Source organism: Streptomyces sp. NPDC023573 (genome assembly GCF_055559735.1).
Genome location: NZ_JBVHKB010000007.1, coordinates 336919 through 394589, shown reverse-complemented (window position 1 = coordinate 394589; position 57671 = coordinate 336919). Strand labels below are relative to the sequence as shown.

45 protein-coding genes (2 of these 45 only partly in view) are annotated in these 57671 nt (G+C 71.2%); 24 read left to right on the top strand and 21 right to left on the bottom strand.

From position 1 onward, the window contains the following. Positions 1–293 carry the 5' portion of a carbohydrate ABC transporter permease gene (locus ACZ32T_RS24105; RefSeq protein ID WP_467265522.1) on the bottom strand. It extends 676 nt beyond the left edge of the window, so 293 of the gene's 969 nt are visible here — the first part of the coding sequence; its start codon is at positions 291–293; its stop codon lies beyond the left edge, outside the window. Between the two features lie 94 nt (positions 294–387). Then, a complete protein-coding gene (locus ACZ32T_RS24100) occupies positions 388–1710 on the bottom strand; it encodes an ABC transporter substrate-binding protein (RefSeq protein WP_467368916.1) in 1323 nt (440 codons plus the stop codon). A gap of 267 nt (positions 1711–1977) precedes the next feature. Here ACZ32T_RS24100 and ACZ32T_RS24095 point away from each other — a divergent pair, with 267 nt between their 5' ends. Then, on the top strand, positions 1978–4401 hold the full coding sequence (locus ACZ32T_RS24095; RefSeq protein ID WP_467368914.1) for a glycoside hydrolase family 2 protein: 2424 nt from the start codon (positions 1978–1980) through the stop codon (positions 4399–4401). Beyond that, positions 4398–5423 (top strand): LacI family DNA-binding transcriptional regulator, encoded by a 1026-nt coding sequence (locus tag ACZ32T_RS24090; protein WP_467265528.1) that lies wholly within the window; start codon positions 4398–4400, stop codon positions 5421–5423. Before ACZ32T_RS24095 ends, ACZ32T_RS24090 begins: the two co-directional genes overlap by 4 nt. 70 nt (positions 5424–5493) lie before the next feature. Here ACZ32T_RS24090 and ACZ32T_RS24085 read toward each other — a convergent pair whose 3' ends face one another. Beyond that, entirely contained in the window at positions 5494–5964 is a 471-nt protein-coding gene (locus tag ACZ32T_RS24085) for a PPOX class F420-dependent oxidoreductase (RefSeq protein ID WP_467368912.1), read from the bottom strand. A gap of 358 nt (positions 5965–6322) precedes the next feature. On the opposite strand from ACZ32T_RS24085, the gene ACZ32T_RS24080 reads away from it, so the two are divergent. From ACZ32T_RS24080 to ACZ32T_RS24040, 9 genes are all read left to right on the top strand, one after another. Next, on the top strand, positions 6323–6565 hold the full coding sequence (locus ACZ32T_RS24080) for a phosphopantetheine-binding protein (protein WP_467265532.1): 243 nt from the start codon (positions 6323–6325) through the stop codon (positions 6563–6565). Beyond that, positions 6562–7413: a siderophore-interacting protein gene (locus ACZ32T_RS24075; protein ID WP_467265534.1), complete on the top strand. Its 852-nt coding sequence runs from the start codon at positions 6562–6564 to the stop codon at positions 7411–7413. The genes ACZ32T_RS24080 and ACZ32T_RS24075 overlap by 4 nt, the downstream gene beginning before the upstream one ends. 101 nt (positions 7414–7514) lie before the next feature. Continuing rightward, positions 7515–8519, top strand: a complete 1005-nt coding sequence (locus ACZ32T_RS24070; protein ID WP_467265536.1) for an ABC transporter substrate-binding protein — start codon at positions 7515–7517, stop codon at positions 8517–8519. Continuing rightward, positions 8516–9541, top strand: coding sequence for a FecCD family ABC transporter permease (locus ACZ32T_RS24065; RefSeq protein ID WP_467368910.1), 1026 nt, complete (start codon positions 8516–8518; stop codon positions 9539–9541). The genes ACZ32T_RS24070 and ACZ32T_RS24065 overlap by 4 nt, the downstream gene beginning before the upstream one ends. Before the next feature lie 50 nt (positions 9542–9591). Continuing rightward, positions 9592–10533 carry a FecCD family ABC transporter permease gene (locus ACZ32T_RS24060; protein ID WP_467265708.1) on the top strand — a complete coding sequence of 314 codons (942 nt, stop codon included), beginning with the start codon at positions 9592–9594 and terminating at the stop codon, positions 10531–10533. Further along, positions 10530–11315, top strand: coding sequence for an ABC transporter ATP-binding protein (locus ACZ32T_RS24055; protein ID WP_467265540.1), 786 nt, complete (start codon positions 10530–10532; stop codon positions 11313–11315). Before ACZ32T_RS24060 ends, ACZ32T_RS24055 begins: the two co-directional genes overlap by 4 nt. 1 nt (position 11316) lies before the next feature. Beyond that, the gene (locus ACZ32T_RS24050; RefSeq protein WP_467368908.1) at positions 11317–21291 is read left to right on the top strand and encodes an amino acid adenylation domain-containing protein; all 9975 of its coding nucleotides are present in this window, start codon (positions 11317–11319) and stop codon (positions 21289–21291) included. Then, positions 21288–22688, top strand: coding sequence for an MDR family MFS transporter (locus ACZ32T_RS24045; protein WP_467368906.1), 1401 nt, complete (start codon positions 21288–21290; stop codon positions 22686–22688). Before ACZ32T_RS24050 ends, ACZ32T_RS24045 begins: the two co-directional genes overlap by 4 nt. A gap of 205 nt (positions 22689–22893) precedes the next feature. Continuing rightward, complete coding sequence (locus ACZ32T_RS24040; RefSeq protein ID WP_467368904.1) at positions 22894–25902, top strand: 3-keto-alpha-glucoside-1,2-lyase-like domain-containing protein; 3009 nt, start codon at positions 22894–22896, stop codon at positions 25900–25902. A 71-nt stretch (positions 25903–25973) separates the two neighbouring features. Here the strand turns inward: ACZ32T_RS24040 and ACZ32T_RS24035 are convergent, their stop codons facing one another. Beyond that, the gene (locus ACZ32T_RS24035; protein ID WP_467368902.1) at positions 25974–26762 is read right to left on the bottom strand and encodes a hypothetical protein; all 789 of its coding nucleotides are present in this window, start codon (positions 26760–26762) and stop codon (positions 25974–25976) included. 107 nt (positions 26763–26869) lie between these two features. On the opposite strand from ACZ32T_RS24035, the gene ACZ32T_RS24030 reads away from it, so the two are divergent. Beyond that, positions 26870–27421, top strand: a complete 552-nt coding sequence (locus ACZ32T_RS24030) for a YciI family protein (RefSeq protein ID WP_467368900.1) — start codon at positions 26870–26872, stop codon at positions 27419–27421. A gap of 225 nt (positions 27422–27646) precedes the next feature. On the opposite strand, the gene ACZ32T_RS24025 is transcribed toward ACZ32T_RS24030, so the two are convergent. The 4 genes from ACZ32T_RS24025 to ACZ32T_RS24010 form a co-directional block, all read right to left on the bottom strand. Next, positions 27647–29470, bottom strand: coding sequence for a glycoside hydrolase family 2 protein (locus ACZ32T_RS24025; protein ID WP_467265552.1), 1824 nt, complete (start codon positions 29468–29470; stop codon positions 27647–27649). A 77-nt stretch (positions 29471–29547) separates the two neighbouring features. After that, complete coding sequence (locus ACZ32T_RS24020) at positions 29548–30447, bottom strand: carbohydrate ABC transporter permease (RefSeq protein WP_467265554.1); 900 nt, start codon at positions 30445–30447, stop codon at positions 29548–29550. A 3-nt stretch (positions 30448–30450) separates the two neighbouring features. Beyond that, positions 30451–31383 carry a carbohydrate ABC transporter permease gene (locus ACZ32T_RS24015; RefSeq protein ID WP_467368898.1) on the bottom strand — a complete coding sequence of 311 codons (933 nt, stop codon included), beginning with the start codon at positions 31381–31383 and terminating at the stop codon, positions 30451–30453. Between the two features lie 22 nt (positions 31384–31405). Continuing rightward, on the bottom strand, positions 31406–32776 hold the full coding sequence (locus tag ACZ32T_RS24010; RefSeq protein ID WP_467368896.1) for an extracellular solute-binding protein: 1371 nt from the start codon (positions 32774–32776) through the stop codon (positions 31406–31408). A gap of 273 nt (positions 32777–33049) precedes the next feature. Here ACZ32T_RS24010 and ACZ32T_RS24005 point away from each other — a divergent pair, with 273 nt between their 5' ends. From ACZ32T_RS24005 to ACZ32T_RS23990, 4 genes are all read left to right on the top strand, one after another. Further along, positions 33050–34108: a LacI family DNA-binding transcriptional regulator gene (locus ACZ32T_RS24005; protein WP_467265560.1), complete on the top strand. Its 1059-nt coding sequence runs from the start codon at positions 33050–33052 to the stop codon at positions 34106–34108. A gap of 357 nt (positions 34109–34465) precedes the next feature. After that, positions 34466–35386 carry an AEC family transporter gene (locus ACZ32T_RS24000; protein WP_467265562.1) on the top strand — a complete coding sequence of 307 codons (921 nt, stop codon included), beginning with the start codon at positions 34466–34468 and terminating at the stop codon, positions 35384–35386. A 236-nt stretch (positions 35387–35622) separates the two neighbouring features. Further along, positions 35623–35763 carry a hypothetical protein gene (locus ACZ32T_RS23995; protein WP_467265564.1) on the top strand — a complete coding sequence of 47 codons (141 nt, stop codon included), beginning with the start codon at positions 35623–35625 and terminating at the stop codon, positions 35761–35763. 45 nt (positions 35764–35808) lie between these two features. Beyond that, on the top strand, positions 35809–36027 hold the full coding sequence (locus ACZ32T_RS23990) for an MbtH family protein (protein WP_406151219.1): 219 nt from the start codon (positions 35809–35811) through the stop codon (positions 36025–36027). Between the two features lie 149 nt (positions 36028–36176). Here the strand turns inward: ACZ32T_RS23990 and ACZ32T_RS23985 are convergent, their stop codons facing one another. The 3 genes from ACZ32T_RS23985 to ACZ32T_RS23975 all read right to left on the bottom strand — a co-directional run bounded on the left by ACZ32T_RS23985 (position 36177) and on the right by ACZ32T_RS23975 (position 39799). After that, entirely contained in the window at positions 36177–37196 is a 1020-nt protein-coding gene (locus ACZ32T_RS23985; protein ID WP_467368893.1) for a bile acid:sodium symporter family protein, read from the bottom strand. 92 nt (positions 37197–37288) lie between these two features. Next, positions 37289–38911, bottom strand: a complete 1623-nt coding sequence (locus tag ACZ32T_RS23980; RefSeq protein WP_467368891.1) for an ABC-F family ATP-binding cassette domain-containing protein — start codon at positions 38909–38911, stop codon at positions 37289–37291. A 231-nt stretch (positions 38912–39142) separates the two neighbouring features. Next, on the bottom strand, positions 39143–39799 hold the full coding sequence (locus ACZ32T_RS23975; RefSeq protein WP_467368889.1) for a DUF4232 domain-containing protein: 657 nt from the start codon (positions 39797–39799) through the stop codon (positions 39143–39145). Between the two features lie 229 nt (positions 39800–40028). On the opposite strand from ACZ32T_RS23975, the gene ACZ32T_RS23970 reads away from it, so the two are divergent. The 4 genes from ACZ32T_RS23970 (at position 40029) to ACZ32T_RS23955 (ending at position 44344) form a co-directional block, all read left to right on the top strand. Next, the gene (locus ACZ32T_RS23970; RefSeq protein ID WP_467368887.1) at positions 40029–41159 is read left to right on the top strand and encodes a PP2C family protein-serine/threonine phosphatase; all 1131 of its coding nucleotides are present in this window, start codon (positions 40029–40031) and stop codon (positions 41157–41159) included. A gap of 401 nt (positions 41160–41560) precedes the next feature. Next, entirely contained in the window at positions 41561–42127 is a 567-nt protein-coding gene (locus ACZ32T_RS23965; RefSeq protein WP_467265573.1) for a PadR family transcriptional regulator, read from the top strand. Between the two features lie 47 nt (positions 42128–42174). Next, positions 42175–43893 carry an acyl-CoA dehydrogenase family protein gene (locus ACZ32T_RS23960; protein WP_467368885.1) on the top strand — a complete coding sequence of 573 codons (1719 nt, stop codon included), beginning with the start codon at positions 42175–42177 and terminating at the stop codon, positions 43891–43893. A 94-nt stretch (positions 43894–43987) separates the two neighbouring features. Continuing rightward, complete coding sequence (locus ACZ32T_RS23955) at positions 43988–44344, top strand: hypothetical protein (protein WP_467368883.1); 357 nt, start codon at positions 43988–43990, stop codon at positions 44342–44344. Between the two features lie 59 nt (positions 44345–44403). On the opposite strand, the gene ACZ32T_RS23950 is transcribed toward ACZ32T_RS23955, so the two are convergent. Next, positions 44404–45033: a TMEM175 family protein gene (locus tag ACZ32T_RS23950; RefSeq protein WP_467368881.1), complete on the bottom strand. Its 630-nt coding sequence runs from the start codon at positions 45031–45033 to the stop codon at positions 44404–44406. Positions 45034–45145: 112 nt separating this feature from the next. Then, a complete protein-coding gene (locus tag ACZ32T_RS23945) occupies positions 45146–45409 on the bottom strand; it encodes a DUF5133 domain-containing protein (protein ID WP_467265580.1) in 264 nt (87 codons plus the stop codon). Between the two features lie 205 nt (positions 45410–45614). On the opposite strand from ACZ32T_RS23945, the gene ACZ32T_RS23940 reads away from it, so the two are divergent. After that, on the top strand, positions 45615–46280 hold the full coding sequence (locus tag ACZ32T_RS23940) for a DUF998 domain-containing protein (RefSeq protein ID WP_467265582.1): 666 nt from the start codon (positions 45615–45617) through the stop codon (positions 46278–46280). A 22-nt stretch (positions 46281–46302) separates the two neighbouring features. Here the strand turns inward: ACZ32T_RS23940 and ACZ32T_RS23935 are convergent, their stop codons facing one another. The 8 genes from ACZ32T_RS23935 to kdpF all read right to left on the bottom strand — a co-directional run bounded on the left by ACZ32T_RS23935 (position 46303) and on the right by kdpF (position 54788). After that, positions 46303–46530 (bottom strand): ferredoxin, encoded by a 228-nt coding sequence (locus ACZ32T_RS23935; protein WP_467265584.1) that lies wholly within the window; start codon positions 46528–46530, stop codon positions 46303–46305. Then, positions 46527–47720, bottom strand: coding sequence for a cytochrome P450 (locus tag ACZ32T_RS23930; RefSeq protein ID WP_467265586.1), 1194 nt, complete (start codon positions 47718–47720; stop codon positions 46527–46529). Before ACZ32T_RS23930 ends, ACZ32T_RS23935 begins: the two co-directional genes overlap by 4 nt. A 145-nt stretch (positions 47721–47865) precedes the next feature. Further along, the gene (locus tag ACZ32T_RS23925) at positions 47866–48681 is read right to left on the bottom strand and encodes an SAM-dependent methyltransferase (protein ID WP_467265588.1); all 816 of its coding nucleotides are present in this window, start codon (positions 48679–48681) and stop codon (positions 47866–47868) included. Between the two features lie 233 nt (positions 48682–48914). Further along, the gene (locus ACZ32T_RS23920; RefSeq protein WP_467265590.1) at positions 48915–49907 is read right to left on the bottom strand and encodes a polysaccharide deacetylase family protein; all 993 of its coding nucleotides are present in this window, start codon (positions 49905–49907) and stop codon (positions 48915–48917) included. A gap of 323 nt (positions 49908–50230) precedes the next feature. Continuing rightward, positions 50231–50908: a potassium-transporting ATPase subunit C gene (locus ACZ32T_RS23915; RefSeq protein WP_467368879.1), complete on the bottom strand. Its 678-nt coding sequence runs from the start codon at positions 50906–50908 to the stop codon at positions 50231–50233. Between the two features lie 21 nt (positions 50909–50929). After that, positions 50930–53029: a potassium-transporting ATPase subunit KdpB gene (gene kdpB, locus ACZ32T_RS23910; protein WP_467368877.1), complete on the bottom strand. Its 2100-nt coding sequence runs from the start codon at positions 53027–53029 to the stop codon at positions 50930–50932. Beyond that, the gene (kdpA, locus tag ACZ32T_RS23905; protein ID WP_467368875.1) at positions 53026–54690 is read right to left on the bottom strand and encodes a potassium-transporting ATPase subunit KdpA; all 1665 of its coding nucleotides are present in this window, start codon (positions 54688–54690) and stop codon (positions 53026–53028) included. Before kdpA ends, kdpB begins: the two co-directional genes overlap by 4 nt. Positions 54691–54698: 8 nt before the next feature. Continuing rightward, a complete protein-coding gene (kdpF, locus tag ACZ32T_RS23900; protein WP_033304754.1) occupies positions 54699–54788 on the bottom strand; it encodes a K(+)-transporting ATPase subunit F in 90 nt (29 codons plus the stop codon). Positions 54789–55137: 349 nt separating this feature from the next. On the opposite strand from kdpF, the gene ACZ32T_RS23895 reads away from it, so the two are divergent. The 3 genes from ACZ32T_RS23895 to ACZ32T_RS23885 all read left to right on the top strand — a co-directional run. Continuing rightward, the gene (locus ACZ32T_RS23895) at positions 55138–55707 is read left to right on the top strand and encodes a TetR/AcrR family transcriptional regulator (protein ID WP_467368873.1); all 570 of its coding nucleotides are present in this window, start codon (positions 55138–55140) and stop codon (positions 55705–55707) included. Between the two features lie 54 nt (positions 55708–55761). Continuing rightward, the gene (locus ACZ32T_RS23890) at positions 55762–56946 is read left to right on the top strand and encodes an SGNH/GDSL hydrolase family protein (RefSeq protein ID WP_467265600.1); all 1185 of its coding nucleotides are present in this window, start codon (positions 55762–55764) and stop codon (positions 56944–56946) included. A gap of 217 nt (positions 56947–57163) precedes the next feature. After that, positions 57164–57671, top strand: partial view of a SpoIIE family protein phosphatase gene (locus ACZ32T_RS23885; protein ID WP_467265602.1) — the 5' end (the start) only. The gene runs 1568 nt beyond the window's last position; only the first 508 of its 2076 coding nucleotides appear in the window; its start codon is at positions 57164–57166; its stop codon lies off the right edge, out of view.

Genomic DNA, 57671 nt, shown 5'->3' with positions numbered 1-57671 from the left:
AAGAGCTCGGGCCGGGTGAAGATCTGGACGTAGTTGTCCACGCCCGTGAAGTTCCGGTCCGGGCTGATGCCGTCCCAGTCCGTGAAGCTGTAATAGATCATGTTCCCCACAGGGACGTAGGTGAACGTGACCAGCAGCACCAGCGGTGCCAGCAGGAAGAGCCACGGGGTCGCGCGCCGCAGCAGCCGGCCTCGCGTCCGGTCTCCCACCGGACCGCTGCCGTTTCCGGTCGGGCGGTGTGAGGGGATGGCGCGGTGCGTCTTCACGCTCGCCACCTCGGTCGTATCGGTCATGTCGGGGCCTTTCGTCATCCGCGTCGTGGTCCTGGTTGCGCGGGAGGGCTGGGGCCCCGGCCGGTGTCGTACGGCCGGGGCCCGCCTCACCGGCTCAGGAGCCGGCGGTCTTCGCGGCCTCGTCCCACTTCTTGTTCAGTTCGGTGAAGTAGTCATCGAGGCTGCCCTTCTCCGCACCGCGGGCGAGGTCGATCAGCTTCTGGCGGTAGTCGGGCTTGTTGAGCCCGATCTCGGCCGCGTTGTCGATGTCGTTGACCTCGCCGGTGTTCCGCTCGGAGCGCTCCACAAATGTGACATCGTTGTCAACGAAGTCCTTGAGGGTGTCCGGCATCGGAGCCGACTTGACGGTGGGGACGGCGCCCTCCTTCGCGGAGTAGCCGGACTTCTCGGTGAACCAGTCGACCCAGGCCCGCGCCGCGTCCTTGTGCTCGGAGTGGGCGTTCACCGCCTGCTGGTAGTCCGAGACGAGCGTGGCGCAGTAGTCCTCGTTGCCCTTCTGGACCGGGAACGGCATGAACCCGAGGTCGTCGGGGTTCGCTCCGGCCTTCTCGGCCGCGTCCTTCATCTGCGTGATCGACCAGGAGCCCAGCATCATGGTGCCGATCTCACCCTTGGCGATCTTGGTCTTGGAGGCTTCCCAGTTCGTGGTGTTGGGGTCCTTCTCGGAGAGGCCGCCCTTGACCGTGTCGTACAGCAGGGTGTCGATCACGTTGAGCTCGCTGCCCTCCTTCCAGGGGGAGACCGCGCCGGCGAGGTCGTTGGTGGCGTAGTTGTCGCAGGTCACCGACCCGATGTTGGCGGTCCACTGGACCAGCGGCCAGCCGTCCTTGAAGTTGGTGTAGTAGGGGACGGCGTCGGTCCTGGCCTCGACCGCCTTGAGCCCCGCGATGAACTCCTCCGGCGTCTTCGGCCACGCGGTGACGCCGGCCTTCTTCCATACGGCCTTGTTGTAGACGAAGCCGTTGGCGGTGCCGAACTGGGCGAGGCCGTAGACCTTGCCGTCGACGTCCGTCTTGTCGCTGAAGCGGTACTTCTCCGACATCTCCTTCGAGGTGCCGAGGGGTGCGAAGAACTTCGGGTAGTCGTTCTTGGAGACGGCGGCCGGGATCATGAGGACGTCACCGTAGTCCTCGGTGTTCATCCGGATCTTGACTTCGCCCTCGTAGTCGGTGAGTCCCTCGAACTTCACCTTGACCTTGGGGTAGATCTTGTTGAACGCCGCCGCGTAGTCGTCCATGGCGCCGCTCTGGACCAGGTCCGTGCGCTGCGTGAGGACCGTGATCGTGCCGGTCGTGCTCTCCGGGTCCGCAGGCGCCTTCGCCGTCTCGGTCGACGCCGCGCCTCCGCCGCTGCATCCGGTCACGGTCAGTGTCGCAACGGTCAGAAGTGCGCCTGCGAGCGTCTTCGTCTTCCCCATGTGCCCAACTCCTATAGATGGCGGCTCAGCTCTGCGGTGGGATGTTGGCACTATGACAGGAGCCGTGTGAACCGGTAAAGCTCCGATTTCCATGACGATGCCTAATCGTTACCGGTTGGCGTATTCATGCAGGTTGGGTGAGTGGCGCGTGGTCGCGTCGTTACGGACGCGTGACTAGACCGGTTTATGGACAGTGATCCATCGTCGGGCTAAGTTGTGCGGCGTCATACATATGCCAGCGCGCCTGAAGGCGATTGGAGCCGCACCATGAAGGACGTCACCCCGCTCACCGACGGCTGGAGTCTGCGCCATGACCAGGCGCTGCTGCCGGCGCGGGTCCCCGGCTGCGTCCACACCGATCTGCTCGCCGCCGGGGTCATCCCGGACCCCTTCCTCGGACTCAACGAGACCGAGGTCGCCTGGGTCGGTCGACGGGCGTGGACGTATGTCAACGACATCCCGCACGACGTCCCGCACGGCAGTCGGCATGAGCGGACCGACCTCGTCTTCGACGGCCTGGACACCGCGGCAGGGATCACCCTCGCCGGGCGGGAGATCGGTACGACCCGGAACATGCACCGCACCTACCGGTTCGATGTCACGGGCCTGAACGGGCCGCTGGAGGTGCGCTTCGCCTCCGCCTACGACGAGGCCGAGGCGGTACGGGCGGTCACCGGGGACCGGCCCAACGTGTATCCCGAGCCGTTCCAGTACATCCGCAAGATGGCCTCCAGCTTCGGCTGGGACTGGGGCCCGACCCTCGTGACCGCCGGCATCTGGCGGCCCGTACGCCTGGAGCACTGGTCGACCGCGCGCCTCGCGTCCGTCCGCCCCCTGGTGACCGTCGACGGAACCACGGGGAACGTGGAGATCAGGCTCCAGGCGGAGCGCACGGCCCGGGGAGCGGACAGGGGGCTGCTGGCCCGTGCCACGGTGGCCGGCGAGACGGCCGAGGCCCGCTTCGAGGGCGACGAAGCCGTGCTGCGTCTGACGGTGGAGCGGCCCAGCCTCTGGTGGCCGCGCGGATACGGCGACCAGCCCCTCTACGACCTGGACGTCACCCTCCTCGAAGAGGACGAGGACGAGAACACGGAGCTGGACACCTGGCACCGGCGCATCGGGTTCCGTACCGTCGAGCTGGACCGGAGCCCCGACGCCCGGGGCACCGGCTTCACCTTCGTCGTCAACGGCGAGCGGGTGTTCGCCCGCGGGGTCAACTGGATCCCCGACGACGTCTTCCCCTCACGCATCACCCCCGAGCGCTACCGCACCCGGCTCGCCCAGGCGGCGGACGCCAACATCGACCTCGTACGGATCTGGGGCGGCGGCATCTACGAGGACGAGGCGTTCTACGACGCCTGCGACGAACTCGGGCTGATGGTCTGGCAGGACTTCCTCTTCGCCTGTGCCGCATACCCGGAGGAGCAGCCCCTGCGCGGCGAGGTGGAGGCCGAAGCCCGCGACAACGTTGTCCGGCTGATGCCGCACGCCAGCCTCGTGCTCTGGAACGGCAACAACGAGAACCTCTGGGGCTTCCGCGACTGGGACTGGGAGCCGGGACTCGCAGGGGACTCCTGGGGCGAGGGGTACTACCTGGGGCTGCTGCCCCGCGTGGTCGCCGAGCTCGATCCCACCCGTCATTACGCGGCCGGCAGTCCTTGGTCCGGATCGTGGGACCACCACCCCAACGACCCCGACCACGGCACCTACCACTCGTGGGAGGTGTGGAACCGCCGGGACTACGCCGAATACCGCGCGAACGTCCCCCGGTTCGTCTCCGAGTTCGGCTGGCAGGCGCCTCCGGCCCTGGCGACGCTCCGGCGCGCGCTTCCCGGAGAGACCCTGGCACCCGACTCCCCGGGCATGCTGCACCACCAGAAGGCGGAGGACGGCAACGGCAAGCTCGACTGCGGGGTCGCACGTCATTTCACCCTGCCCGAGGGTGACTTCGACCGGTGGCACTACCTGACCCAGGTCGTCCAGGCCCGGGCCGTGGCCGCGGGTGTCGAACACTGGCGCTCGCACTGGCCCACCTGCGCGGGCACCGTCGTCTGGCAGCTCAACGACTGCTGGCCGGTCAGCTCCTGGGCCGCGATCGACGGGGACGGCCGCCCCAAGCCGCTCCACCACGAGCTGCGCCGCGTCTACGCGGACCGGCTGCTGACGCTGCAGCCCGGCGACGAGGGCCTGGTACTCGCCGTCGTCAACCAGTCCGCCACCCAGTGGCGCACGTCGGTGACGCTCAGCCGACTCGAGGCCGACGGTACCCCGGCCGGCCGAGGGGTGCTCGGGGTGAGCGTCGCCCCGCGTTCCGTCCTGCGGCTCCCCGTTCCCGGCGAGACGGTGCCGTCCGGGGCCACCGCCAAGGAGTTCCTCGTCGCCGACGCCGACGGGCTGCGCGCTCTGTACTTCCCGGTCCCCGACAAGGAATTCGCCTATGTCCGGCCGGACTTCGACGTCGAGCTGGAACCCGTCGAGGGCGACGACGGTACGATCGACGTCGTGGTCAACGCACATACCCTCGTCAGGGACCTCCTCCTCCAGGCCGACCGTCTCGGTCCGCGCGCCGCCGCCGACCGGGGGCTCACGACGCTGCTGGCCGGAGAGCGGATCCGTATCCGGGTCGCCGGCTGCCCCGCGGTCACCGTCGACGACGTCAGGGCCGCCTTGTTCTGCGCGGATTCGAAGTGAACAGTCCGGCACGCGTCACCATCAAGGACGTCGCAGCGCGAGCGGGCGTCTCCAAGGGAGCCGTCTCCCTGGCGTTCAACCAGAAGCCCGGGGTCTCGGAGGCGACGCGCGAGCGTATCTTCGAAGCCGCCCGGGACCTCGGCTGGGCGCCGAACCAGACGGCTCGCAGCCTCTCCAGCCAGCGGGTCGACATCATCGGGCTGGCCCTGTGCCGGCCGGCCCGGCTGCTGGGACTGGAACCGTTCTACATGGACTTCATCTCGGGAATCGAGGGCGTCCTCGCCGAGCGGTCGTGCTCCCTGCTCCTGAGGCTGGTGCGCGATGTCGACGAAGAGATCGACCTGTACAGGGCCTGGTGGCGCAGCCAGACGATCGCCGGCGCCGTCCTGGTCGACTTCCAGGAGAAGGACCCCCGCGTCCCGGCGCTGCAGGCCATCGGTCTGCCTGCGGTCGCCGTCGGACATCCGTCACTCACCGGATCCTTCCCCGCGGTCTGGACCGACGACGCGACCGCGACCGCCGAGGCGGTCCGCTACCTGGCCGCTCTGGGACACCGGCGCCTCGCACGGGTGGGGGGCCCGGTCGGGTTCGGGCACAGCGCCATCAGGGCCAGGGCGTTCGCCGAGACCGTGCGGGAGCTGGGCCTGGAGGAGGGGCGGCAGACGGCTACCGGCTTCGACGAACGAGAAGGCGCGCGGGCGACGAGGTCCCTGCTCCTTTCGGCCGACCGCCCCACCGCGATCATCTACGACAACGACATCATGGCGGTCGCGGGCGCGGGAGTCGCGGCGGAGATGGGCTTCGTGGTGCCGGACGACGTCTCTCTGCTCGCCTGGGACGACTCCCAGTTGTGCCGGATCACGCATCCCACCCTGTCGGCCATGAGCCACGATGTGCACCACTTCGGCGCGGAGGTCGCCCGGACCCTCTTCTCCCTCATCGAGGGCACGCACACGGGATCCCTCCAGGTCCCGACCCCGTCACTCACTCCCCGGGGGTCCACCGCGCGCGCACCCCGGTAGGCCGTCGCCGTACGGCGGAGACCGTGACCCGGGCCGGGGTCACGGCCTCCGCCGTACGGCTCGTCCCGTGTCAGGCGTACGGGGTCCCCTCCAGGGGCTGTTCCGGGACCGGGCCGCCGGGCCGGAACCGCTCGACCCCGACGATGTGCCGCACCTTGAGCGGGCGGACGATCACGGCGACCCGCTGTTCCTTCGGCATGAGCCACTCGAACCGCTCACTCCCCAGGTACTTCTGTGCCAGCCGGTCCATCCGCGTGTGCGCCTCCTCGCCCTCGACGAAACGGGCCACCTCACCGCTGATCTGTACGCGGTCGAAGGGATCGGCGGCGTCCGCGTGGGAGAGGTAGACGCGAGGGTCGCGGCGCAGGTTCTCCTCCTTCACCCGGCCCACCGAGGTGTTGAAGGACAGTTCGCTCCCGCCCTCCAGGTCCACCCACATCGGGCTGACCTGCGGCGCACCGTCGGCGGACACGGTGCCGACGTACCAGATGTGGGGAGCCTGCAGCCGGGCACGGACGGCTTCGTCGAAGATCGCAGTCATCCTTCGAGGCTACCAACCATGATCGACAGGAAGGTTCCGGGGAAAGCGGCTCCGATGGGCCACCGGTCATGGGACCCGCACCGGCTGCCGGTCGCCCACGACCGACGGGTGCGGTCGCGGGGGGCCCTGATGCCAGGTCATGCGGCACGGAGCCCCAGGGTGGCAGGGCCGCATCTCACTGACCGGCACTGTGTATTCTGCCCCCAAAGGAATGCGAGGTTAGGTTAGCCTCGCCTAGGTTCGGACGGGGCGAGCGTCCCGGCCGGGCGCGCGTATGCCGTCCCCGGGAGGGGGCGTCGTGACCACCATCGCCGGCGCCGGCCCCGCGGCCGGTGTCCATCCCCTCAGGAGTCATCCCATGAACCAGCAGACCCTGACGCCCGAGCGCGTTCGCGCCGACGTCGCGGAACTGATCGGCTGCGACCCCGCCGAGATCGAGCTCGACGACAACCTGAACGACCTGGGCCTCGACTCGGTGCGGACCATGGTCCTGATCGAGCGCTGGCGCGGAGCGGGGGCGGAAGCGCTGGAGTACCCCGACCTGGCGGAGCAGCCCGAACTGGGGCACTGGACGGAGCTCCTGACGGGTGGCGCCGCATGAGCCTGGCCGACCACCGGAGCCGTCACCTGGACCGGATCGCTGAAGTCCGGGCGGGCCTCCACGCCGAGAAGGTGGGTTATCCGATCGGTGTCCGCGAGACCGAGGTCGTACGGACCGTCATGGTCGGGGCCGGTCTGCTGCGGGTGACCCTCGGCGGAAAGGGTACCGAGGGGTTCGAGGCCCACGCGCCGGACGAGCACGTGAAGATGCTCTTCCCGGACGAGGACGGAACCCTGCGACTGCCGGAGCCGAACGGGACGATGCTGCGCTGGGCGGGGTCGGTGCTCCGCTCGCGTCAGTACACGGTGCGGCGCTACGACCCGGCCTCCGGCGAGATCGACATCGACATCGCTCTCCACGACGGCGGCCTCGCCTCCGACTGGGCACGCGGGGCCCGGCCCGGCGCCGTCATGCATCTCGCGGGCCCGCCCGGCGGGCTGATCGTCCCGCACTCCTACGACCGTTACCTGATCGCCGGCGACATCACGGCCCTGCCGGCGATCGCACGCCGTCTGGAGGAGCTGCCCGGGAGTGCGAAGGGCTGGGCCTTCGTCGAAGTCCACGACGCCGCACAGGAGATCGAGCTCTCCGCGCCCGAGGGTGTCGAGGTGACCTGGCTGCACCGCGACGGCCGGCCGGCGGAAGCCGACGAGGCGTTCGTGCGGGCTGTGACCTCGGTGAGCGTACCGGCGGGTGAGCGGGTGTACGTGTGGGTCGCGGGCGAGGCCGGGCAGATCAAACCCCTGCGCCGCTGGGTCCGCGACGAGCTGGGTCTGGACAGGGCCGACCACGACATCACCGGTTACTGGAAGCGCGGGGTCGCCGACTTCGACGAGGACGACCACTGACCGACGGACAGGCCGGGAAGCGGACTTGATGCCGCTCACGGGTGTCTTGATCAGAATTTTTGAACTAAGGTAAGCCTTACCTAATTTTCGAGGAGCATCGCATGTCCATACGCAGAACCTCCGGCCTCGTCGGCGCCGTGTCGCTGGCCTTGATCCTGGCCGGATGCGGGTCCTCTTCCGACGGCGAGGGCGGGTCGGACGCGTCGGGGGAGGCCAAGACCCGGGTGTTCGCCGCGGACAACGGGAAGATCACCATCCCGGCGGACCCGAAGCGTGTGGTGGCTACCGGTTACGCCGTGCCCGCCCTGATCGAGGCCGACGCGCCGCTCGTCGGGATCTCGTCGTGGAAGCGCGGCGAGCCGATGATGAGCAAGGAGGACCTCGCCGAGTACAAGAAGCTCACCAAGGTGGCGGGTGAGCAGGCGGCCGAGACCAACTACGAGGCCATCGCCGAGGCCGAGCCCGACCTGATCGTCATCGGTGTGCCCGCCCCCGTGCTCGGCGACATCGACGTCAAGCGGCTGGAGACCATCGCCCCCGTCGTGGCCATCGGCCCGACGCTGCCGTCCGCCTGGCGCGACCTGTCCCGCAAGCAGGCCGACGCCGCCGGCGCCCTCGGCGAGTTCGACGCCGGACAGAAGGCGTACGAGGCCAAGGCGGCCGAGCTGGCCACGAAGTACAAGGGCGTGCTGCCCCAGCTCAAGCTGGGCCACGTCGGAGCGTACGGCGAGGTGGCCAAGGGCAACTTCCACCGGGAGTTCGGCGGTTCGTGGGGGACGAACGTCGCCGAGGACATCGGCGCGACGTACTACGGCAAGGTCAAGAAGCCCGGCAAGGGATCGAGCGCGGTCAGCGAGTACCCCTCCCTCGAGGAGCTCCCGGCGTCGCTCGCCGAGGCCGACGCCATCACGTACTCCGTCAACGCCGACGGCACCGTCTCCGAAGCGGTCCAGTACGTCCTCGACTCCAAGCTGTGGAAGAACCTGCCCGCCGTCAAGGCCGGCAAGACCTTCCCGCTCCGCTACACCGAGGCCGCGACCTACGGGTCGGCCATGAACACCCTGGACGCGATCGACACGTCGTTCGCTCCGCTGCTGAAGTCGTGACCGCCGCGGGTCGCGCGTCGGAACCGGCGGCGCGGACACGGGCCGCGCTGCCGCAGACCGGCCTGCTCGTCGGGGGACTGGTGCTGCTGGGGGTGGTCGCCGTGCTCAGCATGGGCATCGGCGCCCGCCCGGTCCCGCCGGCCGAGGTCGTCCGCGCGCTGCTGGACTACCAGGGCACCGACGACCACGTGATCGTGCGTGACGTCCGGGGGCCCCGCGCGCTGCTCGCCGTCGCGGTGGGCGCCGCCCTCGCGGTGTCGGGCGCGCTGATCCAGACGCTGGCCCGCAACCCGCTGGCCGAGCCCGGCATCCTCGGGGTCACCGCGGGTGCCGGATTCGCCATCACCGTCGGCTCGGCGCTCGGACTGGCGGCCGGGCAGGCGGGCCAGCTCGGCTTCGCCGTCATCGGATCCGTGCTCGCGGCGCTGCTGGTGGCCGCCGTGGGGCGCCGCTCCCCGCTCCGTCTGGTGCTCACCGGAGTCGCCCTGACGGCCGTGCTGAGCGGTGTCGCGCTCGGCCTGCGGCTGATGCTCCCCGACGTCTTCGACATGTACAGGTTCTGGTCGGTCGGATCGCTGGCAGCCCGCGAACAGGCTCCGCTGGCACTTCCGTCGACCGCGATCGTGGTGTGTCTGTGCGGTGCGCTGCTGCTGAGCAGGGCACTGAACGCGCTGGCGCTGGGCGAGAACGTGGCACACACCCTGGGCGCGGGGGTCGGGCGGCTGCGGGCCACCGCACTGGTCCTGATCACCGTGCTCTGCGCGGCGGCGACGGCGGTGGCAGGACCGATCCTGTTCGTCGGCCTGATCGTGCCGCACCTGGTACGCAAGCCGGCCGCCGGCTCGGTGCCCTGGCTGATCCTCTACTCGATGGTGCTGGGTCCCGTCCTGCTGCTGGTCGCCGACATCGGCTCCCGGCTGCTGCTGCCGACCGGCGAGGTGCCGGTGGGCATCGTGACCGCGTTCCTCGGGGGCCCCATGCTGATCTGGGCCGTCCGGCGCTACGGGGCAGGGTCGCTGTGAAGACACTCGGACTCAGAATTGAACGGCGTACGACCGTACTCGTGCTGGTCATGGCCGCCCTGATGCTGGGCCTCGGACTGCTCGGGCTCTGCTACGGCGCCTCCTGGGCCTCCCCGGGCAAGGTGTTCGCCGTGCTGACCGGGGCGGAACACTCCGTGGTGATCTCGGACTGGCGGCTCCCGCGCGTGCTGGCCGGGCTCGTCTTCGGCGCCGCCCTCGGGGTGGCGGGAGCGATCTTCCAGAACCTCACGCGCAACCCGATGGGCAGCCCGGACGTGATCGGCCTCGACGCCGGCGCCTACACCGGTGCGCTCGTCGCCATCACGCTGCTCTCGGGCACGTCCGTGCAACTGGCCACGGGCTCCGTGCTCGGCGGACTGCTCGTCGCCGCGGCGATCTATCTCCTGGCCTACCAACGCGGCTTCTCCGGACTCCGGTTGGTGGTGATCGGCATCGCGGTCAACGCGATGGTGACCGCGGTCAACTCGTGGATCGTGCTGCGTGCCGAACTGGAGGTGGCGATCGCCGCCGTCGGCTGGAGCGCGGGCTCGCTCAACGGCGTCGGATGGGGCGACGTGCAGCTCCCGTTCGCGGTGATCGCCGTACTGCTGATCCTGATGACCACGCGGGCGCACGCCATGCACCAGGCATCGCTCGGCGACGCGGTCGCGGCGACCACCGGGGTCGGTCTCAACCGGCTGCGGCTGCTGATGGTGCTGGTCGGCGTCGGCTGCACGGCCACGGTGACCGCGGTGGCCGGACCGATCGCGTTCATCGCCCTGGCCGCCCCGCAGATCGGCCGCAGGCTCGCCGGCGCGGCCGGTGTGCCCCTGCTCCCGGCCGCGCTGACCGGGGCGGTTCTGCTCCAAGGCGCCGATCTGCTCGCCCAGATGCTGCTGGCGCCCGTCGCGCTGCCCGTGGGAGTGGTGAGCACCGCGATCGGCGGTTGCTATCTGATCTGGCTGCTGACCAAGGAGGTGAGGCGCGCGTGACCGCACGCCTGACCGCGCGGGACATCACCCTGCGCTACGGAGACCGGGTCGTGTCCACACGGCTGAACCTCGATGTCCCCGACGGCGCGTTCACCGCCGTCGTGGGCCCCAACGCCTGTGGCAAATCGACCCTGCTGCGCGCCCTGGTGCGGCTGCTGCGCCCGGAGACCGGGCACGTGGAACTCGACGGCCGTGAGGTCGGCGGGTACGCGCCCAAGGCACTGGCCAGGCAACTCGGCTTCCTGCCGCAGGACCCGCTCGCCCCCGACGACATCAAGGTCCGGCAGCTGGTGAGCCGGGGACGGTTCCCGCACCAGTCGCTGCTGGCCCTGTGGTCGCCGGACGACGAGGAGGCCGTCACCGAGGCGATGGCCGCCGCCGGTGTCGAGGACCTCGCCGGCCGGCCGGTGCAGGAGCTGTCCGGCGGGCAGCGGCAGCGGGTGTGGATCGCCATGGTGCTGGCCCAGCGGACTCCCTACCTGCTGCTCGACGAACCGACGTCGTTCCTCGACATCACCCACCAGTACCAGTTGCTCGGCCTGCTGGCCCGGCTGCGCGACGAGGGCCGCACCGTCATCGCCGTCCTGCACGACATCAACCAGGCGTGCCGCTTCGCCGACCACCTGGTCGCCATGAGGGACGGCCGGGTGGTCGCCGAGGGTGTCCCCGGAGACATCGTGGACGCCGCCCTCATGAAGGACGTCTTCGACCTGCCGAGTGTCGTCGTCCCCGACCCCGTCACCGGCACACCGATGGTCGTCCCCACACTTCAAGGAGAGTAAGTTGAGCACCGCAAGCGTCTCCTCCGGCGGCCTCCTCCCCCTGACCCGGGCCCAGTTGGGCATCTGGAACGCGCAGCGTCTGGAGCCGGACTCGCCGTACTACGTGGTCGGTGACGTCGTGGAGATATCCGGCGGCGAGCCGGTCGACGTCCAGGCGCTGGCCGAGGCGGTCCGGGCGACCACCGAAGAGGCCGAGACGCTGCGGCTGCGGGTGTACGACACCCCCCAGGGGCCCCGCCAGGCGGTCAGCGGGGAGCCGGTCGAACCCCCCGAGGTGATCGACGTCAGGGGAGCGGCCGATCCCGTGGCCGCCGCCCAGGCACTGGTCGACGCCGAGCGGGCGCGGACGGCCGAGCGGTGCCGCGAAATGGTGGACCGGCCGCTCTACTCACGTACCGTCATCCGGCTCACGGACCGGGAGGTCTGGTACACCCAGCTCGGCCACCACCTGGTCTTCGACGGCTACACCGCCGCGATGCTCGCCCGCCGCACCGGCGCCCGCTACACCGCCCTGGTGCGGGGGAGCGAACCTGCCAGGTGCACCTTCGGCAGCTTCGCCGCCCTCGTCGCCGCCGACCAGGCCTACCGGGAGAGCGACCGGTTCGCCGAGGACCGGGCGTACTGGGTCGAGCGGTTCACCCCGCTGCCCGAACTCGGCTCCCCCGACGGTCCCGACGCCACCGGCGGCGCATCCGGCCGTACCCTCACCGCCCGTGCCGTCCTCACCCCCGAGGAGACGGCCCGGCTGCGCGCGTTCGCCGACGCCGAGGGCGTCACCTGGGGCGAGGCGCTGATCGCCGGATACGCCGCCTTCCTGCACCGCATGCTGGCCCGCACGGACGTCGTGTTCGCGCTGCCCCTGATGTGCCGGGCCGGCTCCGTCGAACTGCGTACGCCCGCCATGGCCGTCAACGTGCTGCCGCTGCGCGTCACCGTGCGCGGCGGCGACCGACTCGGCGACCTGAGCCGGCGGGTGGCCTCCGCGATGCGCGAGATGCGCGACCACCAGCGGTACCGGGGCGAGGACCTTCCGCAGGACCTCGGAGTGCCCGGAGCCGGCGCCCTGCTGCACGGCCGCGGGATCAACCTCAAGGCGTTCGACCTGGCGATCGACTTCGCCGGGGCCGGCGGTGTGATGCGCAACGTCGCGGGAGGCCCGCCGGAGGACATGGGCCTGAGCGTCCTGCCGACCGGGGACGGCGGGCTGCTCCTCGGCTTCGAGGTCGACGCGCGGACCAACGACCAGGCAGCCGTGGACAGCCTGCTGGCCGGACTGCGCGCCCTGCTGACCGCGCTCGTCGACGGCAGGTCCGTGGGGCGGATCGCCATGACAGGCGACGTGGACGGACTGATGGAGTCCTGGTGCCCGCCCCCGCTGCCCGGCACCCCCCTGGACGTACCCACCGCGTTCGACGCGATGGCCGCCGCCGGTCCCGGGCGCACGGCCCTCGTCTGCGGTGAGGAGCGGCTGACCGCGGCGGACCTCGCGGACCGGGTGCACCGGCTGGCCCGCGCGCTGCGGGCCCGCGGGATCGGGGCCGACGACGTCGTGGCGCTCGCGCTGCCACGCTCCGCCGACTCGGTCGTCGCGCTGCTGGCCGTGCTGGACGCCGGCGCCGCGTTCCTGCCCCTGGACGCCGCGTACCCGCCCGAGCGACTGCGGGATCTGATCGACGACACCCGCCCCGCACTCGTGGTGACCTCCGGCGCGACCGAGGGGCTTGCGTGGGACACCCTGCTCGCCGAGGCCGCCGGCCTGTCGGGCGCGCCCCTGGCGGCCGGTGAACTGGCCGCGCCACGCCACCCCGAGCACCTCGCCTACGTGATCCACACCTCCGGGTCCACCGGACGGCCCAAGGGCGTGCTCGGCCGCGTCGGCGGTCTGGCCGCGCTGCTGCACCACCAGCGGTCCACCGTCGTCGCGGAGGCCGAGCAGGCCGCGGGCAGGCGGCTGCGCGCCGCCCACACCTACTCGTTCGCCTTCGACTCCGCCTTCGACCACCTGGTGTGGCTGCTGTGCGGCCACGAACTGCACGTCTACGACGCCGAGACGATCCGCGACGCCGACGCCCTGCTCGCCGCCTACGTCCGTGACGGCATCGACATCGTCGACACCACGCCGTCGATGGCCGCGCCGCTGATCGAGGGCGGTCTGCTGGAGCTGCGTCCGACGCTGCTGGTCCTCGGCGGGGAAGCCACCCCGCCCGCGCTCTGGCGGAAGATCGCCGGATCGGGGACCAATGCCCGCAACATCTACGGCCCGACCGAGGCCACCGTCGACAGCACCACCGCCCGGATCGACGACGGGGAGCCGACGATCGGCCACCCGCTCGCCGGCACCCGGACCTATGTGCTGGACAGTGCGCTGCAACCCGTCCCCTACGGCACGACGGGCGAGCTGTACCTGGCGGGACCGCACCTGGCCCGCGGCTACCTCGGCCGGCCGGGGGCCACCGCCGACCGCTTCGTCGCCGACCCGTACGGCGCGCCGGGGGAGCGGATGTACCGCACCGGCGACCTGGCCCGATGGGTGCCCGGCCGGGGGCTCGCCTACGCGGGCAGGGGCGACGGGCAGGTCAAGATCCGCGGACACCGGGTGGAGACCGGCGAGGTCGAAGCGGCCCTCGCGGCGGTGCCCGGGGTCACGGCTGCCGCCGCCAGGGTGCTCTCGTCCCGGCTGGTCGGTTACGTCGTCTCGGCCTCGGTCACCGGGGACGAGGTGCGTGCGCACCTCGCCGAGCGGCTGCCCGACCACATGGTGCCCGCGGCCGTGGTGGTCCTCGCCGGGCTGCCCGTCACGCCCAACGGCAAGCTCGACCGCGCCGCCCTGCCCGCGCCCGCCGCCGCAGGCGGCGGACGGGAACCGGGCACCGAGCAGGAGCGGCTGCTCTGCGCCGTGCTCGCCGACGCGCTCGACGTCGAACGGGTCGGTGTGGACGACGACTTCTTCGCCCTCGGCGGCGACAGCATCACCGCGATCACCGTCAGCAGCAGGCTGCGGGCCGTGGGCCTCGGGCTGCGGCCGCGCGACCTGCTGGCGCGCCGCAGCTTCGCGGCCCTGGCCGCCTCCGCCGAGCTGCTGCAGGACGTCCCCGAGCCCGTGGACGACCCGGCCGGAGCCGTGCCCGCGCCGCCGATCGTACGGGGCCTGCTCGACCCGCATCCCGATGTGGACGTCGTCGCAGGTTACGCCCAGTGGACCGCCCTGAGCGTCGACGAACTGGACCGCGGTGCCCTGGTCACCGGCGTGCAGACCGTGCTCGACCACCACGACGCCCTGCGGCTGCGGGTGGCCGACGGCCTGGAGGTGCTGCCCCGGGGCACCGTACGGGCCGTCGTGGACGAGGCGCGCGGCGAGGACACGGCCGCCCTGGCCCGCCGACTGGCGGGCGAACTCGACCCCAGGACGGGCGATCTCCTGCGCGCGGCCCTGCTCCGCACCGGCGACGGCGACGCGGACCGCCTCGTCGTCGTCGTGCACCACCTCGCCATGGACGGCGTGTCCTGGCGCGTGCTCCTGCCCGACCTGCACACGGCGTGCACGGGCGGAGCCCTCGACCCGGTCGGCGCGTCGTGGCGGCGGCACTCCCTGCTCCTCGCCGAGCAGGGGGCGACCGGCGCGCGACGGGGCGAACTCGACCACTGGCGGCGCGCGCTCGCGTCCTCGTCCCGGCTGGGCACCCGGCCGCTGGACCCGGCGCGTGACACGGTGTCGACCGCCCACCGCTCGGTCACCGTGGCCTCGCCGGAGGCCACCGAGGCACTGCTGACGACGCTGCCCGCGGCCTACCGTGCCGGAGTGGACGAGGTGCTGCTGGCGGCGCTCGTCCTCGCCCTGCGGAGCTGGGGCCTGCCCGGCGACGACATCACGGTCTCCATGGAGGGCCACGGCCGCGAACACCTCGACCTCTCCCGCACGGTCGGCTGGTTCACCAGCGAGTACCCGGTGCGCGTTCCCTCCTCCGACGACGCCGGCCGTGCCCTGCGGGCCGCCAAGGAGGCCAGGCGCCGCGTCCCCGACGCCGGCATCGGATACGGCGTCCTGCGCCACCTCGACCCGGTGGCCGGTCCCGAGCTCTCGGCCACCCCGCCCCCGGACGTACTGCTGAACTACCTGGGCCGGTTCGCCCCGCTGTCCGCGAGCGGATGGCGTCTGCCGGAACACGACGCCTTCTCGGTGACCGAGCCCGCCGCCAAGGCCCTGGAACAGGTCCTGGCCCTCAACTGCTTCGTCCACGAATCGGACGCGCCCCGGCTCGCCGTCGAGTGGACCGCGGCGACCGAGGTGCTCGGCACCGACGTCGTGACGGCCCTGCAGGCGGCCTGGACCACGGCCCTGGACACACTGACCGAGCACGCGCTCCACACCCGGGGCGGACTCACCCCGTCCGACCTCCCCCTGGTCGACCTCGACCAGGCGGCCATCGACGCCCTCGAACGCGGCGGCCGCATCGCCGACGTACTGCCCGCCACACCGCTCCAGGTAGGGCTGTCCTTCCACACCCTGGTCCGCGACGAGGACGACACCGACGTCTACGTCGTCCAGGCCGTGACCACCCTGGCCGGCGACCTGATCCCGGACCGGATGGCCGAGGCCGCGCGCGAACTGCTGCGACGGCACCCCGCACTGCGTGTGTACCTGGGCACGGCCGGCGACGACGTGGTGCAGGTGATCCCCGCCGACGTCACCCTGGACTGGCGGCAGGACGACCGCTTCCCCGAGGCCGCGCGCGCCGATCTGGAACGCCCGTTCGACCCGAGCAGGCCCCCGCTGATCCGCTTCCTGCTGTCCCGTGTCGGGCCCGCCGAGCACAAGCTGGTGATCACCAACCACCATTCCCTGCTCGACGGCTGGTCGATGCCGCTCGTCGGCCGGAGCCTCCTCGCCATCTACGCCGAGCTCGGCGGCGGGCCCGCCGCTCCCGCCGGCCAGCCGCTGTCGGAGTACTTCCGGTGGCTGGCGGGCCGGGACCGGGACGCGTCGCTCGCCGCATGGCGGGACGCCCTGGCCGGCGTCGACGACGCGACCAGGCTGGCACCCGCGCGCACCGGGACCGCCGTCGAGCGGCCGGGCCGCGAGACCGTCGGGCTGGGCCGCGAGTTCAGCGAGCGGCTGCGCGCCTTCGCCCGCGACGAGGGCGTCACCCTGACCACGGTCCTCCAGACGGCGTGGGGACTGCTGCTGGGCAGGCTCACCGGACGGCTCGACGTCGTGTTCGGGTGCCCGGTCTCCGGACGGCCCGCCGAGGTCGACGGGGTCGAGTCGATGATCGGCCAGCTCGGCACCACGATCCCCGTACGCGTCCGGCACAGCCGGGACACGACGGCGCGTCAGCTCATGGCCCAGGTGCACACCGAGAGCGTCGCCCTGGCCGAGCACCACCATGTCGGTCTCCCCGAGATCCAGCGGGCCACGGGCATCGGCGAACTGTTCGACACGATGCTCGTGATGGAGAACTTCCCGCTGTCCAGCAGGAAGCGCACCCCCCTCTCCCCCGGCCTCGACCTGGCCGGGGTGGACATCACCGACGCCACGCACTACGCGCTGACCGTCATCGTGATCCCCGACGACGAGATCACCATCGGCCTCGGCTACCAGCCACGCGCCTTCGAGGCGTCGGCCGTACGCGACTACGGCCGCTGGCTGCGCAACCTCCTGCGGGAGATCGTCGACGACCCGGCACGGCCCGCGATCCGGCTGCCCGCGCTCGACAGCGACGAGCGGGAGCGGATGCTCCGCACCGGGACAGAGGTCACCGCCGCAAGGGCCCGCGGCCACTGGCTGGACGAGTTCGCCGCCTGGGTGGACCGCAAGCCCGACGCCGAGGCACTGGTCTGCCGCGACCGGAGCCTCAGCTACGCCGGACTGGACGCGCGGGCCAACAGGCTCGCCCACGCCCTGATCGCGAGCGGCGTACGGCCGCAGGACCCGGTGGCTGTCCTGCTCGGACGCGACATCGAGATGACCGTGGCACTGTTCGGCGTGGCCAAGGCCGGCGCCGTGTACGTACCGATGGACGCGAGCTACCCGCGCGAGCGGCTGGCCTACATGTTCGACGACATCTCACCGGCCGCCGTCGTGACGACCGGCGCCGAACTGCCCGTCGCCCGCGAGATCCCGGTCCTGCGGCTCGACGACCCGGCCACGCTCGCGACGGCGCCGGAGACCGACCCCGCCGAGGCACGCGCCACGCTCACCGACGACGCGCTCGCCTACGTCATCTACACCTCCGGCACCACCGGGCGCCCCAAGGGCGTAGGTGTGACCCACCGGGGCGTGCCCGACCTGATCGCGCTCCAGGAGGAGGTCGTCGGCGTCACCGAGCACGACCGGTACCTCCACTTCGCGTCGACCAGCTTCGACGTCGCGTTCTGGCAGACCATGGTGCCCCTGCTCTCGGGCGGCACGTCCGTGATCGCACCCGAGGAGGTGCGCGTCCCCGGCGACGAACTCCTCGACTACATCGTCGAGCACCGGGTGACGGGAGTGAACCTCCTCCCGTCCTTCCTCGCCGCGATGCCCGACGACCGCACCGTCGACCCCGACGTGTTCTTCGTCGTCGGCGCCGAACGCCTCGATCCCGAGCTCGCGCGGCGCTGGGGCGAGGGCCGCAGGGCCCTCTTCAACGCCTACGGGCCGACCGAGGTCACGATCAACTCCACGACGTGGCGGTACGACCCGCAGGACACCGGACCGCTGCCGATCGGACGCCCGGACCCCGACGTCCGCGCCTACGTCCTCGACGGCGGGCTCCAGCCGGTCGGCGTCGGCGTGACGGGCGAGCTCTACCTCGGCGGGCCGAGCCTGGCGCGCGGCTACCTCGGGCGTCCCGGCCTGACCGCCGCGACGTTCGTGGCCTCCCCGTTCGGCCCGCCGGGGGAGCGGATCTACCGCACCGGCGACCTGGTGCGGTGGCGGCCGGACGGCCAGCTGGTCTTCCTCGGCCGCACCGACCACCAGGTCAAGATCCGCGGCTTCCGCGTCGAACTGGGCGAGATCGAGACCACCCTCACCGGTCATCCCGATGTCCGCGCCTGTGCCGTGACCGTGCGGGAGGGCAGGCTCGTCGGCTACGTCATCCCCACCGACGACGCCGACCTCGACACCGCGCGGCTGCGCGAGTACCTGGCCGGGGAACTGCCCGACCACATGGTGCCCACGGCGCTCGTGCCGATCAGCCGGCTGCCGCTGAGCCCCAGCGGCAAGCTCGACACCTCGGCGCTGCCCGCTCCGGAGATCAGTGCCGCCGCCCGGCGTGAACCCGCCACCGAGGCCGAGGCCCTGCTCCTCGACGTGTTCCGGGACGTCCTGGGCACCGACGAGATCGGCCTCGACGACGACTTCTTCGCCGTCGGCGGAGACAGCATCGTCGCCCTGCAAGTGGTCTCCCGCGCCCGGCGCCAAGGCCTCGGACTCACCGCGCGCGACGTGTTCGAGGGGGAGACCGTCGCCGGCATCGCGGCGCGGGCCCGCGATCTCGGCGCCGGCGACGCACCCGCGGTCGGCGACGCCCCGCTGACCCCGGTCATGTGGGACCTGCTGCGCCGTGCGGGGGCCGCCGCGGACGGCTTCTGCCAGTGGGTGGAGATCTGCGTCCCGCCCGGCGGCGACGAGACGGCCTGGCAGGGCGTACTCGACACGCTCCTGGCCCGGCACGACGTGCTCCGCGCCCGTCTGGCGGGGGACGTCCTGCGCATCCCGCCCGCCGGCACGGTCACCGGAGCCGACGTGCTGACCCGGGTGACGGCGGGGCACGACCTGCGGGCCGCCTCCGACTCCGGGACCGAGGCGGCCCGGAGCGCGATGGACCCGCGCACCGGTCCGCTGCTGCGCGCGGTATGGGTGGACGCCGGGCCGGCCAGGCCCGGCCGGCTCGTACTGATCGCCCACCACCTGGTCGTCGACGCTGTGTCCTGGCGCGTCCTGCTGGACGACGTGGAACACGCCTACTCCGGTGGAACACCGGCCCGGCACGGCGAGTCCTTCCTCGGCTGGGCGCGTTCACTGCACGACGCCGACCGGCGCGCCGAACTGCCGCACTGGCGGCGGATGAGCGCCACCCAGGCACTCACCCGACCCCTCGACCCCGCCCGGGACACCGTGGCCACTGCGACGCACCACGAGATCCGGCTCGACACCGAAGCGACGCGTGCCCTGGTCACGACCCTGCCCGCCGCCTACCGCACCACCCCGGACGCCGTGCTGCTGACGGCACTCGCCCGGGCGGTACGGGACTGGCGCGGGACGCCCAGGCTCCTGGTCGCGCTGGAGAGCCACGGCCGCCCCCGTGAGGCCGACCTGTCGCAGACCGTCGGCTGGTTCACCGCCGTCCACCCCGTGCTGCTCGACGCGGACGACGACATCAAGGCCGTCAGGGAGCGGCTGCGCGCGCAGGGCGACGGCCTCGGCCACGGCGTTCTCACCGCGGCGGGCCTGCTGGACCCCGTGCAACCGGAGGTCGCCTGGAACTACCTCGGCCGGTACCCCGGCGCCCCGGCGGACGAGACGCCGTGGCAGGCACCCCCGGACGCCGATCCGCTCGGCTCGGGCGGCTCCGACGCCATGCCCCTTCCGCACAGCCTGATGGTCAACGCCCTCGTACGCGACGACGCGCTCGGGGTACGGATCACCTGGCCGTCCGCGCTGTTCACCGCCGCCGAGATCGAGGACCTGGGAGAACACCTGCGGAGCGCGCTCCTGAGCACCGCTGCCGCGCCGGAGATCAGTGCGCTCGGCCCCGGCCGTACGGTCGCCGGCATACAGCCGCTCACCCCCTTGCAGGAGGTGATGCTGCGGCACTCGCGCACCGAGCGCCCCGACCCGTACACCGTGCAGTCGGCGTTCTCCCTCGCCGGCCCGCTCGACACCGACGCCCTGCGCGCCGCGGGTGACGAACTGCTGGCCCGCCACCCGAACCTGGGCGCCGTGTTCCCCGCCGCCCTGGCGGTGATCCCCCTGTCACCCAGGCCGGACTTCCGGGTGACCGACGAGCCGGCCGAGGAGGTACTGGCCGCGGACCTGGCCGAGCCCTTCGACCTCACGGCGGGCCCGCTGGTGCGGCTGACGGTGATCAGGCGCGGCCCCGGGCGCTCCGACCTGGTCCTGACCACCCATCACGTCCTCTCCGACGGCTGGTCGGCACCCCGCATCCTCACCGAACTGTTCGCCCTCTACACGGCACGCGTCCGAGGCGTGGCCCCGGAGCTGCCCGCCCCCGTGCCGTTCGCCGACTACCTGAGCTGGTGCGCCGACCACGAGCCCGACCTCGGAGCCTGGAGGGCAGAGCTCGACGGCCTGCCCGAGGGCGACCACCTGGGCGGGGGCGTGCCGGGCCCGGCATGGCAGGCACCCGAGGTCCTCGACTTCGACGCCGCCCTGGTGGCGGATCTCAGCCGCCTCGCCGCAGGGCGCGGTCTGACGCGCAACACGCTGGTCCAGGGCGCGTGGTCGGTGCTGCTCGCCAGGCGCTCCGGCCGGACGGACGTCTGCTTCGGGGCCATGGTCGCCTGCCGTCCCCCGGAGCTGGACGGTGTCGAGGAGATCATCGGGCTGCTGGCCAACACCGTCCCCGTACGGGCACGGCTCGCCGGAACACTCGCCGACACGCTGTCCGACCTCCAGGCCCGGCAGCGGGCCCTGGTGGATCACCAGCACGTCGCCCTCTCCGACCTGGAACGGCTGACCGGACGGAACCGGCTGTTCGACAGCATGGTGGTGTTCGAGAACTACCCCGTCGACCCGGAACGCCTCCGCGAACCCGCCCCGGGGCTCACGGTCGTCGGGACCCGCTTCCGCGAGGCCACGCACCACCCGGCGACCCTGACGGTCATGCCGGACGGCGACGGCTGGACCGGCGTGCTCGCCCACCGGTCGGGGGTGGACGTCGACGGGCTCGCGGAGGAACTGCTCGACCTGCTCCGCAACCTGGAGAAGCACCTCGAAGCCGACGTGCTCGACCTCCTGGAGGACCGATGAGCAAGGACGTCGCCCCTCCCGCCGAGCGGGTGGACCGGCAACTGCTGCGGGTCGCGTTCATCCTCGTGCTCGGCACCTTCATGGCCACACTGGACGCCACGATCGTCAGCGTCGGAATCGACGCCCTGACCGAGGAGTTCGGCGCGTCGGTCTCGGAGATCCAGTGGGTCAGCACGGCCTACCTCCTCGCGGTGGTGGCCGCCGTGCCCGCCTCCGGATGGCTGGCCGGCCGCTTCGGGGGCAAGCGGACCTGGCTCGCAGCCGTGGGCGTCTTCCTGCTCGGCTCGCTCCTGTGCGCGCTGGCCTGGTCGGCGACCAGCCTGATCGTCTTCCGGGTGATCCAGGGCCTGGGCGGCGGGCTGCTGCCCGCGACCGGACAGGCGCTGCTGGCCCGCGTCGCGGGGCCGAACCGCACCGGCCGGGTGATCAGCGTCGTCGCGGTCGTCCCGCTGCTCTCACCGGTCTTCGGCCCGCTCGCCGGCGGCTCCATCCTCGGTGTGGCGCCCTGGCCGTGGCTGTTCCTGGTCAATCTGCCGATCGGGGTGGTCGCCGTGCTGCTCGCCCGCCGTCACGTGCCCACGGTGCCGCCGTCGCCGCTGCGGACGCCGTTCGACCTGCGAGGCGCCGCGCTGCTCTCGCCCGGCCTGGCCGTGCTGGTGTACGGGCTCACCGAGGTGGCCAACGGCCACACACTCCCGGCCACGGTCGGAGTGACCGCCGGCCTCGCGTTGCTGGCCGGTTTCACCCTGCACGGGCTGCGCACCCGCGCCACACCACTGGTCGATCCCCGGCTCTTCGCCCGGCCGCCCTTCGGCGCGGCCGCCCTCGCGTTGGTGGTGCTGGGGGCTTCGGTCTTCGGCACGATGTTCCTGCTGCCGCTCTACTTCCAGACGGGCCGCGGCCTCACGGCATGGGAGGCCGGGCTGCTCCTGGCCCCCCAGGGGCTGGGAGCGGCCGCAGGTTCGGTCCTGGTCAACCGCACCATCGACAAGGTCGCGCCGCGGACCCTGGTGGTGACCGGCATCGTACTGATCCTCGTGGGCACCGTTCCGTTCACCCAGCTCGGCCACGGCATCCCGGACGCCGTGATCGCCACCGCGCTCGCCGTACGCGGCCTCGGGATGGCGATGGTCGGAGCGCCGGTCATGAACATCGTCTACAGCCGGATCGAGCCGGAGCAGCTGCCCCGCGCGTCCGGCGCGCTCAACCTGCTGAACACCGTGGGTGGTTCGGTGGGCACCGCCGCTCTCGCCGTGGTCCTGCAGAGCCGGCTCTCCGCCCGTGGCCCGGACATCTCCTCGGCGTTCGCCGACACCTTCTGGTGGGTGCTCGGCTTCTGCCTGCTCGCCGCGGCAGGGGCCACGAGGCTGCCGCGTACGCAGGCCGGAGCATCATGACACCGCCTGTGCGGCCTTTCTGACGTTGCGTCAGCAAGCGATGGTGGGGGCCAGGGGGGCGGGGGCCGGACTTTGAACTCGTAGATGACAAAGTATGGACTTCCCCGGCAGAAGTCCCCTAGCGTGGCGGCGCCACCGTAGGCGTAGTCCTAATCGCGCGGATCAGTACAGCCCGACCGGAGTGCCACCCCCTGCTGGAGGACCGATGCATCCACGGCTGTTGTCACGTGCCCGAAGACGGCTCACCACCCTGCTCGTCGGCGCCTTCCTCGCGGGAGGTGTCTGGGCCGGCCACCCGGCCACCGCCGCGCCCGACGACATCCCGCCCCAGGAACCCGGTGTCACCCTGCGCGTCTTCGACACCCAGGTGCCGCTCAGCAAGCTGTGCGCGCTCAAGCCGGGCCAGACGCCCAACCACGACAAACTGATGCCCACCGTGGACTGGTCCACGACGGACGACTTCGGCGGCTTCGCCGACAACTTCGTGGCGGAGGCGTCCGGCTATCTGGTCGTCCCGGCCGACGGGACGTACTCCTTCCGGCTCACCAGCGACGACGGCTCCCGGCTGACCATCGACGACCGGGAGGTCATCGACCACGACGGCCTGCACGGCGCCGAGCCCAAGGACGGAGCCGCCCAGCTCACCGCCGGGTCGCACCCGTTCCGTGTCGACTACTTCGAGCGCGGGGGCGGGCAGCAGCTGACCCTCGCCTGGAAGCCGCCGGGCGCGGACGACTTCGGCGCCGTTCCGAGCGAGTCCCTGAGCACCGACGCCGGAGTCGTCCGGGTCACCGCACCGGGCCGCAAGGAGTGCGAATCGGGTGCGGACAGCCCCGGTGACGGACTGCCGCTCACCCAGGTGCGCCCCGATCTCGACCTGACCGATCTGCGTCCGGACGGCTTCGAACCGCAGGTCACCGGGATGGACTGGCTGCCCGACGGCCGCCTGGCACTCTCCACCTGGGGCGGCTCCGAGAACGTGACCGGCGAGGTGTACCTCCTCGACCACGTCACCGGTGACACCAGCCGCGACAAGGTGACGGTGAAGAAGGTCGCCGAGGGACTGCGCGAGCCGATGGGCATCAAGTACGTCGACGGCTCCCTGTACGTCTCGCAGAAGCACGAGCTGACGCAACTCGTCGACACCGACAAGGACTTCGTCACCGACGAATACCGCACGGTCGCCACCTGGCCGTACGGCGGAAACTTCCACGAGTTCGCGTTCGGACTGCTCTACCGTGACGGCTACTTCTACGTGAACCTGTCCGTCGCCATCAACTACGGCGGCGCGACCACCACCCCGCAGCCGGCGAAGGGCCGCGGCACGACCTACAAGATCAACAAGAAGACGGGGAAGATCCACGCGATCGCGGGCGGGCTGCGGACCCCGAACGGCATCGGCTGGGGCCCCGGCAAGACTCTCTTCACCATGGACAACCAGGGCGGCTGGCTGCCCGCGTCGAAGCTCGTCCAGATCAAGCAGGACCGCTTCTTCAACCACTACACCCAGCCGACGGGCGCGTTCGACGACAAGCCCGTCACCGCGCCGGTGCTCTGGCTGCCGCAGAACGAGATCGCCAACTCTCCCAGCACACCGCTGTATCTGACGAAGGGCAGCTTCGCCGGCCAGATGCTGTTCGGCGACGTCACCTACGGCGGGCTGCAACGCGGCTACCTGGAGAAGGTGAAGGGCCAGTACCAGGGTGCCGTGTTCCGTTACACGCAGGGGCTCGAAGCCGGTGTCAACCGCATCACGATGGGGCCCGACGGCGCCATCTACGCGGGCGGGCTCGGGGCCGACGGCAACTGGGGCCAGGAAGGGAAGCTGAAGTTCGGTCTGCAGAAACTCACACCGAACGGGGGCAACACCTTCGACATCAAGGAGATGCGTGCCGTACCCGGCGGCTTCGACCTGGAATACACCCAGCCCCTGTCCGAGGCCACCGCGGCGGAGCTGACGTCCCGCTACCAGGCGGAACAGTGGCGCTACACGCCCACGTCCGACTACGGCGGCCCGAAGATCGCCGAGGAGGACCTCGCCGTGCGTTCGGCGACCCTCTCCGAGGACAGCCGCACCGTGCGGCTGCGTCTCGACGGGCTCGAGCCCGACCGCGTCGTACACCTCCGCTCACCGCGCCCCTTCGCCTCCGAGTCCGGCGAGACCCTGTGGAGCACGGAGGCCTGGTACACGCTCAACGCCATGCCGGGGAAGCAGCCCCCGCCGGCCACGCTGTACGAGGCCGAGGAGGCGCGGCTCACCGGCACGGCGGGCATCCACACCGACCACACCGGCTACTCGGGCAGCGGTTTCGTCGACCGCTACGCCACCGAGGGTCAGGCCGCCACGACCTTCGACGTGACAGCCCCCAAGGTCGGCGACTACGACGTGAACCTGCGCTACTCCAACGGCCCCAACCCCTTCCAGGGCACCAAGTCCCTTTCCCTCTACGTCAACGGGAAGAAGCTGAGACAGACGAAACTCCCCTCCACCGGCACCTGGGACGCCTGGTCGACGCGGACCGAGCGGGTCCGCCTGCACGCGGGGCCCAACACCCTCTCGTACCGCTTCGACCCAGGTGACACCGGCCATGTCAACCTCGACCTGATCACGGTGCGCCCCCACGGAGCCCCCGTCGACCTCTTCGACGGCACCACCGCCTCCCAGGCGCAGTGGCAGCACACGGACGGCAGAACTGTCGAATGGCCGCAGGCCGCCGAGCGGTCCATGGAGGTGTGCTGCGGTGACATCCGCACCAAGGACGCCTACCAGGACTTCCGGCTGAGCCTGGAGTTCCGGGTGCCACTGCTGCCGGACGACGTGACGGGCCAGGACCGGGGCAACAGCGGGATCTACCTCCAGGACCGGTACGAGCTGCAGATCCTCGATTCGTACGGCGACACCACCCTCGACACGAACGAGGCCGGTGCCGTCTACGAGAAGAGGGCGCCCGACGTCAACGCGGCCACCGCCCCGGAGACATGGCAGACGTACGACATCACCTTCCGCGCGGCGCGCTTCGACGACAGCGGCCGCAAGACCGCCGACGCGCGCGTCACGGTGGTGTGGAACGGCAAGAAGGTCCACGACGACGTCACGATCGACGGACCGACCGGTGCGGGTGCGCCGGAGGGTCCCTCGGCCGGAGCGATCCGTCTCCAGGACCACGGGAACAAGGTCCGGTTCCGTGACATCCGCATCGAACCGCTGAGCTGACCACCCGGCTCCACCACCGGTGCGGGGCACCTGCGAACGGCAGGTGCCCCGCGTCCGGCCCGGGAGGCACGTCAGCCCGGCGGGGTCTTTGACGCGTCCCAGGCGGTCGCGAGTCCTCCGAGCCACGCCGGCGGGAGTTCCGCGTGCTCCCATTCCGCCCGGAGCGCCGCCGGTGAACCGGTGAGGCGTTCGAGTACGGCGATGCTCGTGGGGGAGTGGAGGAGCGAGTAGCGGCCGTGGACGGCGATGTGGCTGCCCGGCCCGTACCGCCCGTACAACCGGTCCAGCCGCTGCCGGTGGGCCTCGGTGAAACGCTCCAGCTGTCCGGCGTACCCGACCCGCCCCACCACGCTCATGGTGCCGAGCACCGCCGTGAGGACCTCGTCCGACACCTCGGGGTCGAGGTCCGAGGTGGTGCTGAACCCGAGGTAGAGCGGTGTCACGGCTACCTTGGCACGCTCCACGTCCACCCTCCCCACGGGGTGGTGGCCCCGTACGGCGCCGCCCGCCGAGCCGGACACAGCCGGACCGATGGCACGCTCGAGGGCGCGCTCGGCGACGCGGGCGAGTTCCTCGCCGACGGCCCGGGCGCCGTCGTGCCAGCCGGTGCCGTACAGCTCCCCGTGCCCGGCCGGGGCACCCGCTGCCTTGCCGGCCTCGCTGTGCGCGTCCGCGACCGCGCCGGCTTCCACGAGCGCGATCAGCTCCTCGGCCTCGCCCCGGAACACTCCCGCCCGGCCGAGGAGCTCGAAAAGGGTGTTCTTCGCGTTCAGGACGCTGGCGGGGTCCAGCGGGTGCCGGCCCGTCTCGGCGGTGTCGATGGCGTCCCCCTCGTCGTCCGTGGTCCGGTGCTTCACCATAGTTCGAGTGTGCGGTGTGCCGCGGCGGCGTCGCCGCACCGATGACGGGGCCTGCTCCTTGTGGCGCAGCCTGGACCCGGGCACCTCCCGCGGGAGATCATCGGGGCATGGAGTTCCTCTGCTACCACCGCGACCGGCCCGGCTCCTCGGCGCTGCGTGAAGACCTGCTGGAAGAGCACTGGTCGTACATGGACCGGTACGCCAAGGAGATGATCGCCCGGGGCCCGACGCTCGCCGACGACGGCGACACGCCCACGGGGAGCGTGCACATCGTCGACCTGCCCGGTCCCGCCGCTGCCCGCGCGTTCGCCTTCGACGAACCGAACTACCAGGCCGGTGTCTACCGGGACGTGCTGCTGCGACGCTGGAGCAACCTGCTGGGACGCACGATGTGGGACTACCCCGGCGGGCCGGACGGCGGCAACCGGTATCTGGTGCTCGGGCTCGGCGCAGGGCAGGCCGTGGACCTCGCCGTGCCGTCCGGCCGGGACGAGCTGATCGCCTACGGGCCGCTGCTGTCCGACGACGGCGACACCTGGCTGGGCACGGCGGCGCTCGTCCGGGCACCGGACCCGGACACGGCACGCGGCGTCCTGACCCCGGTACGGTACGCGGGCGTCGAGGTGCACAACTGGCAGTTCGGAGGCCGGGACTCCTGACACGGGGTCACGGCCGCGGAGCCGACTTCGCCCTCGCGGTGAACCCGTCCGCGAGGGCGAAGGCCGGTGCCAGGGCCTCTCGTTCGGATCATGCTGGGCTCGCGTGCCCTGGCACCGCACCTCGCGGCGTTGTCGTCAGTCGCCATGGCTCCGCCGTTGCCTCCGCCTTGCGACGCACGGCACCGGACCCCGCTCCCTGATCCAGCCTGATCCAGACGAAAGACCCTAGCGGCCGTCCTGCTCCTCGATGGCGGCGGGGCGTGACTGGGCCTCCCGGATGCGCTCCACGTCGAGCTTGGCGGAGCGGTCGAAGCGGTAGACCCCGTTCTCCTCCTGGAAGACGTCGGTCAGCTGCGTGTAGCAGTAGCCGAACATCGCCGGGTCCCGCAGCAGCACGCCGGTGAGGCCGCTGAAGCGCTCGTGGAACTCCTCCTCGTTGCGCACCCGTTCGCCGTAGCCCCAGGAGACGGTGCGGTCCTCGCCGGACAGCTCGGCCGCGGCCTCCGGGTTCCACCAGATGCCGCCGAACTCGCTGACGAAGTAAGGCTGCCCCCGGTAGGGCTGGGAGTAGGCGGCCCCGTTCTCGTAGGCGTTGACGAACGGCTCGCCCTTGGCCAGGCCGGCCATCAGCTGCCGGAAGGTCTCCGGGTCCTGCTCGTAGTTGTGGGCGTCGTAGACGTCGGTCTCCGCGACGCGGTGGGCGTAGCCGGACGCGTCGATCACCGGGCGGGTGGTGTCCAGCGCCTTGGTGGCGAGGAACATGGCCCGGGTGACGTCGTCGAGCCCGGTGATGCGGTCGTGCAGCTTCTGGTACGTCTCGTTGAGCGGGCACCAGCCGACGATCGAGGGGTGGGAGTAGTCGCGTTCCACGGCCTCGAGCCACTGGCTGACGTAGGAGGCGTCGGGCCGCTGGTTGTTCCCCGACGAACCGCCCGTCTCACAGCCCCAGTCGCCGAACTCGCCCCAGACCAGGTAACCGAGACGGTCCGCGTGGTACAGGAACCGCTCCTCGAAGACCTTCTGGTGGAGCCGCGCCCCGTTGAAGCCCGCTTCCATCGCGAGCTCGATGTCGCGGACCAGCGCCTCGTCGGTCGGCGCGGTCATCAGCCCGTCCGGATACCAGCCCTGGTCGAGGACGAGCCGCTGGAAGAGCGGGCGTCCGTTGAGGGTGACCGCCTTGCCCCGTACGCCGACGGCGCGCAGCCCGGCGTAACTCTCCACGGAGTCGAGCACCTCACCCCGCCCGTCGGTGAGTTCGAGCCGGAGGCCGTACAGGTGCGGGTCGTCAGGACCCCACTCGCGCCGCCGCTCCTCCGGGACCGGCAGGTGGAGGCGGGGTGCGAGGTCGAGGTCGGCGCGTGCCTCGGCCCGGCACACCTCGCCCTCCCCGTCGCTCAGGACGGCCCGCACCCGGTGGCCCGGCAGGTTGGCGGACAGCGGGAGTTCCAGGTGGAAGGCGGAACCGGCCAGGTCCGGGGTGATGCGTGGCCGCCTCAGGTGCACGTCGTGGACGGGCTCCAGCCAGACGGTCTGCCAGATACCGGTCACCCGCGTGTAGTTGCAGTCGTGGTTGGCGTACTTGACCGCTTGCTTCCCACGGGCCTGCGGGCCCGAGCGTGGGTCGCGGGCGCGGACGGTCACGACCACGTCCTGACCGGAACCGGCGACGTCACCGAGGTCGGCGGAGAACGGGGTGAAGCCGCCGCGATGACGCGCGACCTCGGTGCCGTTCGCCCAGACGGTCGTGTCGTGGTCGACGGCCCCGAAGTGCAGCAGGACCCGGCGTCCCGCCCACGCGGCCGGCAGCGAGAGGACCCGTCGGTACCAGACGGCCTCCAGGAAGTCGGTGTCGCCGATCCCTGACAGCTCGGACTCCGGCGGGAAGGGGACGAGGATCTCCCCGCCCAGCTCACGGGTGAGGAGACCACGCTCCAGACCGCTGTCGCCTCGGTCGGTCTCGAACTGCCAGAGTCCGTTCAGGTTGAGCCAGTCACGACGGACGAACTGCGGTCGCGGGTACTCCGGGCGGGGTACGGAGTGAGTGGGCACACATGCTCCAGTGAGTCGTCGGACCGGCGGACGGCCGGCCCCGGGGTGGTACGGAGGAAGGGGGTGCGGGGCGCGGATCAGGATCCGCCGAGCCCGGTCGTGGCGACCGAGCTGACGATGCGGCGCTGGAAGAGCAGGAACACCACGACCAGCGGCAGCGCCGCCAGCAGGGCCGACGCCATGGCCTGGGCGTACTGGATCCCGAAGGCGTCCTTGACGGTGGCCAGCCCCACCGGGAGCGTCATCAGATCGGGGTCGTTGATGACGATGAACGGCCACAGGAAGTTGTTCCACGCGCCGATGAACACGAAGATCGAGACGGCCGCGACGATCGGCCGGGAGAGCGGCAGCACGACCGACCGGAAGACACGCACCTCGGACGCGCCGTCGAGCCGGGCCGCGTCCTCCAGCTCCCGGGGTATGCCGTCGAAGAACCGCTTCAGGATGAACACCATCATGGGCGCCACGACCTGGGGCAGGATCATCGCCGCGTAGGTGTCCACCAGGTTGAACATCAGCATCTGCTCGAACAGGGGCACGACGAGCAGTTGCGGCGGGACCATGACGGCCGCGACGGTCACGGCCATCAGTCCACGGCGGCCGCGGAAGGTCCCGCGCGAGAAGCCGTAGGCGGCCAGCGTGGAGATCGCGACGGTGATCAGCGTGACCAGTCCGGCCACCAGGAAGCTGTTCGCCGCCCAGAGGACCACGTTGCCGCGTTCGAGGATCTGCTCGTAGGCGGACAGGGTGAAGGCGCCCTTGAACGGGGACAGCCCCGGTTCGGACACGTCCTGCTCACTCTGGAGAGAGGTGGCCACCGCCCAGAGGAACGGCAGCAGCCAGACGGCCGCCAGCACGGTGAGCGCGGTACCGGCCAGGACGCGCGGCAGCCGGCCGTGGCCGAGGAGCAGGGGGGATCCGGACGGGTCCCTGGGCGGGCGGCGCCGGGCCCGCACGGTGGTAGCGGTGGTGGACATCGGTCAGTCCTCCTGGCGGAAGAGACGGAGCTGCGCGAGCGAGACGACGATCACGAGGGCGAAGAAGACGTAGGAGACCGCGGAGGCGTAGCCCAGCCGGTAGCCGGTGAAGCCGACGTCGTAGACGTACTCGAGGATGGGGCGGGTCGAGCCGTTGGGGCCGCCCTTGGTGAGGATGTAGATCTGGTCGAACACCTTCAGCGACGCGAGGATCTGGAGCATCGAGACCAGGACGGTGGTCCTGCGCAGCTGCGGGAGGGTGACGGACCACAGACGGCGCCAGGCGCCGGCGCCGTCGAGGGCGGCGGCCTCGTCGTACGTCGTCGGCAGGGACTGCAGAGCGGCGAGGTAGAGCAGGAAGTTGAAGCCGACCGTCCACCACACCGTGAGGGCGGCCACCGACCACATCGCGACGGCCTCGTCGGACAGCCAGCCGACCGGTTCGAAGCCGAACGTCGTGAGCAGCTCGTTGCCGAGGCCGATGTCCGGCTGGTAGAGCCACGTCCAGATGAGGGTCACCACGGTCACCGGCAGCAGGTACGGCACGAAGAAGGACAGCCGCCACACCCACTGGCCGGCCAGTCCGCTGTGCACCAGGAGCGCCATGATCAGGGCGACCAGCACCAGGGGGATGCTGGAGAGGGCGGTGAAGAGGAGCGTGTTGCCGAGACTGCTCCAGACGTCCGGGTCGCCCAAGGCCTCGGCGTAGTTGTCGAACCCGACGAACGAGGTGTCGCGCAGCGCGAGGGAACTGTCGGTGAGACTCATCCAGAGGCCCTGGACCACGGGCCACATCAGGAAGAGCACGAAGGGGACCGCGAAGGGGAGGACGAAGAGCAGGCCCGGGCCGCGCCGGCGGGAGCCGCGGCGGGGCGGCGGGGCGGCGGGCGGTTCGCCGGCGGGCGCGGGGGCGGCGACGGGCGTGGTGGTGGTCACGTCGGTAACTCCTTCTGCTCGGTCAGGCCACCGGATTGGGCTGCCGCAGCAGCGTGTTCGCCTCTTGGACCATCTGCCGCACCGCCTTCTCGGCGGAGGTGTTGCCGAGCAGCGCCGACTGGAGGGGCTGGCACATGCGGTTCTGGAAGTTCGATGCCGCCCCGGCGAACCAGTTCGGCGGATCGAGGACCGCCACCTCGCCGGCGTCGGCGTACGAGGACTGCGGCTTCAGCTTCGCGTACTCCGGCTCGGCGAGCACCGGCTGGTACGCCGGGATGTGACCCGCGCTCGCCCACGTCAGGCTCTGCTTGAGTATGTGGGCGACGTAGCGGTGCGCTTCCCTGCGGCGGGCCGGATCCGGGCTGTTCTGGTGCGGCAGGACGAAGCTGTGGGAGTCGGTGTAGACGGCCGGCCGGTCGAACACCTGAGGGAAGGGCGCTGCCCCGAGCGGGATCCCGGACTTCTGGAGCGTGGGCAGCTCCCACTCCCCGAGCATGGCCATGCCGCCGCGGCCGCCCAGGAAACCGGCCAGCGCGCTGTTGTAGTCCAGGTTGTTGGGATTGGTCCTGCCGTCGAAGAGCTGCTGCATGAACGACACGACCTGTACTGCCGCGTCGGTGTCGATCTCGGCCGGGCCGCCGTCCGGCAGGGTGAAGGCCGCACCGGTCTGCGCGTAGAGCGCGGCGAACTGCCGCCAGCTCTGGGCGGTGTCGGTGACATGGCCGAAGAGGATGCCGGACTGCCCCGTGACGTCCGCCAGGGCCTTGCCCGCCTCCAGGAGCGCCTTCGGGGAACCCATGGGGGCGAGTTCGCCCTTCGGGTCGAGGAGGCCGGCCTCGCCCGCGGCCTCACGGTCGTAGAAGACGATGAACGGGTGCACGTCCAGGGGGATGGCGTAGACGCGCCCCTGATGCTTCGTACGGGACCAGACCGCCGGTGTGAAGTCCTTCTCGGTGACGCCGAACTCGGCCAGCAGATCGAGGTCGAAGGGGTCCAGCAGTCCGCCGGGCGCGTAGCCCGCCAGCCGGGACAGGTGCAGGACCGCCACGTCGGAGGCGCGTCCTCCCGCGGCCGACATGGCTAGTTTGGTGTAGTACGACGGCCCCCAGTCGAGGATCGTGCGGTCGATCTCGAAGCCCTCGGGGCCCTGGGAGACGGCCTTGATCATGTCGTTCATCAGCATGCCGTCACCGCCCTGGAAGAGGTCCCAGACGCTGAGCGCCGAGGCATCGGAGGCGGAGGCCGGTGAGGAGCACCCGGCCAGTGGGCCCATGGCGAGCAGCGCGCCCGCCCCGGCTGTTCCGTGACGCAGGAACCGGCGACGGCCGATCCCGGGCGCCGGGCCGGAGCCGGGCACGGCCGACGCCTCATGGGCGGAGGACGAAGAACTCATCGCGGACCTTTCGACGGCCGGACGCTCATGCCGGATCGGCGGTGGACCCCGCCCGTGAGGCAGGGGCCACCGCACACGGCAGGTGGGTGGCCGCACTGGCTGAAACGGTGCGGCCACATGTTTTTACATCGATGTACATTGGCTGTAAAGAGTTCGAGCGGTACGGGTGTCAGGGACCTGCGGGGCGTGCCTCGTACCGTGCCCGACACCTCCGTCGGCCCCCGGAACGCCGGGACATAGAATCGGCAGCGTTCGATGGCAGGGAGGTCGGCCGTGGCACGGCCCAGGATCAAGGACGTCGCACGGCACGCGGGGGTGTCGGAGAAGACGGTCTCCAACGTGATCAACGACTACGTCCATGTCTCCGAACGGACCCGGCGGGTGGTCCGCGAGTCCATCGAGCACCTCGGGTACCGCGTGAACCTGGCGGGCCGCCATCTGCGGAAGGGGCGCACGGGTATCATCGCCCTCGTCGTCCCGGAGCTGGACGTCCCGTACTTCGCGGAGCTCGCCCGGCACGTGATTCGCGAGGCGGAGCAGCTCTCCCTCACTGTGCTGATCCATCAGAGCGGGGCGGACCGCGAGCACGAGCTGGCCGCACTGGCCGGCTTCGGCTCCGACTTCGTCGACGGGATCATCCTCAGCCCGCTCGCCCTCACCGCGGACGACCTGCGACAGCGGGCGGGTGTCCCGCCGACCGTGCTGCTCGGGGAGCTGCTGGAGGAAGGGGCCGACCATGTCGCCATCGACAACGAGAAGGCCGCGCGTCAGGCCACCGAGCATCTGATCGGCCTCGGGCGCCGGAACATCCTCGCGGTCGGTGGACACGAGGCCCCCGGCCTCGGGACCGCTGAGGCCCGCACGCGTGGTTACCTCGCAGCCCTGGCCGAGGAGGGGCTCGCCCGCCACCCGGGCGCGCTGCTGGCGGTGGACGACTTCAGGATGCCCGACGGCGCCCGGGCGGTGACACGGGCACTCGACGCGGGTCTGCGGCCGGACGGACTGCTGTGCCTCAACGACCAGCTCGCCCTGGGGGCGTTGCGCGCCCTCCACGAACACGGCCTGCGGGTGCCCGAGGACGTGGCGGTGATCGGTTTCGACGATGTGGAGGGAGGCCGCTTCAGCGTCCCGACGCTGAGCACCGTGGCGCCCGACAAGGCGGCGGTGGCCAGGGTCGCCGTCCAGCTCCTGAACCACCGCATCGAGGAAGCGGCCGCACTGACCTCGCGGTCGGAGGACCCCGGAGCCCCCGGGGTCCAGGCACCTCAGGACCGCGTGGTGGCCCACCGTCTCGTCCTGCGTGAGAGCACGGAGGGCCCCGAGGCCCGCTGACACCGGCCGCGCCCGCGGCACCCCGTGCGCCGTCAGGGAGCCACGACCCCGCCGTCGCCGCGGTCACGGCGGTGAGCGAGGCGGCCGCCTCGGCCTGCCTCTCCCGCCGCCTTCACCGCGGCTTTCACGCGTGCCCTCGGCATGCCGCCGTTCCCGCTTCGCGGCCGCGAGGCCGGGCACGAAGCCCCGTTCCCCGCGACCGGCCGCTGAGCACTGTGCCACGGTGACCGTAGGCTAAGCCCTGGTCAACGCCTCGGCGGACGTTCCCGAGCGGGATCCCGGCCCCTGCGGGTTTCTCCCACCGGCTGTCTCCCCGCCCGCCGGCCGGACGCATACGTTCCATCAGCAAGGAAGTCCATGCAGGGAGTTCTCACCGGTTTCGCGGTGATCGCCGTCGTCATCGGCATCGGTTACGTCCTCGGGCGCCGCGGACACCTGGGGGACGAGGGGCGGACGGTCCTGACCAGGCTCGCCTTCAACGTGGCGACCCCCGCCCTGCTCTTCACGACCCTGGCGGGCGCGGACCTGTCGGTCGTCTTCTCCCGACGCCTTCTCGTCACCGCGGCGGGCACGGCCTCCGCGGCCGCCCTCTTCATCACCGTAGGACTCCTGCGCCGATGGGGCACGGGCCGGATCACCATCGGCGCACTGTGCTCCAGCTACGTCAACGCCGGCAACCTCGGAATCCCGATCGCCGTCTATGTCCTGGGGGACGCCTCCCTGGTCGCCCCCGTCCTGCTCTTCCAGCAGATCGTCGTCACACCGCTGGCCCTGACCGTCCTCGACCTCAACCGGCCCGGCGAGCCCCGCTCCCTCCTGCGGCGTCTGACCACACCGCTCCGCAATCCGATGGCCGTCGGCTCACTGTCGGGCGTCGTCGTGGCCGCCACCGGATGGACCGTCCCGTCGCCGGCCCTCGAACCGCTCACCCTCATCGGCAACATGTCCGTCCCCGCGGTCCTGCTCGCCTTCGGGATCTCCCTGCGCGGCAGCGGCATACCCGCCCGGGGGGACGACCGGCCCGCCGTCATCCTGTCCGCCGGCCTCAAGACGACCGTCCAGCCGCTCGTCGCCTGGAGCATCGGCGCGGGCGTCTTCCACCTGCAGGGCGCCGCCCTCCTCGACGTCGTCGTGACCTCGGCGCTGCCCGCGGCGCAGAACCTCTACACCTACGCCTCGCAGTACCGGGTCGGCGAACAACTCGCCCGGGAATCCATCCTGTTGTCCACCGTCGCCTCGATCCCCGTACTGATCACCGTCGCCGCGCTCCTGGGATAGCCGGACCCGGCGGCCCCGCGCCGCCGCTAGTGCGTTCCGTCCGACAGGCATGGCCGTGAGCGCCCTGCGGCCGGCGGAGGCGAAGCCTTCCGCCTGGTGGTCGAGGGGCCGGCCGACCGGGCGTTCGCGGGTCCGTGGCGGGCGTCGACCCTGCGATCAGCCGTCCTGGATCCGGGTGGCCGCCTCGGCCAGGGCGAGGGCGGCCCTTTCCCCATCGGTACGGCTCCCCGGGGGTCATGTCCTGGCACGAGGACGGCACCCCGCTCTCCGTCCTCGCGTTCACCGTCGTCGACGGCCGGATCACCGGCATCACGGCTGTGACCGACCCTGCCGAGCTCGCGGTGATGGACCTGCCGGATCCGGGCCGGGTAAGGTGACAGCAACTAAGTGAAGGTAGCCTTACCTAAGTTCAAGGAGTTCCGGTGACCAACCCCTTCGAGGACGAGAACGGCACCTACCTGGTGCTCGTCAACGACGAGGGACAGCACTCGCTGTGGCCTGCCTTCGCCGAGGTGCCCGGCGGCTGGACCGTGGCCCATCAGGAGGACACCCGGCAGGCCTGCCTCGACTACGTGGAGCAGAACTGGACGGACCTGCGGCCCAAGAGCCTGATACGGAGCATGGCCGCCGGGTCCGCCTGAGCCCCGCGGGGTCGCCCGGCCGTGCTCGGGCGCCCTGTCCGGGCTTCGAGGGTGGCCGGAGAGGCCCGCGGCCGTGGAACGCGCGAGGCGTTCGTCCGGAACCCCGGACGAACGCCTTCGAGCTGTGGACCGCCCGGCCGGAGCTCCGGTCAGGCTTCCTCGGCCACCGCGGTCCTCGGTGCGCTACCGGCGGCCGTCGGCGCCGGCTCGTCACGCCGTGACCGGTGGGCCATCCAGGCGGCGACCAGCGCGCCCGAGATGTTGTGCCACACGGAGAACACCGCGGCCGGCAGGGCTGCCAGCGGACTGAAGTGAGCGGTCGCCAGGGAGGCGGCGAGTCCGGAGTTCTGCATGCCGACCTCGAAGGCCATGGCGCGGCTCGCGGGCCGGCCGAGCCCCGAGATCTTGCCCGCGCCGTAACCGAGCGCGAGTCCGAGGCCGTTGTGCAGCACGACGGCGATCAGCACGGTCACGGCGGCCGACTTGATCGTGCCAGCGCTGCCCGCCACGACGGCGCAGACGATCGCGGCGATGGCCAGCGACGACAGCCAGGGCATGAGACCCAGCACCCGGTCGACGAGCTTCCCCGCGACGAGCCGCACCACCAGGCCGCCGAGGACCGGAAGCAGCACCGTCTTGAGGATGTCCGTGATCATCGACCCGGCATCCACCGGCAGGTACGCACCCGCGAGCAGCAGCGTGAGCGGGGGCGTCACCAGAGGGGCGACCAGGGTGGAGACGGTGGCGACGGAGACCGACAGCGCCACGTCGCCGCGAGCCAGGAAGGTCACCACGTTCGACGCCGTTCCGCTCGGCGCGCAGCCGACCAGGATCAGTCCCGCCGCCAGTTGCGGCGGCAGCCCGAGCAGGTGGGCGATGGCCCAGCCGAGCCCCGGCATGATCAGGTAGTGCGCGACCAGCCCGATGGCCACGGCCCACGGGCGCTTCACCACACCCCTGAAGTCGAGCGGAGTCATCGTCAGGCCCATGCAGAACATGACGATCCCCAGCAGGTACGGGACCGATTCCGTCCAGCCGTCGAACGTGCCCGGGGTGACGAGACCGGCTACGCCCGCCACAAGCACGAGGACGGGGAACACGGTGACGGCGCGCCTCGCCGCCTTGTCGTCGGAGGCCGGTTGATCAGGGGATATCTGTTCGTTTTGCACAGGCGCGATGAGACGCCGCAGACCTGGACCTTCGCAAACACGTCTCATAATTTGGACATCATGTCCAGGATGCGTTCACTCGAAGACCCCGCCTACCAGGGCCGGAGGCGCAGCTCGCGCCCCTGCCAGCGCCTGCGCAGCCAGCGGTCGTGACCGGCCAGGACGATCGCTCCGGGGCCCGCCCCCATCGCGGCCTCGAGCTCGTCGCAGAGCCGGGGGGACAGATGGTTCGTGGGCTCGTCGAGCAGCAGCAACTCGGGCGGATGCGCCACCAGGAGGGCCAGCGCGAGCCGGCGGCGCTGGCCGACGGAGAGGCGCCCGACCTGCTTGCCCAGGTCCGCCTCGCTCATCAGCCCCAGTGAACTCAGCGGTACGGCCTCCGCGCGCTCGCTCCCGAGGGCGTGCGCGTAGGTGTCCCGGACTGTGCGGTCCGGGCGTTCGAACACTGTGTCCTGGGCCAGCATCCCCACCGAGAGGCCGCCCTTGCGCCGTACGTCGCCCTCCGCCGCGAGACGGCCGGCCAGCACGGCCAGGAGTGTCGACTTCCCCGCCCCGTTGTCACCCGTCACGAGCAGCCGGTCGGTCGCCGACACGTCGAGGTGGTCGACGGCGAGGCGGCCCCGCACCCGCACGTCCCTGAGGGAGGCGAGGAGCCCGTCCGCCGAAGGCCCCGCGAGGGCGGAACGCCGGAAGCGCAGCGGCTGCGGAGGCTCGGCGACCCGGTGCCGTTCGAGCTCCTCCAGCCGCCGGGCGGCGTTGCGCGCCCGCCGCGAGACCTGGCTCTGCACCCGGTTGGCCCGGACGCCGTAACCCATCTTCTCGTTGTCGCGCGGTCCGCGGTCCGGGGCGACGCGATGCGTGGTCGTGCCGATCGACCGGTGCAGTGCCTCGAGTTCCTCCTGCTCCTCCGCGTGACGCCGTTCCCAGCGCTCCCGTTCGGCCCGTTTCCCGGCCTGGTAGGCGGTGTAGTTGCCGCCGTACCGCACCGGTCCGTCCATGGCGGGGTCGAGGTCGACCAGGTCCGTGCACACGGCGTCGAGGAAGGCCCGGTCATGGCTCGCCACGACGACGGCGCCGGGAAGGCCGCAGACCTGCTCCTCCAGGAACTCGGCGGCACGGTCGTCGAGGTGGTTGGTCGGCTCGTCCAGCAACAGCGCCGAAGGCCTGCGGACCAGCAGGGAAGCCAGGGCCAGACGCCCGCGCTGCCCACCGGACAGGGAGCCGAGCGTCCGGTCCCGCCGGATCCCGCCGAGGCCGAGGCCTTCCAGCACCATCGTGGCGCGCCGGTCGGCGTCCCACGCCTCCTGCTCCTGGGCGCGCTCCAGCCGCCGGCCGTAGGCATCCAGCAGCGCGGCGTATCCGGGGGAGTCCTCGTCGGCGTGGGCGAGTTCTGCGGAGAGGCGCTCGACCTCGGCGAGATCGCCGCGGACCTCGCGCAGCGCCTCGTCCATCACGTCGGCGAGCGTGGCGGCGGCGGAGAACGGCATCTCCTGGTGCAGGAAGCCCAGATCGGCGGGGCGGGTGACGCTTCCCGAGTCGGGTTCGTCGACCCCGGCGAGCAGACGGAGCACGGTCGACTTGCCGACGCCGTTCTCCCCGATCAGCCCGATGCGGTGGCCGGGGGGTGCCGTGAGGGAGAAGCCGTCGACCACGCGCCCGTCGCCGAAGGAGCGGACGATGTCGCGTGCGAGCAGGGCCGGGGAGGAGTCGGGCATGGGAGATGACCTCGTGCGGCATGCGGGCGGACAGACTTCCGCCCGGGGTGGGCAGGGGGAACGGGCACGACACGGAGCCACGCGGCAGCGGCGCTGCCACGGGCGGTCACATCCGGGTGTCACCCGGAGATGTCGTCGTCTCCCACCATGTCCGGTCTCCTCACCGAGAGGGCGATGTCCACGGCGACCCTAGCAGCCGGCCGCCCCCCGGGTCCTGAGGCGCCGTCACGCCTACTTGCCCGAGCCGACCGGGGTCACCGTGACGCGTGAGGCGGAGCCGGACCCCGCGGGCATGTTCACGGAGAGGGACATGCTGTGCGAGTGGGTCTCGTCCGGCGGTGTGACGACCGCCGAGGTGAAGCTGACGCCCGAGCCGCCGCTGGTGTCCGGCGGGAAGTACAGCGAGAAGTTCGTGCGCTCCCCGGGCGCCAGCGCGACCGTCGGCGCCGACCGGCCGCTGTCGCGCCCGGCGCTCACGGTGCCGTCCTTGCCCTTGAGGTCCAGACCCGGGAATCCGCGCATCGAGCAGGAGGCGGAGCCGGTGTTCTCCAGGCTGATCAGCAACTCGCCCTCCGCCATGCCGCCGGAACTGCTGAAGGCGAGATCCGCGGTCCGGCAGATGTCCCCGGCCGAGGAGGCCGAGGAGGCGGACGGGGCTCCGGCGCCCGGTCCGGAGGCGGACGCGGAGGCCTGGCTGTCCCCTCCGCCGGAGCCCTCCCCGGCGTCCGTGGCTCCGGCACCGTGCGGGCTGCCGGAACCGGCGGACGCGTCAGCGGGCGCGGACGCCGCCACGCCCGCGTCGCCGCCGTCCTCACCGTTGCAGGCGGCGAGGGAGAGGGCGGCCGCCACTGCGGCGGCGACGACGGCGGATGTCTTCCGAAGGCGCATGAGTTCCCCTGGGATGAGGCGCCGGCTGCTCCGTACGAGCACTTACGTGGGCCGTGCACGCGGTCGTCCCGCGAACGGGTGCGCGCCGGACCGAAGATCATCCCGTCGGGAAGAACACCGCCCCGCCCCGCGACCACAAGAGGCTCATGCCCGTCAGGAGCCCCGCCATGTACGCCGCACCCCGGCTGCCGGGGATGCGGAGGGCCGTGCTTGCGGGCAGCGTGGGGGAGTGCCGCAGCCGCAGAGAACCCAGTGGATCCCCGTAGGCCTCATCGTGCTGGCCGTGGTGGTCGACCTGGTCACCCCGCACGACGTGACGTCCGCGCCGCTCCTCATGGCGGCGCCCGTCGCCGCCGCGCCGCTCTGCGGCATCCGCGGCATCATCGGTGTCGGGCTCACGGCGATGGTCGTCCACGCGTTCCTCGCACGGCTCGACGGGACCTTCGGCTGGCGCGCGGGCATCGCCAACCAGATCACCCTGGCGGCCGTCACCGCACTCGCCGTCCTCATCCACCGCACCCTGCGCAGACAGGACGCCCGGGCCCGGCGCGCCCGGCACGTCGCGGCCGTCGCCCAGCGAGCCGTGCTGCCGAGGCCCCCCTCGCGTCTGGGAAACCTGCACATCGAGGCGCGGTACGTGCCCGCCGAGAGCGAGGCACTGATCGGCGGCGACCTGTACGTGGTGCAGAGCACCCCCTACGGGATCAGGGTCATGGTCGGGGACGTGCGGGGAAAGGGGCTCGGGGCGGTCAGCGCCGTCAGCGCCGACCTCGGCGCCTTCCGCTACGCGGCGGACGAGGCCGAGGACCTCCCGCAGCTCGTGACCCGGCTGGAGCGGGCCCTCCTGCGCGAGGGCGGCCGGCGTGGTGGCCAGCAGCAGTCGGAGGGCTTCACGACCGCGCTCATCGCCGAGTTCTCCACGGACCTGGAGACCGTTCGCCTGGTCAACCGGGGCCATCCGCCCCCGGTGCTCCTGGACGCAGAGGGCCGCACCACCCTTCTCGAGGCGTCCGAGGAGGCGCCCCCGCTGGGGATGAGCGATCTGGGCGCGTGGTCCTCCCCGGTCGACAGCTTCCCGTTCCCCGCCGGTTCCACCCTCCTCTGCTTCACCGACGGCGTCACCGAGTCCCGGGACGCCACCGGACGCTTCTACGACCCCGTCGCCCGCCTGCCGCTCGTCCTCGGCAGACGGGCGCGCTCCGGTGCGCGTCTCACCCCGGGGCAGATCCTGGACACGCTGATCCAGGACGTCCGGCGTCATGTCGGCGGCCGGCCGCAGGACGACCAGGCCATGCTGGCCCTGCACCGCTCGCGCACCGAGGACGGACCCGCTCGGGCCAGGGCGGGCCCTCCGAGCTGACGGCCGGTCCGGCCGGGGAAAAGGCTGAGAGCGGAGGAGCGGAGGCACGACCGGTCCGCCCGCGTCACCCGTACGGCCCGGTGGTCAGGGGTGTGGAGCGGTGCTCGCCGGGAGGCGTGACCCATGCGGTCATGGACCTTCGACGACATGCCCGATCCCTCCGGAACCACGGCCGACGGATTCGCGGCCCGTCCCGGCCTCTCCACGACTGACCTCGGACAGGCGGGACCGCGGATGGCCGCACGGACCTGGGCGGCGGGCCTGGGACATCACGGAGCTGACGCCGAAGAGGTGCGGCATCCCGATGAGCGGGGAGCGGCGGCGATCGTCCGGCGGGTGAGGAGCGTCTCACCCGCCCGCCGCCGCTTGCTATGCAACCAGTTGCATAGAACGATCGGGGCATGGCGCTCGAACACGCGATCCTCGTCTCCCTGCTGGAACAGCCGGGCTCTGGCTATGAGCTCGCCCGGCGGTTCGAGCGGTCCATCGGATACTTCTGGACCGCCACGCACCAGCAGATCTACCGCGTCCTCAAGCGCATGGAGAGCGACGGCCTGCTCGACGTCCGCGACGTCCCGCAGGAGCGCCGGCCGGACAAGAAGGAGTACTCCGTCGCCGGCCCGGGCCGCGCCGCGCTCTCCGGCTGGCTGCGCGAACCGATCGAACCCGAGAGCCTCCGCCACGACCTCGCAGTGAAGATCCGCGGTGCGGCCTTCGACGACCCGGCCACGCTGCTCCACGAGGTCGAGCGCCACCACCGGGTGCACAGCGACCGGCTCGCGCACTACCTCGCCGGGGAGCTGCGCGACTTCACCGGTCCCGGCGCACCCGCGCCGCTCGACGCGGGGCAGGAGCTGCAGCACGTCGTGCTGCGCGGCGGCATCGCCTACGAGCGCATGACGGTCGCCTGGCTCGACGACGTGATCGCCACTCTCCACCGGCTCGGCGCGGACCGTCCGCGCGGCTGAACCGTTCCGAAACAACCCGCCCACCACCTTCCGGAAGGCGTGCCACCATGGCCGACCCGCTGCTGTTCAACCCGCGCACCTACGACCCGGCGCACTTCGACCCCGAGACCCGCAGACTGCTGCGCGCCACCGTCGACTGGTTCGAGGCCCGCGGCAAGCGCCGGCTGATCGAGGACTACCGGACGCGTGCCTGGCTGGGTGACTTCCTCGAATTCGCCGCGAAGGAAAGCCTTTTCGCCACCTTCCTCACCCCCGCATCCGCCGCGGAGCGGGACGACCAGCGCTGGGACACGGCACGGATCGCCGCGCTCAACGAGATCTTCGGGTTCTACGGACTCGACTACTGGTACGCCTGGCAGGTGACCATCCTCGGTCTCGGCCCGGTCTGGCAGAGCGACAACGAGGCCGCCCGCAGCCGCGCGGCACGACTCCTCGCCGAGGGCGAGGTGTTCGCCTTCGGCCTCTCGGAGAAGGCGCACGGCGCCGACATCTACTCCACCGACATGCTCCTGGAGCCGGACGGCGACGGCGGCTTCCTGGCCACCGGTTCCAAGTACTACATAGGCAACGGCAACGCCGCCGGCCTCGTCTCCGTCTTCGGCAGGCGCACCGACGTCGAGGGCCCGGAGGGTTACGTCTTCTTCGCGGCCGACAGCCGCCACTCCGCCTACCACCTGGTGAAGAACGTCGTCGACTCCTCCAAGTACGTCAGCGAGTTCCGCCTCGACGGCTACCCGGTCGGCCCCGACGACGTCCTGCACACCGGCCGCGCCGCCTTCGACGCCGCCCTCAACACGGTCAACGTGGGCAAGTTCAACCTGTGCACCGCCTCGATCGGCATCTGCGAACACGCGATGTACGAGGCCGTCACCCATGCGCAGAACCGCATCCTGTACGGCCGCCCCGTCACCGCCTTCCCGCACGTGCGACGCGAGCTGGCAGACGCCTACGTCCGGCTCGTCGGCATGAAGCTGTTCAGCGACCGCGCCGTCGACTACTTCCGCTCGGCCGGCCCCGAGGACCGCCGCTACCTGCTGTTCAACCCGATGACGAAGATGAAGGTGACCACGGAGGGCGAGAAGGTCATCGACCTGATGTGGGACGTCGTCGCCGCCAAGGGCTTCGAGAAGGACACGTACTTCGCCCAGGCGGCCGTGGAGATCCGCGGCCTGCCCAAGCTGGAGGGCACGGTCCACGTCAACCTCGCCCTCATCCTGAAGTTCATGCGCAACCACCTGCTGGACCCCGCCGGGTACGACCCCGTGACGACGCGTCTGGACGCCGCGGACGACACCTTCCTCTTCCGGCAGGGACCGGCCCGCGGCCTCGGCTCCGTACGCTTCCACGACTGGCGGCCCGCCTACGACGCCTACGCCGCACTCCCCAACGTCGCCCGCTTCCGGGAGCAGGCGGACGCCCTGTGCGACTTCGTGTCCCACTCCGCGCCCGACGACGAGCAGAGCCGCGACCTCGACTTCCTGCTGTCCGTCGGCCAGCTCTTCGCGCTGGTGGTGCACGGGCAGCTGATCCTGGAGCAGGCGAGGCTGACCGGACTGGACGAGGACGTGCTCGACGAACTGTTCTCCGTACTCGTCCGCGACTTCTCCGCGAACGCCGTCGAGCTGCACGGCAAGGACTCCGCGACCGAGGGACAGCAGCGCTGGGCCATCGCCGCGGTGCGGCGTCCCGTCGTGGACGAAGCCCGCTCGGCACGGGTCTGGGACCGGGTCGAGGCGCTTTCGGGGGCGTACGAGATGGCCTGGTGACTCGGGCCGCTCCGGCCCGCATCGCCCGCGCCCGCAGGGGCATATGAAAGGTCCGGCGGCCGGAAGGGCCGGCTGCCGGACGGAGGAGGCGACCATGGACATGGTCTGGGCGGGGCGGGCACAGACGGACGGCGCGCTGGGTGACAGCGTCATCGGATACGACGTCGAAGCACCGGACGGAAGCGTGGGCACCGTCATCAGGCTCTCACCGGTACCGGGGTTCGACCATCTCGTGATCGACGCGGGCGTCTGGAAGTTCGGGAGGAGCGTCGTCGTGCCCGCCGGCATGGTGACAGGTGTCGACGACGAGGAACGTGTGATCAGGGTGGGGTGCACCAAGGACCAGATCAAGGACGCCCCGCGCTTCGAGCGCGACCAGGACACCGGTGACCTCTTCTACCTGCGCCGGCTCGGTGCCTACTACGAATCCCTGACGGCCGCCCACGGGTGAGCGGGACCGGCTCCGTCGACGGGTACGGCAACGGAGCCGAACCGCTGTCCGGCCCCGCGTCAGGAGGACCTGGCGCGGGGATACCGGCGGCCGAGCGTCACCTTGAGCGGCAGGAGGGCCAGCCGGCACCACATGGCGGCCGAGGGCGAGACGGCGTAGGCGAGCGGGACGGTGGCGCTGAAGACCAGGGCGGTGTTCCCCAGATCGGTGGCCACGAAGCGGGCGGTCCTCTCCGTGGCGGGATCGGAGGGCCATGCCCCGAGCAGTCCCGTCCGAAGCACTGCCAGTCCCAGCAGATTGGTGAGGCATACCGCGCCCGCGTATACGGCAACCGCCAGGGGCTCGGAGGCGTACTCCGACAGCAAGGTGGTCGGGAAGGGGAGGAGCGCGATCGTACCGAGCCAGACGAGCGCGAGTTTCAGCGCCGGCCCCTCGAACCGCGGGACCAGCTCCACGATCCGGCGGTGGTCGCGCCAGAAACCGGCCAGGATCGTGAAGCTCAACGCGTAGGCGCCGAGATCCGGCAGCACCTCGCGGACGGCGTCCCGGAAACCGTCCGCGGTCAGTCCCGGCGGCACCCGGACATCCAGCACCAGCAGGGTCATGGCGATGGCGAAGATACCGTCGGACAGGGCGGTCAGCCGTTCCGCTTTCTCTCCCTCGCCCGCTCCCGCTCGGCTGTCGTCCACCCGGCCGGCGTCGCGGGGACGAGGCGACCCCGGCCGGGATTAGGCCGACGGCGGGCATGGCGGCATGGCGGGCGCTGAGCGGCGCGGGGGTGAGCCGGAGCGCGGGCGCCGGTCAGACGGCCTGGAGGCGGTCGTCCCGCTGCGTCCCGACGGTCCGGCGGAGCGCGGGGGAGACCGCTGTCCGCATGCCGAGCATGGTGTCGGCGACATGGAGGGCGTGCGGAACCGTCTGGGTGCCGGTCATCACGCACAGGGTGTACGCGGCGTCCTCCACGGCACGGGCGGTCGCGTCCGTCGAGCGGCGCGAGTCCTCGATCCGTGCGTCGGCGTAGCGGGCCAGAGCGACTCTCAGGTCCTGAGGACTGGGTGTCAGCACAGCGGGTTCTCCTCTGTTCCGGTCGGATCCACTTCCGGTGCGGGCTCCAGGACGCCGGGGGCCGTCTTCCGGCCCGGCCGTGCGCTGCGGTCGCACACGCCGTCGTGTGACCCGCCGTCAGGCGCGTACCCGCTTGTGAGCGGAGTACGCCCCACTCCTGCGTGTGCGCCGTCCGTCGCCGGTCCTGGCGTTCTACCGTGCACCGATGCGGTCTGTCTCCTGGTGGGTCCTGTTCTCCTCGGTGTGCGCCCCGGTCCTCCTCGTCGGCGGCTGGGCGGTCTCCGCGGAGCTCCAGGGGCCCGGTTACGATCCCGCTTCGGCGACGATCAGCATCCTGGCCGCCGACGGCGCCGCCGGTTACTGGGTGATGACGTCAGCTCTGCTCGCCCTCGGAGCCTGCCACGTGGTGACCGCGTGCGGACTGCGACCCGCCGCACCGTTCGGACGGGTGGCCCTGGCCGGCGGTGGGGTCTCGGCGATGCTGCTGGCCCTGTTCCCGGCCCCGAGCAGCGGTGGCTCGTTCTCCCACGGTGTCGTCGTGGCCGTGGGCTTCTCGCTGCTCGCGCTGTGGCCGGTCCTGGCCGTGCGACGCTCCACCGCCGACCCCCGGAACCCGCCCGGGCCAGGCGCGGCCGGTGTACCGCGTGCGGCCGCGCCCTGGGGGCTGCGGCCCGGGCCCTCCGCCATGGCTGCCGCGCTGATATGGCTCGGCGGTGCCTGGTTCCTGCTCGCCCTCTTCGTCCTCGACACCGCGGGCGCTGCCGAGCGCGTTCTCACGTTCGCGCAGTCGTTCTGGCCTCTCGTCGTGGTCCTGTCCTGCTTCAGGGTTCGGGACGACAGGTTCGGGGCGGGTGGCCGGGCCGACGGCTGACGCGGGCGGCCCGGCCTCTCCCTCAGGGACGCGGCCCGATCGCCCGGTCCCCGTCGCGGACCAGGATCGCCGCCGCTGGGCACGAGTCCGCGGCGTCCAGCGCGCGTTCGTCAGGAGCTATCCGCTCCCGGACCGGCCTGGCCCGGTCCTCGTCGTCCAGGGCGTACAGATCGGACGCCATCCCCGCGCACATACCGGAACCCATGCACAGTTGGCGGTCCACCTCGGTCGTCCAGGTCACGCCGGTCACCACCCCACCGGCATCTCACGCGGACCCCGCACGAGCATCTGGTTCTTCCACTTCACGTCCCCCGCCACATGCAGGGCGGGAAAGCGCACGAGCAGCGCCTCCAGCGCCTCCTGAAGCTCCAGCCTGGCGAGCGGCGCGCCCAGACAGTGGTGGACCCCGTGCCCGAACCCCAGATGCTGGACACCGGTCCGGGCCACGTCGAGGCGCCCGGGGCCCTCGAACTTCAGGGCGTCGCGATTGGCGGCCCCGACCGCCACGAGCACGGGCTCACCGGCCCGGACGAGTGTCCCGCCTACCTCCACGTCCTCCGTCGCGTACCGGGGGAAACCGGCGCCGCTGCCGAGCGGGACGAACCGCATCAGCTCCTCGACCGCGCCGTGGATCAGCTCGGGGCGCTCCCGCAGCAGCTTCAGCTGCTCAGGGTGCTCGAGCAGCGCGTACACGAAGTTCGGGATCTGGGTCGCGGTGGTCTCGTGACCGGCGACGAGGATGCCGACGCAGAGGTCGACCAGCTCCAGTTCGGTGAGCCGGTCCCCGGTGTCGCGGGCCTCGATCAGCCCCGTCATCAGATCCTGCCGTGGCCTGCGCCGGTGCTCGTCGATCAGCGAACCCATGTACGCGCGCAGCTCGTCCCGGCTGCGAAGGAACTCCTCGGCGGTCAGGGAACTGGTGGAGAGGGCGGCGTCGCTCCAGGCCCGGAACTTCGGGCGGTCCTCCTCCGGCACGCCGAGCATGCGGCAGATGACCGCGACGGGAACCGGCAGCGCGTAGTGCTCCACCAGGTCCGCCGGCTGTCCCTGGGCCTCCAGCTCGTCGAGCAGGCCGTGGGCCAGCTCCCGTACCCAGGGGCGTAACTTCTCCACCTGATGCACGGTGAACGCCTTCGCCACCAGGGTGCGCAGCCGGGTGTGGCCCGGAGGGTCCATGCTCAGGATGCCGCTGTCCCGGCTCCCCTCCGACTGGCGCGGCTCGTCGTGGCGGAGGGCCTCGGCCCGGCTGAAGCGGCGGTCGCCGAGGACCAGGCGCGCGTCGGCGTAGCGGGTGGCCAGCCAGGCGGGGTCTCCGTACGTCATGCGTACGCGCACGAGGCCGGGCTGCTCCAGAGCCTCCCGGTACGCGTCCGCCAGACCGAGCCCGTCCGGTTCGTTGAAGGGGTAGGGAACCGGCGTCTCTCCGGCTGTGGTCGTCATGGTGTCGTCTCCCTGGCTCTCGGCGGACGAGCGGATCATCCGAGAATCAGGCGGCGCCGCCGAGGAGGTCAACAGCGCCTTGTCGGCCATCCCGGGCCGTCGCCACCACGGAGCGACGGCCCGGCGCCGTGGAAGGGGCTAGGGGCTACGGCTTGAGGCCGACCGCCACATAGCCGGCGCTGATGATGTCGTCCTGGCCGGGGACGGGCTCACCGAGCCCGGGGTGCCAGGCCTCCGCTGCCACGATGCCCGGTTCGACGATGTCGAGTCCGTCGAAGAAGCGGGCGAACTGAGCACGCGTGCGGGGTGCCAGGGTGAGGGTGTTGGCCTTGTACATCTCGTTGACCTTGCCCGCCTCCGCCGGGTGGAAGTCGGCGGTGAGGTGCGAGATCACCACGTGGCTGCCGGGCGCCAGCACCTCGGTCAGCCGTTCCACCAGCTCGTAGGCGCCGTCCTCGTCGCTCACGAAGTGCAGCAACGAGATCAGCGAAAGAGCGACCGGCCGGCTGAAGTCCAGGGTCTTGCCGGCGTGTTCGAGTATGGCGTCCACCTCCCGGGCATCCGCCTGCACATAGTCGATGGCGCCCTCCGGAGTGCCCTTGAGCAGGGCCTCGGCATGCGCCAGGACGATGGGATCGTTGTCGCAGTAGACGACCCGTGCGGCCGGCGCCGCCTGCTGGGCCACCTGGTGCAGATTCGGCTCCGTGGGTATCCCCGTGCCGATGTCGAGGAACTGCCGGATCCCCTGTTCGGTGAGCCACCGGGTGGCGCGGTGCATGAAGGCACGGTTCACCTTCGCCATGACCGGCACCGAGGGTTCGACGGCCAGCATCTGCCGTCCCATGGCCTCGTCCACCGGGTAGTTGTCCTTGCCGCCGAGGAACCAGTCGTACATCCGGGCGGGATGAGGTCTGCTGGTGTCGATGCGCAGGGCGGGGGCATCGGTCTCCGGTCGGGACATGGCGAACTCCTGGGTGTGCGCGGCAGCGGGGTGATCAGCTTGCGAACAGAATAGGCAACGGAAGTGCCTGAAAGGCTGCCGGTCGCTCAACTCCACCGATGAACAAAGCGACTTAGCCGGTGATGTCGCCTACGTCCCGCGCGAGTCCCCGTGCGGAGCCGTTCGCCGACATGCCGGGCCGGTGGGGCGGCGAGCAGGGCCACCGGCCCACCGGCGCAGGACGTGCCCGGGTGTCAGCCGGTGGTGCAGGTGAGGGTGGGCCAGGTCCAGTTGCCGTTGGCCTGGATGGTGGCGCCCCAGTTGTTGCCGTTGCCGTTGGATGTGGCGCTGAGTACCTGGGCGCTGGGGTAGCTGGCCGTGGTGTTCCAGGTGGAGAGGACCCTGGCGGGGGAGGGGACGTTCATGGTGACGGTCCAGTCGTCGGCTCCGGAGACCGAGACGTTGAGGTTGTAGCGGTCGCTCCACTTCTGGCCCGCGGTCACGGTGGCGGTGCAACCGCCGTTGCCACCACCCCCACCGCCGCTGCCGCTGTCGGGAGCGACGGCACGCCCGGTCTGGGGCGAGATCATCCCGGCGCACAGCCCTCGGCTCGCCAGGCCCTGCGCGATGCGCGGGATGGCCGCGAGGGTGTTGGCCGGCCAGTCGTGCATCAGAATGATCTGGCCGTCCGTGAGCCGGGCGTTGGCCTGCACGATGGCGTCGGTGCTCGCGTTGTTCCAGTCCTGCGAGTCGACGTCCCAGATGATCTGGGTCAGGCCGTACTTGGCCGCGGCCGCCCGCACCGTCGAGTTCGTCTCACCGTACGGAGGGCGGAACAGCTTCGGCGTACCCCCGCCCCCGGCGGCGATGGCCTGCTGGGTCCGGGAGAGCTCCGATTCGATCTGTGCCTGGCTCTGCTGGGTCAGGTGCGGGTGCGTGTAGCTGTGGTTGCCGACCCACATGCCGGCGTCCACCTGCGCCCGCACCTTGGCCGGATCGGCAGCGGCGTACTGGCCCTGGTTGAACATCGTGGCCCGCAGCCCGTTCTGCTTGAGGGCGCTGAGCAGGGCCGGGGTGCTGCCCGACGGGCCGTCGTCGAAGGTGAGCCCGACGTACCCGTTGCAGGCGGCGCCGGCCGCCGCATGGGAGGGAGTGGTGTCCACGGCGACTGTGGCGGTGGCGGCCGTCGCGGCGACGGCCAGTGCCGTTACCACCGGCCGCAGGGACAGGCGTGGCGTGATGCGCATGCGGGTGAGTCCTTTCTCGTCCTGACGGACAGGGGACCGGTCTGTCGACGGCGAACAGTGTTGAACCGGCCCCGCCGGGTGTCAATAGTTTCGGCAAGAGTTACGAAACCATCGATTGGGGGACTGGGTGCCCCGGCGGCTGTTCCCCCAGCTCAGGCGTGCCCACGCTTGATCGGCATGAAGTCCATTGTCGTACTCCATGGGAATGGGGCTGGTATGCATATCCGAAGGCTTCGAAAGTTTCGATCGGGTGAGGCCCGGCAGGCGGGGAAAGGAGAACGGCGGCGGTCCCTGCGGGAACCGCCGCCGATCGCCGGGCCGTGTCAGCCCTCGCTCATGTCCCTGAGCGCGGTGTTGAGCTCCAGGACGTTGACCCGGGGCTCGCCCATGAACCCGAGAGTGCGGCCCTCGGTGTGCTCGGCCACCAGCTTCGTGACCCGCTCGACGGGGAGATCGTTCCTCTCGGCGACCCGGTGGATCTGGAGTTTCGCGTACGCCGGGGAGATGTCCGGGTCGAGCCCCGAGCCGGAGGAGGTGACCGCGTCGGCCGGCACGTCCTGGGGCCGCACTGTGTGGGACGGGGTGGAGTTGTCCGCCACGACCGCCTCCTTCGCCTCGGTGACCCACGCGATCAGGTCTTCGTTGTCCGCCGAGCGGTTGGTGGCCCCTGAGAGGATCAGCGAGTACTGGAGGTTCACACTGTTGCTGCCCAGACCGTTCGACGGGCGGGGCTGGAACCACTTCAGGTCCGGCTTCGCCACCTCGTCCGGGTCGTCGGGGTTCTGCTTCGGCAGGTTGTACGTCTGCCCGATCAGGGACGACCCGACGGTCCGGCCGTCCCCGTCACTGATCTCGGAGCCATTGGCCTTGTCGCTGAAGAGCGCCTGGGCGACGCCCGTGACGGCGAGCGGGTAGAGGACGCCGCAGATGACACTGAGGACGAGCAGGGCACGCAGCCCCGCTCCGACGAGGCGGGCGGTGTTCTTGAGAGAGGTGTTCATGGCTGATCAGCCGTTTCTGGTTCAGGAGAGCCCGGGAACGAGGGAGAGGAGCAGGTCGATGATCTTGATGCCGATGAACGGGGCGACCAGGCCGCCGAGTCCGTAGATCCCGAGGTTGCGCCGCAGCATCCGGTCGGCGCCGGCCGGCCGGTACCTGACCCCCTTGAGGGCCAGCGGTACGAGGGCGACGATGATCAGTGCGTTGAAGATGACGGCGGACAGGATCGCGGACTCGGGTGACGCGAGACCCATGATGTTCAGCTTGTCCAGGCCCGGGTGCACCACCGCGAACATGGCCGGGATGATCGCGAAGTACTTCGCGACGTCGTTGGCGATGGAGAAGGTGGTCAGGGCGCCCCGCGTGATGAGGAGCTGCTTGCCGATCGCGACGATCTCGATGAGTTTGGTGGGGTCGGAGTCCAGGTCCACCATGTTCCCGGCCTCCTTGGCGGCCGAGGTGCCGGTGTTCATCGCCACGCCGACATCCGCCTGGGCCAGCGCCGGGGCGTCGTTGGTGCCGTCCCCCGTCATCGCGACGAGCTTGCCGCCCGCCTGTTCCCGCTTGATGAGGGCCATCTTGTCCTCGGGGGTGGCCTCGGCGAGGAAGTCGTCGACTCCCGCCTCGTCGGCGATGGCCTTGGCGGTCAGCGGGTTGTCACCCGTGATCATGACGGTCCTGATGCCCATCCGCCGGAGTTCGTCGAAGCGCTCCCGCATTCCGTCCTTGACGACGTCCTTCAGATGGATGACGCCCAGGATCCGCGCACCCTTCGCGTCCTCCACGGCGACGAGCAGCGGGGTGCCGCCCGCCTCCGAGATCCGGCCGGCGAGCGAGCCGGCGTCGTCGGCGACGTGGCCGCCCCGCTCCCGCACCCACGCGACAACCGAACCCGCCGCTCCCTTACGGGCCTTGAGGCCGTCCACGTCCACCCCCGACATACGGGTCTGAGCGGTGAAGGCGACCCATGTGGCGTGGGAGAGCTCGCCCTGGTGGCGTTCGCGCAGACCGTACTTGTCCTTCGCGAGGACCACGACCGAGCGGCCTTCGGGGGTCTCGTCGGCCAGCGAGGACAGCTGCGCCGCATCGGCCAGCTCCGCCTCGGTCGCCCCCTTCACCGGCACGAACTCCGCTGCCTGGCGGTTCCCGAGCGTGATCGTGCCGGTCTTGTCGAGCAGCAGGGTCGACACGTCACCCGCCGCCTCCACCGCGCGTCCCGACATGGCCAGCACATTGCGCTGGACGAGGCGGTCCATGCCCGCGATGCCGATCGCGGAGAGGAGGGCCCCGATGGTCGTCGGGATCAGACAGACCAGCAGCGCGGCCAGCACGATCATGGACTGCCTGGCGCCGGCGTAGATCGCGAACGGCTGGAGGGTGACGACGGCGAGCAGGAAGACGATGGTCAGCGAGGCGAGCAGGATGTTCAGCGCGATCTCGTTGGGGGTCTTCTGCCGGGCGGCGCCCTCGACCAGGGCGATCATCCGGTCGATGAAGGTCTTCCCCGGTTCGGTGGTGATCCGGACGACGATCCGGTCGGAGAGCACCTTCGTACCGCCGGTGACGGCACTGCGGTCGCCGCCCGACTCCCGGATCACCGGGGCGGACTCGCCGGTGACGGCCGACTCGTCGACGGACGCCACGCCCTCGACGACGTCACCGTCGCCGGGAATGATGTCACCGGCCTCGCAGACGACGAGGTCACCGACGCGAAGCTCGGTGCCGGGCACCTCCACCTCGTCACGGCCGTCCAGCCGGCGGGCGACGGTGTCGGTCTTCGCCTTGCGCAGGGTGTCGGCCTGGGCCTTGCCGCGCCCCTCGGCGACGGCCTCGGCGAGGTTGGCGAAGACGGTGGTCAGCCACAGCCAGGCCGTGATGGCCCAGCCGAACCAGTCCCCCGGATCCTGGAGCGCCAGCAGGGTGGTGACCACCGAGCCGACCAGCACCACGAACATGACCGGGGACTTGACCATGACACGTGGGTCGAGCTTCCTCACCGCGTCCGGCAAGGACCTCAGCAGCTGCTTCGGGTCGAAGAGACCCCCGCCGACACGTCCGGCCGCGGCGGCGCCGTCGCCGGACAGGTCTTCGTGCGGGGCACGGGTGGGGGTGACGGTACTCATGAGGCGAGTCCTTCGGCGAGCGGCCCCAGCGCCAGGGCCGGGAAGTAGGTCAGACCGGTGAGGATGAGGATCGTGCCGACGAGCAGGCCCGCGTAGAGGGGCTTGTCGGTCCGCAGGGTGCCCGCCGTGGCGGGGACCGGGTGCTGTTCGGCGAGCGAGCCGGCCAGCGCCAGGACGAACACCATCGGCAGGAAGCGGCCGAGCAGCATCGCGATCCCGATGGTCGTGTTGAACCACTGTGTGTCGGCGTTGAGCCCGGCGAAGGCGGAGCCGTTGTTGTTGGCGCCGGAGGTATAGGCGTAGAGGATCTCGGAGAACCCGTGCGCGCCGCTGTTGGTCATCGAGTCGGCCGGAGTCGGCAGGGCCATCGCCACCGCGGTGAAGCAGAGCACCAGCGCCGGCGTGATCAGGATGTAGCACGCGGCGAGCTTGATCTGACGGGTGCCTATCTTCTTCCCGAGGTACTCGGGTGTGCGGCCGACCATCAGGCCGGCGATGAACACGGCGATGACCGCCATCACCAGCATGCCGTAGAGGCCGGATCCGACACCGCCGGGCGCGATCTCTCCCAACTGCATGCCGAGCATGGTGATGCCGCCGCCCAGCCCCGTGTACGAGGAGTGGAAGGAGTTCACCGCACCGGTGGACGTCAGGGTGGTCGCCACGGCGAAGATCGACGATCCGCCGATGCCGAACCGTGTCTCCTTGCCCTCCATCGAACCGCCGGCGAGGTCGAGTGCCGGGCCGTGGTGGGCGAACTCGGTCCACATCATCAGCGCCGTGAAACCGATCCAGATGGTGGCCATCGTGGCGAGGATCGCGTAGCCCTGCCGCAGGTTGCCGACCATGCGGCCGAAGGTGCGGGTCAGCGCGAACGGGATCAGGAGGATCAGGAAGATCTCGAACAGGTTGGAGAAGGGGCTCGGATTCTCGTAGGGATGAGCGGAGTTGGCGTTGAAGTAGCCGCCACCGTTCGTGCCCAGCTCCTTGATGACCTCCTGCGAGGCGACCGCGCCCCCGTTCCACTGCTGGGTGCCGCCGGTGAACTGCCCGACCTCGTGGACGCCGGAGAAGTTCTGGATGACACCGCACGCCACCAGCACGACCGCGCCGATCACGGCGATCGGCAGCAGGATGCGTACGGTGCCGCGCACCAGGTCCGTCCAGAAGTTGCCGAGCTCGCCGGTGCGGGAGTGCGAGAACCCGCGTACGAGGGCCACGGCCACGGCCATGCCGACAGCGGCCGAGACGAAGTTCTGCACCGCGAGGCCGCCGGTCTGCACGACGTGGCCCATGGCCTGTTCGCCGTAGTACGACTGCCAGTTGGTGTTGGCCACGAAGGACGCCGCGGTGTTGAACGCCTGGTCCGGGTCGATCGACACGAAGCCGAGCGAGCCGGGCAGTGCTCCCTGCAGACGCTGAAGCGCGTAGAGGAAGAGGACGCTCACCGCGGAGAAAGCGAGTACACCACGCAGATAGGCGGGCCAGCGCATCGACGCCGACGGATCGGCTCCGACGGCACGGTAAATCCACTTCTCCGGCCGGTAATGCTTTTCCGAGGAATAGACCCGGGCCATGTAGTCACCGAGCGGACGGTATGCGAGGGCAAGCGCGGAAATCAGCGCGAGCAGCTGAAGCACACCAGCTGTTACAGGGCTCATAGCGAGCGTCAGAACCTCTCCGGGTACACGAGCGCAAGGACGAGGTACACCAGCAGGGAGACGGCCACGACCAGGCCGGCGATGTTCTCGGCGGTCACAGTTTCGTCACCCCCCTTGCGATGAGAGCCACCAGTGCGAAAACCGCGATCGTGGTGGCGACGAAGGCCAGATCGGCCATCGTGAGCTCCTGTATGAAGTGAAAGGAATGGAGTCGGCCGGTGCGGCCGAAGAAAAGCAAACCGCACGGCTCACCGGGTGTTGAACGCCTTTGACGGGCTCCATACGGGCGGGGCCGAATTCTTGACGCGGTCCGTACGCGGGGGCGGGCGGCTTTTCGGGCGGCAATCCCGGGCCGCGCTCTGCTCCCCGACGACCCTAGGGGCATCGGCCGTTTGCCTAACAGCACTAGGCAAACGCATAATCGAACCCGGTGGAGGAAGGGTGATCATGGCACGAGCAGGACTGACCGCAGAACGCCTGACGCAGGCAGGGGCGGACATGGCCGACGAGGTCGGCTTCGACAACGTGACCGTCGCGGCGCTCGCCCGGCAGTTCGGCGTCAAGGACGCGAGCCTCTACTCGCATCTGAAGAACTCCCAGGACCTCCGGACGAGGATCGCCCTGCTGGCCCTGGCGGAACTCGCCGACCGTGTCGCCGCCGCTCTGGCCGGGCGAGCCGGCAAGGACGCGCTGGAGGCGTTCGCGAACGCCTACCGCGACTACGCCCGGGAGCACCCCGGCCGCTACGCCGCGGCGCAGCTCAGACTCGACCCGGAGGTGGCCGCAGCCAGTGCCGGTGGACGGCACGCCCAGATGACGCGGGCGATCCTGCGCGGCTACGACCTCACGGAGCCCGACCAGACCCATGCGGTCCGGCTGCTGGGCAGCGTCTTCCACGGCTACATCAGCCTGGAGTCGGGCGGGAGCTTCAGCCACAGCGCCCCCGGCACGCAGGAGACCTGGCCACGGGTCCTGGACGCCCTCGACGCGCTGCTGCGGAACTGGCCCACCCCCTGAATCCGGCCCGCCCTCCCCGGCCGGGCCGACACACGACGGAACAGGTTACGAAGAATGAGCACCAGGCCCCAGCTGCTGACGACCCCCCTCACGGTGGACCTCCTGCGCGGCGCCCTCGACGTGGAGCGCACCGCGCACGGTCTGCTGCCGCACCGGCTGCCCGCCCGTGCGCGTGCCCAGAACACCGATGGCCAGCTGGCCATGGCGGAGGCCCAGCCCTCCGGGGTGCGCCTCGCCCTGCGTACGCGGGCGACCGTCGTGGAGCTGGACACCCTGCCCACCAAGCGGGTGTACACGGGCGCCCCGCCAAGGCCGGACGGCGTCTACGACCTGCTGGTCGACGGTCGCCTCACGGACCGGGCCTCGGTGACCGGGGGCAACACCCTCACCATCGACATGGCCACCGGGTCGGCCGAGGTCAGGCCGGGACCGGTGGGCACACTTCGCTTCAGCGGTCTGTCCGACGGCCCCAAGGACCTCGAGATCTGGCTGCCTCACAACGAGACCACCGAGCTGGTCGCCCTGCGCACCGACGCACCGGTCGAACCGGTCCCTGACCGGGGCCGCCCGGTCTGGCTCCATCACGGCAGCTCCATCAGTCACGGCTCCGACGCCGCGAGCCCCACCACCACCTGGCCCGCGCTGGCCGCCGCCCTCAGCGGGACGGAGCTGGTCAACCTGGGATTCGGCGGCAGCGCACTGCTCGATCCGTTCACCGCCCGTGCCCTGCGCGACACACCAGCCGACCGGATCAGCGTCAAGGTCGGCATCAACCTGGTCAACACGGACGCGATGCGCCTGCGCGCCTTCACCCCGGCCGTCCACGGCTTCCTCGACACGATCCGCGAGGGCCACCCCACCACCCCGCTCCTGGTCGTCTCGCCCATCCTCTGCCCCATCCACGAGGAGACCCCCGGGCCCAGTGCGCCGGACCGCAGCGCCCTCGGCGAGGGGAAGCTGAAGTTCAGCGCCGCGGGAGACCCGGCCGAAACGGCCGCCGGCAAGCTCACGCTGAGCATCATCAGGGACGAGCTCGCCCGCATCGTCGAGCAGCGGACGGCCGAGGACCCGAATCTGCACCACCTCGACGGCCGCGAACTCTACGGCGAGGCCGACTCCGCGGAACTGCCGTTGCCCGACGCCCTGCACCCGGACGCCGCCACGCACCGTCGTATCGGCGCACGCTTCGCGGAACTGGCCTTCCGCGCGGGCGGCCCGCTCGCCGTCGCCGGCCGCTGAGCCAATCGGCTGTGCCGGGCGGAGCCGCCGGTTGAGAGCGGGAACCCGCAAAGGCATTCTTGAACAAAGGTCGCATATGGGTGTTCGTGGGCGACCTGCCTAGGCGGGGAGGACGAGTGATGAGCCCATGAGCATGGACGAGACGGGCCGAGCGGTCCCGTCCAGGGGCAGTGGTGAGCCCGCACCCGAGGCCGCGCGTGGTGAAAGGAACGCCCACGTGCTGTCCGACGAAGCGCGCTGCCGGATTCTGGAGCAGTTGCCGGTACCGGTGGCCTACTTCGGGCGGGACCAGCTGCTCGCCATGGCCAACGCGGCAGCGGCCGGTTCGGTCGGCAAGCCCGAGGCGTCGCTGATCGGGCTGCTGCCCGGGGAGATCGAGCCCGGGCTGTTTCTCGAGGGCGGTAAAGGGCTCACCGAAGCCATCGAGCGGGTGCTGAGGACGGGCGAGGGCGAGCCGTACGAGTCGTATCTCGTCGTGGCGGGCAGCGAGCACATCTGGCAGGCGGCGATGTCGCCCGTCCGGGATGCCGCCGGCGAGGTCCAGGGAGTGTCCGTCGTGACACTGGATACGACCGAGCAGTTCCTGGCACGCAGGCGCCTGGCCGTGCTGAACAAGGCCAGCCGGCGCATCGGCAGTACGCTCGATGTGGGGCGCACCGCCGAGGAGCTGGCGGAGCTCGCCGTCGAGGAATTCGCCGACTTCGTGACTGTCGACCTGCTCTCCG

Bases quoted from the DNA above. Each gene is read 5' to 3' on its own strand.
- kdpA (WP_467368875.1), bottom strand. From the start codon at position 54,690: ATGAGCCCTGTAACAGCTGGTGTGCTTCAGCTGCTCGCGCTGATTTCC.
- ACZ32T_RS23995 (WP_467265564.1), top strand. From the start codon at position 35,623: ATGTCCTGGCACGAGGACGGCACCCCGCTCTCCGTCCTCGCGTTCACC.
- ACZ32T_RS23960 (WP_467368885.1), top strand. From the start codon at position 42,175: ATGGCCGACCCGCTGCTGTTCAACCCGCGCACCTACGACCCGGCGCAC.
- kdpB (WP_467368877.1), bottom strand. From the start codon at position 53,029: ATGAGTACCGTCACCCCCACCCGTGCCCCGCACGAAGACCTGTCCGGC.
- ACZ32T_RS23955 (WP_467368883.1), top strand. From the start codon at position 43,988: ATGGACATGGTCTGGGCGGGGCGGGCACAGACGGACGGCGCGCTGGGT.
- ACZ32T_RS24000 (WP_467265562.1), top strand. From the start codon at position 34,466: ATGCAGGGAGTTCTCACCGGTTTCGCGGTGATCGCCGTCGTCATCGGC.
- ACZ32T_RS23915 (WP_467368879.1), bottom strand. From the start codon at position 50,908: ATGAACACCTCTCTCAAGAACACCGCCCGCCTCGTCGGAGCGGGGCTG.
- ACZ32T_RS24045 (WP_467368906.1), top strand. From the start codon at position 21,288: ATGAGCAAGGACGTCGCCCCTCCCGCCGAGCGGGTGGACCGGCAACTG.
- ACZ32T_RS24100 (WP_467368916.1), bottom strand. From the start codon at position 1,710: ATGGGGAAGACGAAGACGCTCGCAGGCGCACTTCTGACCGTTGCGACA.
- ACZ32T_RS23895 (WP_467368873.1), top strand. From the start codon at position 55,138: ATGGCACGAGCAGGACTGACCGCAGAACGCCTGACGCAGGCAGGGGCG.
- ACZ32T_RS24060 (WP_467265708.1), top strand. From the start codon at position 9,592: ATGGCCGCCCTGATGCTGGGCCTCGGACTGCTCGGGCTCTGCTACGGC.
- ACZ32T_RS24020 (WP_467265554.1), bottom strand. From the start codon at position 30,447: ATGTCCACCACCGCTACCACCGTGCGGGCCCGGCGCCGCCCGCCCAGG.
- ACZ32T_RS23925 (WP_467265588.1), bottom strand. From the start codon at position 48,681: ATGTCCCGACCGGAGACCGATGCCCCCGCCCTGCGCATCGACACCAGC.
- ACZ32T_RS23975 (WP_467368889.1), bottom strand. From the start codon at position 39,799: ATGCGCCTTCGGAAGACATCCGCCGTCGTCGCCGCCGCAGTGGCGGCC.
- ACZ32T_RS24030 (WP_467368900.1), top strand. From the start codon at position 26,870: ATGGAGTTCCTCTGCTACCACCGCGACCGGCCCGGCTCCTCGGCGCTG.
- ACZ32T_RS24010 (WP_467368896.1), bottom strand. From the start codon at position 32,776: ATGAGTTCTTCGTCCTCCGCCCATGAGGCGTCGGCCGTGCCCGGCTCC.
- ACZ32T_RS24085 (WP_467368912.1), bottom strand. From the start codon at position 5,964: ATGACTGCGATCTTCGACGAAGCCGTCCGTGCCCGGCTGCAGGCTCCC.
- ACZ32T_RS23930 (WP_467265586.1), bottom strand. From the start codon at position 47,720: ATGACGACCACAGCCGGAGAGACGCCGGTTCCCTACCCCTTCAACGAA.
- ACZ32T_RS23980 (WP_467368891.1), bottom strand. From the start codon at position 38,911: ATGCCCGACTCCTCCCCGGCCCTGCTCGCACGCGACATCGTCCGCTCC.
- ACZ32T_RS23940 (WP_467265582.1), top strand. From the start codon at position 45,615: ATGCGGTCTGTCTCCTGGTGGGTCCTGTTCTCCTCGGTGTGCGCCCCG.
- ACZ32T_RS24075 (WP_467265534.1), top strand. From the start codon at position 6,562: ATGAGCCTGGCCGACCACCGGAGCCGTCACCTGGACCGGATCGCTGAA.
- ACZ32T_RS23965 (WP_467265573.1), top strand. From the start codon at position 41,561: ATGGCGCTCGAACACGCGATCCTCGTCTCCCTGCTGGAACAGCCGGGC.
- ACZ32T_RS24035 (WP_467368902.1), bottom strand. From the start codon at position 26,762: ATGGTGAAGCACCGGACCACGGACGACGAGGGGGACGCCATCGACACC.
- ACZ32T_RS24080 (WP_467265532.1), top strand. From the start codon at position 6,323: ATGAACCAGCAGACCCTGACGCCCGAGCGCGTTCGCGCCGACGTCGCG.
- ACZ32T_RS24040 (WP_467368904.1), top strand. From the start codon at position 22,894: ATGCATCCACGGCTGTTGTCACGTGCCCGAAGACGGCTCACCACCCTG.
- ACZ32T_RS24070 (WP_467265536.1), top strand. From the start codon at position 7,515: ATGTCCATACGCAGAACCTCCGGCCTCGTCGGCGCCGTGTCGCTGGCC.
- ACZ32T_RS24095 (WP_467368914.1), top strand. From the start codon at position 1,978: ATGAAGGACGTCACCCCGCTCACCGACGGCTGGAGTCTGCGCCATGAC.
- ACZ32T_RS23920 (WP_467265590.1), bottom strand. From the start codon at position 49,907: ATGCGCATCACGCCACGCCTGTCCCTGCGGCCGGTGGTAACGGCACTG.
- ACZ32T_RS23890 (WP_467265600.1), top strand. From the start codon at position 55,762: ATGAGCACCAGGCCCCAGCTGCTGACGACCCCCCTCACGGTGGACCTC.